This window comes from Streptomyces sp. NPDC045695 (assembly GCF_056432025.1).
On sequence record NZ_JBWKJU010000003.1, the window covers coordinates 170,943 to 226,789 of the forward strand.

Sequence of the window (55,847 nt, forward strand, 5' to 3'; positions counted from 1 at the left end):
CCAGTCGGTGGTCAGCAGGTACGGGTACTTGCCCGCGCCGTTCCCGCTCTCCACGACCGCCTGGTTGGCGGTGACGATGTAGCCGCGCGAGGGGTTCTGGTCCCAGGGCATCTCGCTTTGCGGGATGGAGCCGTCCTTGCCGCCCTTCCAGGCGTACTTGGAGTCCCAGCCCGGGGCGGGCATCCGGCCGTCGCCCTGCCCGCGGACGGGGATCCGGCCCGGGGCCTGGTAGCCGATGTTGCCGCTGGCGCCCTTGTTGTCGGCGTAGATCAGGTTCTGGGAGGGGACCTCGAAGTCGGCGGCGGCGGCCCGGAAGGCCGCGAAGTCCTTGGCCCGGTTGAGCTTGAACACGGCGTCCATCGACTTGCCCGGCTCCAGCGCGGTCCAGCGCAGGGCGACGGCGTACCCGTCGCCGCGGTCGGGCGCGGAGCTGGCGACGGGGGCGCGGGCGCCGACCGTGGCGAGCTCGTCGCTGCGGTCGGAGACGAGCGGGCCGTTGTTGGTGGTGCGGACGGTGATCTTCTTGCTGTCGCCGCCCGCGACCTTGATGACCTCTTCACGGGTGGTGAAGGGGAGCACCTTGTTGTCGTAGACGTAGCCCTCGGGCTTGACCTGCTCCAGGTAGAGGTCGGTGACGTCGGCGCCGAGGTTGGTCATGCCCCAGGCGATGTCGGTGTTGTGGCCGATGACCACGCCCGGCATGCCGGAGAAGGTGTAGCCGGCCACGTCGAACTGGCACTGGGGCGAGGCCGCACGGCAGTGCAGGCCCATCTGGTACCAGACCGAGGGCAGCTGCGGGGCCAGGTGCGGGTCGTTCGCGAGCAGCGGCTTGCCGGTGGTCGTGTACTTGCCCGAGATGACCCAGGAGTTCGAGCCGATGCCGCTGCCGTTGGGGCCGAGGATCGCGGGGATCTCGTCCAGGGTGTCGGCGAGGGCGCCGAGCTGCGTGCGCAGGCCCACGGCCGCGCCCTGGGCCGTGGCGTTGTCGGCGAGGCCGGTGGCGGAGGCGCCGCCCATGGCCGTGGAGGGCTGCGAGCCCACCGCGCTGCCGGAGCCGGAGCCTCCGCTGAAGCCCTGGGGCGCGTACTTGCCGCCCTCGACCTTGCCGCCCTCGACGATCGGCTTGTTCCGGTCGAAGGGGTACGGCGGGTAGAGCTCGTCGATCTGCGCCGGCGAGAGCTTGCTCGCCATCAGCGCCCGGTCGATCTCGTCCTGCATGTTGCCGCGCAGGTCCCAGGCCATCGCCTTGAGCCAGGCCACCGAGTCCACCGGCGACCACTGCTCGGGCCGGTAGCCGTCGCTGAGCTTGAGGGCGGCGTGCTCCACGGAGAGGTCCTTGCCGGACTTCCCCTTCAGGTACGCGTTGACCCCGTCGGCGTAGGCCTGGAGGTACTTCTTGGTCTCCTCCGACAGCTTGGTGTCGTACTCGGCCTGTGCGACCTGGCGCCAGCCCAGCGTGCGCAGGAAGGCGTCGGTCTCGACCTGGCCGGAGCCGAACATCTCCGAGAGCCGCCCGGAGGTCATGTGCCGGCGCACGTCCATCTCCCAGAAGCGGTCCTGGGCGTGGACGAAGCCCTGCGCGCGGAAGAGGTCGGCGTCGTTGTCGGCGTAGAGCTGCGGGATGCCGTGGTCGTCGCGCTTGACGTCGACGGTCCCGGTCAGGCCGGGCACCTTGAGGGAGCCGGTCGTCTGGGGGAAGGACGCGCGCACGCTGTCCACGCTCCAGTACGCCCCGTAGCCGAGGCCCGCGACGAGCGCCAGGACCAGGACGAGCACGATCAGACGGGCACGTCGCCCCTTCTTCTTGACGGGAGGAGCGGTTTCGTTGGCGGGCATCGCTGTCCTTAGAGGGGCAGGGTGGTCCTGGGTGTACTGGGAGCAACCATAGGCGCAGGACGTCCTTCGTTGATCCGCCAGGTCCCGCGGGTGCTGAGGACAGGCGGCAAGAGGCGTTTCACAATGTGGTTATCACGTAAAGGGCGCGTCAAAGATTAGGTAAAGTAATGAACTACTTGCCGAACTTGTCGCCTGGAGGACCGATTCCGCCGGGCGCACGGAGGAGGGCCGCCCGCTGACTGTCCACACGCTCAATGAGCTTCTGCTGGTCTGCTCGCTCGTGCTGCTCGTCGCGGTCGCGGCGGTACGCCTCTCCTCGCGCAGCGGCCTTCCCAGTCTGCTCATCTACCTCGGCATAGGCGTCGCGATAGGCCAGGACGGCATAGGCAACGTCGTCTTCGACAATGCCGAGCTGACCCAGGTCATCGGTTATGCGGCGCTCGTCGTGATCCTCGCCGAGGGTGGTCTGGGCACCAAGTGGAAAGAGATCAAGCCGGCCCTGCCGGCGGCGATCGTGCTCTCACTGGTGGGCGTGGCGGTCAGCGTCGGTGTCACGGCGGCGGGGGCGCACTATCTGGTCGGCCTGGAGTGGCGCCAGTCGCTGCTGATCGGCGCGGTCGTCTCCTCGACCGACGCGGCCGCCGTCTTCTCGGTGCTGCGCAAGGTCCCGCTGCCCTCCAGGATCACGGGCGTCCTGGAAGCCGAGTCGGGTTTCAACGACGCACCCGTGGTCATCCTGGTGGTGGCCTTCGCGACCGTGGGCCCGGTCGACTCCTGGTACGTGCTGCTCGGCACGATCGCGCTGGAGCTGGCGATCGGCGTCGCGATCGGCCTGACGGTGGGCTTCCTCGGCGCGTACGGCCTGCGGCACGTGGCCCTGCCCGCCTCCGGCCTCTACCCGATCGCCGTGATGGCCATCGCGATCGTGGCGTACGCGGCCGGGGCGATGGCGCACGGCTCCGGCTTCCTCGCCGTCTACCTGGCGGCGATGGTGCTCGGCAACGCGAAGCTGCCGCACTGGCCGGCCACGCGGGGCTTCGCGGACGGGCTCGGCTGGATCGCCCAGATCGGCATGTTCGTGCTGCTGGGTCTGCTGGTGACCCCGCACGAGCTGGTGCGCGACTTCTGGCCCGCCGTGGTCATCGGGCTGGTGCTCACGATGGTGGCGCGGCCGCTGGAGGTCCTCGTGAGCCTGCTGCCCTTCCGCGTCCCGTGGCAGGAGCAGGCCCTGATGTCGTGGGCGGGCCTGCGCGGCGCCGTGCCCATCATCCTCGCCACGATCCCGATGGTGTCCGGGATCGAGGGCAGCGACCGCGTCTTCAACATCGTCTTCGTCCTGGTCGTCGTCTACACCCTGGTGCAGGGGCCGACCCTGCCCTGGGTGGCCCGCAAGCTGAAGCTCGGGGACACCCAGGAGTCCGCGTCCGACCTCGGCATCGAGTCGGCGCCGCTGGAGAAGCTGCGCGGCCACCTCCTCTCCGTCGCGATCCCGCCCGCCTCGCGGATGCACGGGGTGGAGGTGGGCGAGCTGCGGCTGCCGCCGGGGGCCTCGGTCACGCTGGTGGTCCGGGACGCGAAGAGCTTCGTACCGTCGCCGTCGACCGTGCTGCGGCGCGGGGACGAGCTGCTGGTGGTGGCCACGGATCCGGTACGGGACGCGGCCGAGGCGCGGCTGCGGGCGGTGGCGCGGGGCGGCAAGTTGGCGGGGTGGCTGGGCACGGGCAACGGGAACGGCGGCGGGCATGGACACGGGCGCGGCTCCGGCTCCGGCTCCGGGCCCGGCAGGCGTTAGAGCGACGCTCTAAATCGCCTTTTCGACGGACTTCTGGCGGATTGGCCCCCTTTTACGCGCCCCTGGAATGCGAAATTCCAGTTAATCGCAGGTGAAGACAAGGCTTGTCACCGTAATCACAGGGCGTGTTAGGGGGATCCCCTGTACGATGAAGGCACAACAGATCGAACCAACTCTGCCTGACGCAGAGCTGGCGCGACCGCAAAGCGGCCGTGGCACTCCCGATGTGGGCGCCCAGGTATCACTCGGTTCTGCGCAAGAGGACAGCTCTCGGGGCTCCCACATGTACGGGTGCGGCCGCTCACAAGGCGAAGCACCGTCCGCAGACGGGGACGCTCTACCAGGCAGCGGAAAGGCAAGGCCGTGACATCCGCGGTCACGACCGACACGTCCGCCCGCCCCGGCTACGGAAAGCTCCTGCGCACACCCGGCGCCCTCAGCTTCGTACTCCCCGGCTTCGCAGCACGACTCCCCTTCGGCATGCTGACCATCAGCATCCTGCTCCTGGTCCAGCACACCACCGGTTCCTACGGCAGCGCCGGCATCGTCGCCGCCGTCACCGGCATCTCCATGGCGCTGTCCGCGCCGCTGATGGGCATCTTCACCGACCGCTTCGGCCAGAGCGCCGTCCTGATCCCCGTGGTCCTCGCGCACTCCGCCGCCGTCAGCGGCCTCGCGGCGCTGGCCCTGATGGGCGCGCCCGTCTGGGCGCTGGCGCTGGCCGCCGTACCCGCGGGCGCCTCGGTGCCGCAGGTCGGACCGATGGTCCGCGCGCGCTGGGCCGCCAAGCTGGAGGGCTCGCCGCTGCTGGCGACGGCCGCCGCCTTCGAGTCCGTCACCGACGAGTTCACCTTCGTCGTCGGCCCGGTCCTGGCGACCGCCCTGTGCACCGGCGTCCACCCGGCGGCCGGTCTGGTCACCGAGGCCACGCTGACCCTGCTCGGCGGCCTGCTCTTCGCGGCCCGGCGGGCCACCCAGCCCAAGCCGCACGCCGTGTCGGCCACCGGCGAGAAGCGTGCCTTCGCACTTTCCTTCCCGGGTCTGCGCGTGCTGGTCTTCGCCTTCCTCGGGATCGGCGCCGTCTTCGGCGGCATGCAGGTCTCCCTCGCCGCCTTCTCCAGCGAGATCGGCAACCCCGGGGCCAACGGCCTGCTCTACGGCGTCTTCGCCGCGGGCAACATGATCTCCGGCATCGCCATGGGAGCCGTCGCCTGGAAGATCGGCCCGCGCCGCCGGCTGATCCTGGGCTACATCGGCCTCACCGCCGCCGCGTCCGTCCTGTGGGCCGCCCACTCGATGATCCTGCTGGGTGCGCTCGGCCTGGTCGTCGGCCTGTTCATCGCCCCGGCGCTGATCACGGGCTACACGATGGTCGAGCAGCTGGTCCCCGCCAACGCCCGGACCGAGGCCTTCACCTGGCTGACCGGTTCGATCGCCTTCGGGCAGGCCCTCGCCGTCATCCTGGCCGGCCGCCTGACGGACGCGCACGGGTCCTCGTACGGCTTCCTGGTGCCCATGGCGGCCACCGCGCTCGCGCTGGCCACCCTGCTGGCGCTGCGTGCGAAGCTGGCCCCCAAGGCCTCGAAGGCCGCGAGCCGGATCATCAGCTCGTCCGCGCCTGCGGCCGCCCCCGCGGCCCCGGCCGTCCCCTCCTCGGGTGCCCGTAACAGGGTGAACGAGCGTGGGATGGGTCACCGCGTGCCGGTGACGGTGGACTGATCCGCCGGAATACGTCACCATGGAGCGTCGTTAGCACTCATTGAGTGAGAGTGCCAGGAGGAAATTCGTGCCGACCTACCAGTACCAGTGCACCGAGTGCGGTGAGGGCCTTGAGGCCGTGCAGAAGTTCACCGATGACGCACTGACCGTGTGCCCGAGCTGCGACGGACGCCTGAAGAAGGTGTTCTCCGCGGTCGGCATCGTCTTCAAGGGCTCCGGTTTCTACCGGAACGACAGTCGTGGCGCGTCGTCGAGCAGCACCCCTGCCTCGAAGCCGTCCTCGGGCTCCTCGTCGTCCTCGACGTCGACCCCTGCCGCCGCTCCCGCCGCCACGTCCTCTTCGACGTCGTCGAGCACGAGCAGCAGCTCCACGTCGGCCGCCTGACCGCTCCGCCCCGGCCCCGCCTCCACCCCGGAGGCGGCCTGAGGCACCCCGAGGCCCCGCCCGCACCACCGGGCAGCGGGGCCTTCGGCATGCCCCGTTAGGGTGGCCGCATGGTGAACGCAGAGATCGGTGTCATCGGCGGCTCGGGCTTCTACTCCTTCCTTGAGGACGTCTCCGAGATCCAAGTGGAGACCCCGTACGGGCCCCCGAGCGACTGCCTGTACGTGGGTGAGCTGGCCGGCCGCCAGGTGGCCTTCCTGCCCCGGCACGGGCGCAGCCACACCGTCCCGCCTCACAAGATCAACTACCGGGCGAACCTGTGGGCCCTGCGCTCCGTCGGCGTCCGCCAGGTCCTCGGCCCGTGCGCGGTCGGCGGGCTGCGGGCCGAGTACGGGCCGGGCACGCTGCTCGTCCCCGACCAGCTGGTGGACCGTACGAAGGCCCGGGTCCAGACCTACTTCGACGGGGAGCCGCTGCCTGGGGGTACCTCCCAGGCCGGAGGCTCTGGGGGAGGGAGCGTCCCGAACGTCGTGCACACCACCTTCGCGGACCCGTACTGCCCGGTGGGGCGCCAGGTGGCGCTGGCCGCGGCCCGGGGGCGGAACTGGGAGCCGGTGGACGGCGGCACCATGGTCGTGGTCGAGGGGCCGCGGTTCTCGACGCGCGCCGAGTCGCGCTGGCACGCGGCGGCGGGCTGGTCGGTCGTCGGCATGACGGGCCACCCGGAGGCGGTGCTCGCCCGTGAGCTGGGGCTCTGCTACACCTCGATGGCCCTGGTCACGGACCTGGACGCGGGCGCCGAGACCGGCGAGGGCGTGTCCCACACGGAGGTCCTGAAGGTGTTCGGCGAGAACGTCGGCCGGCTGCGCGAGGTCCTCTTCGACGCGGTGGCGGCCCTGCCGTCCACGGAGTCCCGCGCCTGCCTGTGCACGCACGCGCACGACGGCTGGGACCTGGGCATCGAGCTGCCGTAGGCGCCTGGACCCTCACTCGTGGAGGTGACGGGGTTATCCACAGGCTGGGGTTAGTCCACAGGCCGGAGCGGGATTCCGCGGTAGGCCGGATCGTGAGATGTGTCCGGGCGCGGGGTCCGGGCACACACTCACTCCGCTTGGTGGTGGTCGTCATGTCCGTTGCACCGGTGCCCTGTTCGCCGTCGTCCCGCCCCTCGTCCCGTCCCTCCTCGCGTCCTTCCTCCGGCCCCTCCTGCCGTCCTTCCCCTCCGGCCCCGTCCGCGTCCGTTTCCGCGTGTCCCCCGGCGCGCCCGGTCCCGCCGTTCCCGCCGCTGCGCGTGGGGCGGGGCGGGGACCGGCTGCGCCGGACCGTGCGGCGTCGGCGGCGGGCGGCGTCGGCCGCACTGGCCGTGGTGGCGGCGGCGCTGGCGGTCGGCGGCACGGAGGCGCAGGCCTCGCGGGGCGGCGCCCCACCGGGACCGAGGCCGCCGCGGGCCGCGGCACCGCCCGCGGCGGTGCGCATGGTGTCGGCCCCGGTGCGCATCGCGGACGCGGCGACGGTGCGGCTGCTGCGGCCCGGGGACCGGGTCGACGTGGTCGCGGCGGAGCGCGCCGGTCCGCCGAGGGTGGTGGCGGCGGGGGCGCGGGTCGCCGAAGTGCCCCGTCCGGAGCAGGGTGTCGGGGACGGCGGGGCGCTGGTGGTCCTGTCCGTGCCCCGGGACACCGCGCGGGCCCTCGTGGGGGCGGGCGCCGTGACGCGGCTGGCGGTGTCCCTGTGCTGATGCGCACGGAGCTGATGCGCACGCGGCCGATTCGCACGGCCGAGCGGTCCCGTCCCTGGGAGTTGGGCACCGATTGGACACACCGGCCCCGGACTGCCGTAGCTTTCGGAACCGTTGGCTCCGTGTTTGGTACATGTGAAGAAAGGCTCAGTGGTGAGCGAGAAGAAGAACGAGAGCGTGCTGGCAGGCTTCAAGGCCTTCCTGATGCGCGGCAACGTGGTCGACCTGGCGGTGGCCGTGGTCATCGGCGCCGCGTTCACGAACATCGTGAACTCGGTCGTCAAGGGCATCATCAGCCCGGTGGTGGGCACGATCGGCACGCAGAGCCTGGACGGCTACAAGACGTGCATCAAGAACCCGTGCGGCATCGGCGCTAACGGCCAGCCGACGGGTGTCGAGATCCTCTGGGGCTCGGTGCTGAACGCCACGCTGACCTTCGTGATCACCGCCGCGGTCGTGTACTTCCTGATGGTGCTGCCGATGGCGAAGTACCTGGCCAAGCAGGAGGCGCGCCGCAAGGCCCGCGAGGGCGTCCAGGAGACCATGGAGATCACCGAGCTGGAGGTCCTCAAGGAGATCCGGGACACCCTGGTCTCCCAGCGCACCAACAGCAGCGGTGTCGCTCCCGCGGCGAGGCGCGACGCGTTCTAGCAGCCGCGGCCGCCCCGGCCGGTCAGATGTGGTGCGGGGGCTTCTCGTCGAGGAAGCGGGCCAGGTCGGCCGCGCTTCCCCCGGCGGGCGGCCGCTCGCCCCAGCCGCGGTCGGTGTCGTCCGAGGACTGCTGGTCCAGCGGGTCGTCGAAGACCAGCCGGGGCTTGGGCCGGGGCTTGTCCGCCCCGGGCGCGGGCTGCGGGGACTGCGGGTCGGGGGCGGGGGCGCTGCTCATGCCTCCAGGGTACGGCGGACCCGGCTCCGGCCCCGTCGCAGCCGGTGGGCGGCGCTGGCGAAAGCCTCACGCACGACCGCAGCGGCGGCGCCGTCGGCAGCGCGTCCGACCTGCGGAATCTCCCTCCCTCTGGTCTCCTGGCCGGTATGGCCTACTCCCCCATGACCGCCCGCAGCCGCGACGAGGAACACCGCGCGGCCACCCCCCTGGAGCTGTTCTTCGACCTCTGCTTCGTCGTCGCGATCGCGCAGGCCGGTGCCCGGCTGGTGCACGCGCTGGCGGAGGGCCACCCGGCCGCCGGGGTGGTCGGCTACTTCTTCGTCTTCTTCGGCGTGTGGTGGGCGTGGATGAACTTCACGTGGTTCGCCTCCGCCTACGACGTGGACGACGTGCCGTACCGGATCGCGACCCTGGTGCAGATCGTCGGCGTGCTGGTCTACGCGGCGGGGGTCAGCCGCGCCTTCGACGAGAACGACTGGACCGTCGGGGTCATCGGCTACGTGATCATGCGCATCGCGCTCACGGCGCAATGGCTGCGGGCCGCCGCCGGGGAGCAGGGCGCGGCCCGTGCGGCGGCGCTGAAGTACGCGGCCGGGCTGGTGATCTGTCAGGCCGGCTGGGTGGGCCTGCTGTTCGCCCCGGACGACGCCAAGCGGTGGCTGTTCCTCGTGGTGGCCGCGGCGGAGCTGCTCGTCCCGGCCCTCACCGAGCGCGGGCACGAGACGCCCTGGCACGCCCACCACATCGTGGAGCGGTACGGTCTGTTCACCATCATCGTGCTGGGCGAGACGATCGCGGCGGCCACGGTGGCGGTCAAGTCGGCGATCGACGAACACGAGGCGCTCGGCCTGCTGCTGCCCATCGCCGGGGGCGGGCTGCTGATCGTCTTCGCCGCGTGGTGGATCTACTTCGCGGTGCCGATGCACGAACGGCTGAGGTCGAACCGCGAGGCGATCCCGTGGGGGTACGGCCACCTGCTGATCTTCGCCTCGGGCGCGGCGATCGGCGCGGGCATCGAGGTCGCGGTCGAGCACGCGGTGGGCAAGGCGCACATCTCCCAGCTCGCGGCCAACGCGGCCGTGACCGTCCCGGCCGCGCTGTTCCTCCTGATGGTCTGGCTCCTGCACGCCCGCCACTTCAAGCGCGGCCCGGCCCAGCAGCTGACCCTGCCCGTCTCGGCCCTCGCCGTGCTGGCGTGCACGTGGGCGGGCGCGTACGCGGTGCTGTGCGCGGGACTCGTCTGCGCGGCCACCGTCGCCGTCGGCCTCACCCTGGCCCTGCGCACCACCCGAAGGTGACGGCCCGCGCCGCGCACGAGACCCCGCCGGCGCGTGAGGCGCCGCTCCGCACCGGCGGACCGGCAACGGCGCCGCGGCGAGCCGTCACTCCCGCGCCCCCGGCGCCGTTTCCAAGCCATGACGCTCCCCGCACAACGCCCCGGCGAAGACCCCGGCAGGGAACTGGCCGAGCCCGGTTTCTGGCAGGCGCCCCCCGCCCACCGCCTCGCCGCCTTCGCCCGCCTCCGCGAGGCCCCGGCCCCCGTCTTCGTCCCCGAGGGGGCCGGCCACTGGGCCCTCGTACGCCACGCCCAGGTGCAAGAGGCCAGCCGGCTCCCCAAGGTCTTCGCCAGCGCCCCCGGCGTGACCACCCCCGAGCCGGCCCGCTGGGTCCGCGCGCTGTTCGGGGACTCGATGGTCAATCTCGACGGTCCCGACCACGCCCAGCTGCGCAAGATCGTGCAGCGGGCCTTCACGCCCCGCCTGCTGGCCGCCGCCGAGGCCGACATCCACGCCGTGGCCACCCGCATCGTGGACGACGTACTGGCCGGGCGGCCCGACGAGTTCGTCTCCGCGGTGGCCTCCCGGCTCCCCCTGGAGGTCATCTGCAACATGATGGGCATCCCGGAGCGCTACCGCGCCGAGATCGCCGACCGCGTCAACCACGCCTCCGAGAACATCGGCGTGCAGCGGGGCCTGGCCTCCCGGCTGCGGATGCCGGGCCGCGGCCTGCGCGCCCTCGCCCGCATGCAGCGGATGGTGGCGGGCATCGGGCGGGAGCGGCGCAAGAACCCCACCGACGACCTGATCTCGGCTCTGGTCTGTGCGAACGTCGACGGGCAGGCCCTGGGGGCACGCCAACTCGGCGCCTTCTTCTCGCTCTTGATGGTCGCCGGGGTGGAGACCACCCGCAACGCGATCACGCACGGCCTGACCCTGCTGACCGACCACCCGGACCAGCGGGACCTGCTGCTCTCGGACTTCGAGAAGTACGCGGACGGCGCGGTGGACGAGATGATCCGCCACTCCACGCCGATCATCCAGTTCCGCCGCACGGTGGTCGCCGAACACACCATGGACGGGCACGTGTTCCGCCCGGGCGACAAGGTGGTCCTGTACTACGCCTCCGCCAACCGCGACGAGGCGGTCTTCCCCGATCCCGACGCCTTCCTCATCACCCGCTCGCCCAATCCGCACCTGGGCTTCGGTGGCGGCGGTCCGCACTTCTGCCTGGGTGCGCACCTGGCCCGGGTCGAGATGAAGGCCCTCTTCCGCGAGCTGCTCACCCGGCCGGTCGGGCTGCGCGCGGTGGGGCTGCCGGACCTGGCGGGGTCGAACTTCGACAACCGGGTCCGCTCGCTCAGGTTCGCGTTCGAGCGGCCCTAGGACATATCCGGCAAAAGGACCGGCCGCCGGGCAGGCTGGGAGCCCGGCGGCCGGAACACATGGCGCGGCGCCGCTACTTCTGCAGGCGCCGCACGGCGAGGACGCAGTGGGCGCTGCCCGTGAGCACCGACTCGTCGCCCGCGAACGCCTGCAGGGTCTCGGGGGAGACCGGCTGACCGGGCACCGCCTCCGGCCAGGCGCGCGTGGCGAAGAGGAAGTACGCCTGGCCGCTCTCGTCCGCCGCGGCGACCCACTCGTCGGGGGCGGTGCACTGCGCGTTCATCCCGGGCAGGGTGAGCGCGATCTGGTTGCCCTCCAGCAGGATCTGCACGGGGAAGTTCGCCGGGTTGCGGGTGCCGTCCATGACGACGTCGCCGATGGGCAGGCCGATCTCCTCCAGCAGCCCGCGGGCCGCCGCCTCACCGGCCTCCCGGCCCTGCGGGCCGTCACCGAGGCTGTAGGCGAGGAGGTACGGAATGTCGTGCGCCTCGGAGGGGTCGCCGATCCACGCGAGCACGGAAAGGGTGCCGAGCTGGGACCGGTCGATTTCGGCTTGAGTAGAAGTCATGCGCGCACCCTAGTGCTCTCTCCCCCGAGCCTTTCACGGCCCGTCACCCGGGCGGGCTATACCACCCAGAACCCCTCTCCGGAATTCGCCTGCACGTTCGCATCCTGGTACTGGAGCCGGGTAATGCGGGCGTTTTCCGGGACTTCGAACACGACCCATCCCTCGGCCCGCTCACCGACCTCCAGGGAATCGAAGACGAGCGGTTTGCCGGTGGTCAGTTCACCGGTCGGTACCACCGGGTGGCGCTGACCCGCGCCGTCGTACGCCCACATGCGCCCGAGCGCCCCGTACGAGGCCCCGCCCACGTTGACGAAGGACATCGAGGCGGCCACCCAGCGCTTGCCGGCCGACGGGGCGAAGTTCTTCGCCACGCTGACCGCCGGGTCCACGTACGCGGCCAGCACGATCTGCAGGTGGCGGCCGACCTGTCGGCCGTCCACCCGTACGGGTTCACCCACATGGGCGGCCTTCCCGCCGGTCCGTGGGGGAGCCTGCTCGGGGGCCGCCTCGGCGCCCGGCACCCCGTCGTCCACCGGGACGGCGGGGGCGGCGGCCGGGGCGAGCGCGGCGCCCTCGGGGGCGCTCTGGCAGGCCGTGGCACCGAACAGGAGGAGCGGGAGGAGGGCGGCGGCGAGGCCCTGTGCGAGGCCGGGCAGGGGACGGGGAACGGGGCGGGCGGCGGCGGACTGGCGCATGCGAAATCCCTTCGGGGATGTATTTCGGTCAGTCTCACGCGCCCGAGCAGGCAATTGCACACACCGACACGAGTCCACGGAGCGACGGTGTACGCCCGCCTGCCAGCACAATTCATTCCGGCGGGATTCCCGCCACCTGCAACCACCCGGAGGAACGATGGGTATTCACGGCTCCCGCATGGCCCTGGCGGCACTCTCGGCACTGGCCGCAACGGCGGTATTCACCGCGCCCGCCGACGCCACTGTTTTCGACCAGGGAATTTCCGTACAGCCGTACGGTCATATCGCCGAGGACGGAAAGGTCACCCTTTTCGGCACCTACCACTGCACGTCCCCGTCACCCATGAGGGCGAAGCTCCAGATCGCGGCGGCCGTCGTCCAGGACGGCACCCGGATCGGCTTCGGCGGCGGGGAGGCGGACTGCGACGGGGAGGAGCACGCATGGGAGGCCACCGGCTCGCTCCGCTTCACCCCGGACGTCCACGCCGGCCCGGCGCTGGCCGAGGTCCAGCTCAACGAGGTCCACTTCTCGGGGCTGCTGCCGCGGTCCGTCGACACGGTCGCGCAGGACACCCAGGAGATCGAGCTGATCGAATCCCGCTGACCGGGAGCCGTCACGGGGTCTTCCCACCGGCCGCCTGCCGACCGGCCGGAAGACCCCGCGGTCCGGCTTCACCGCACGCAGCTCACCGCACCGGGCTCACCGCACCCGGCTCACCGGCATTCGGGGGCGACGTCCGTCATCGACATGAAGGCCGTCGACTGGCACCCGGGGTCCGCGTGCGGCCGCCCCGTCGTCCAGTCCACGACGGTCGGCACCCCGGCCGCCAGCAGGAGCAGGGCCAAGATGCCCGTCACGGCGCCTTTGCTCAGGCCCCTCATCGCGTGGTCCGTTCCATGGACCGCATCATCACCCCGGCGCCCCGCCCCCACAACTCGGCGTGAGCGGCCTCTCACCCCGCGCTCCGGGGGCTGCCGCCGATGTCGAACTCGCACCACACCGCCTTGCCCTCGCCCCGGGACTCCACCCCCCAGTGCGTGGCCAGCGCGTCCACCAGCAGCAGCCCGCGCCCCGTGGTGGCCGCCTCGCCGGGCGTGCGCCGACGCGGCCACACGCTGGAGCGGTCCTTGACCCACAGCCGGATCCGCCGGACCGGCTCCGGCAGCACCTCCATGGTCAGCACCGCCCCGCCGTCGGTGTGCAGCAGGGCGTTGACCAGCAGTTCGCCGGCCGCCAGCTCCACGTCGTCGGCGAGCTCCGGAACCCCCCAGTCACGCAGGGCCTGGCGCAGGGCGAAGCGGGCCTCCGAGAGCCCCTCCGGGTCGGCCTGGTGCACGTACTGGTGGATGCGCGGCGCCCGCCGGGTGCCCGGGTCGGGGGCCCGGCGCAGCACCAGCAGGGCCACGTCGTCCCCCGAGCCCCAGCGTTCCCACAGCCGGTCGGAGAGGTGGTCGGCGAGCGCCCCGGCGCCCTGCGGGCCGCTGCGCACCGCCTGGGCGAGCGCGTCCATGCCGACGGTGATGGCCGTCCCGGGCTCCTCCACCAGGCCGTCCGTGCACAGCACCAGGGTCTCCCCGGGGACCAGGTCGAGCCGGGTCTCGGGGAACTCCTCCTGCTCGAAGAGCGAGGCCAGCCCCAGCGGCAGGCCACCGCGCACGTTGGGCCAGCCCGTGCGTCCGTCCGTGTGCCGGATCAGCGGCCCGAGGTGGCCCGCGCGGACCGCCCGTACGCCGCCCGTCTCCAGGTCCACCTGCGCGTACATGCAGGTGGCGAAGCGCTCGGTGTCCAGCTCGGCGAGGAAGCGCGAGGCCCGGGCCAGCACGGTGGACGGCGGATGGCCCTCCCCCGCGTACGCGCGCAGTGCGATCCGCAACTGGCCCATGATGGCGGCCGCGTGCGTGTCGTGGCCCTGGACGTCGCCCACGACGACGCCGACGCGGTCGCGGGGCAGCGAGATCACGTCGTACCAGTCCCCGCCGACCTCCCGCCCGCTCCAGGCGGCGTGGTAGCGGACCGCGATCTCCCCGCCCGTGATCTCCGGGATGCGGCGCGGCAGCATGGCGGCCTGCAGGCCCGTCGCGAACTCCCGCTCCTGGTCGAAGAGGAGCGCGCGCTGGAGCGACTGGGCCACGATGCCCGCCAGGCCCAGGCAGAGGTTCTTCTCCTCGGGGCTGAACTCGGTGCGCCGCCGGTAGAAGAGGACCAGCCCGCCGATGGCCTTGGCCTGGGCGATCAGCGGCAGGTAGGCGGCCGCGTCGAACTCGATCCGGTTCAGGTAGTCCGCGAGGAGCGGGAACTCGCCGCCCAGCTCGGCGAGCGAGGTGACGAAACGAGGCTGGCGGGTGAGGACCGCGTGCGACAGCGGCAGCGAACCGTCCAGCCGGGTGAACTGGCGCTCGCTGAGGATCTCCAGCGATTCCCCGCTCAGCGCGATGATCTTGATCGTGCCGCCTTCGACCAGCCCCAGGGCCAGTCCGTCCGCGCCGAGCCGCTCCAGCGCACCCGGCCCGGTCAGCGCGGCCGTGACGTCGTCGACCGTCACCGCCCGCGACAGGGCCTCCGTGGTCCGCTGCACGATCGTCGTCTGCTGGGCGCGCGCCGCCTCCAGCTTGCGCAGCACCGTGGCGTGCGCGAGCTCCGCCGTGGCGTCCCGGAGGATCCCGACGACCCGCTGCGCGATCCCCGCACCGTCGCGCAGCACCCGGCCGGAAGTGTGCGTCCACTGCTCGCGGCCGTCGCGCCGCTGCACCGTGAAGTACGAGCCGTACGTGTCCCCGCCGGCCTCCAGCGCCCCGGCGATGGTCTCGGCCAGCCGGACCCGGTCCTCGGACCGGATGCGCAGCCCGACCCCTTCCCGGGTGCCGTCGAACTCGCCGGGCCCCAGGTCGAGGACGGCCATCCCGGCGTCGTCCAGCGCCAGCGCGCCGGTCTCCAGGTCCCACTCGAAACTGCCCATGCCGTTCAGCGCGAGCCGCTCCCCCGGCTCGGTCAGGGGGGACCGCCGGCCGGGCTCGGGTCCGTCGCGCTCCGCCGCTGCCACGTGCACTCCCCCTAACGGCCGGGCCAGCAGGGCTGGGAGATCAGCCGCTCCCACTCCTCGTCAGGATGCCCCGGAAGGGTGCGTCCGGCCTCCCGCCAGCGCTCGACGACGGAGAGGTAGATCGTGGGGTGGTCGGCGGCGGAGGCCGTCGCGTAGGGGCCCGGGTACGGACCGGCGTACGGGCCGGCGTAGGGACCGGGGTACCCGCCCCGGTACGGGGCGCGGTCGTACCCGGCGGTCCTGGGCGGCGGGGACTGTTCCGTGCGGCTGGCCGGAATGCGCACCCAGCCGCGGCCCTCTGCTCGCTCCGCGCTCATCACGGACCCCTCTCACCGCGGATCTCACCGCAGATACGTCTTCGGATGCCCTGGGGGTACCCCCGGACGGTGGTGTCCGGGGGAAGCAGCCCGGTCGCGCCGGGCGAGACCGGTGGAGCCCGGCCGCGGACCCCGGGAACCGAGGCGCCGCAGGACTCCTTTCACCAGTCTCCCCGCCGTGAAGCCCGCACCGTGCACGAATCGCATGGAAGGGCCGAATGAGGGAGCCGTCAGCAGCCCCGCGAAGAACAGCCCCGGCCACGAGGACTCGAAGCCCGCACTCAGCTCCGGCGCGCTGCCCTCCCCCACCGTCTCCAGCGCGGCCCGCACCCCCGCGTCGAGCAGCTCCAGCCGGGCCAGGTCCGCGGCGAAGCCGGTGGCCGCGATGACGTGCGCGACGTCCAGGACCACGGACTCCCCCGACCGGGTGGTCAGCCCCAGCCGGGTGCGCTCACCGACCGCCACCGCCCGGCGCAGCCGGTGCCCGAGCAGGACGGGCACGCGCCGCTCGAAGCGGTCCCGCAGCCACCAGGCGCCGGCCGGGCCCAGCGCGGTCGCCGAGATCCGCTCCCGGGTGGCCGCGGGCAGCCGGTGCACCGCCCAGGGCAGCTCGGACCAGACCCAGCTGCGCCAGCCGGTGCCGAGGCCGCTGTGGGGCTCGCGCAGGGCCCGTAGCGCGGGGCGCTCCAGGGGCTGCGGGAGCGTGTTCCAGTTCAGCCGGGAGCGACGGGCGACCAGGACCGGCCGGGCGCCCTGCTCGGCCAGCAGGGCGGCGGTCTCCAGGGCCGCCTGCCCGGCCCCGAGCACGGCGACCTCGCGCCCGGCGAAGCGGCTCAGGTCGCGGTGGCCGCTGCTGTGCGAGGAGTGGCCGGGCGGCAGGTCCCGCAGTGCGTCGGGCTGGTGGACGAACGGCATCACCCCGACCGCGAGGGCGACCGTACGGGCGAGCAGGGGCGGTCCCTCGGCGGTGTGGACGCGGAAGCCGTCGCCCTCGGGGGTCACCTCCGTGACGGTCACCTCCTCCACCTCGGGCGCGGCGTGCCGGGCGAACCACATCCCATACGCGCTGAACGTGTCGATCGGCAGCGGAGTGCCGTGTTCCGCGACCTGCCCGAGGGTGGCGCAGTACTCGGCGAGCGTGTGGCGCCCGTCCGGGGCCGACAAGTTGGAGGACCAGGGCTCCGACTTCAGGTACATGCCCTCGGGCATGTGGTCGCGCCAGGAGGCCATCGGCCGCCCGAGCAGCCGTACGTCGAGCCCCGCGCCCGCCGCGTGGGCGGCGATCGACAGCCCGTACGGGCCCGCCCCGATCACCACCAGGTCCTCGATCCGCGTCACGGCCGCTCCTCCAGCTCGATGGTCGCCGGCCCGGCGCGGTCCGCCCCGCCGGGCGGGGTCAACGGGTCACCAGCTCGTCCGGCTCGGCGGGAGCCTCCGGCGGGACCCGGCGGGAGAGCGCGGCCGGCTGCGGCTCGTCGCGCCCCCGTTGCCGGGGGGCCCGGACGGCCGCGAGCGCGGTGCGACGGCCCTGCGCGGGCACGCCCCGCAGGACGCGCGCCCCCTTGCCGAAACCGCGCCCGAGCAGGGCACCGAGCATCGCCAGGAACGGCAGCGGGTCGTCCGCGGCGAACCAGGCCAGCTCGACCTGCCCGCGGTCCCTTCGCGCCGGCGACCGCACGCCCCGGCCCCTCGACGCCTGAGCCGTAGCGGCCGGGCCCGTCGCCGCCGGACCCGTCGCCCCCAGGCCCGTACGCGTCGGGGCCGTCGGCGCCGGGCCGGGGCCGGTCCCCTGGACGGCTCCCGCCGGCGGGACCGGATCCGCGGCGCCGTCGGCCCGGCCCGCCGGGCGGCGCCGCGGCAGCCACCCGCCCCGGACCGCCGCCAGCAGCGCGTAGTTCTCCGCGAGGAACACCCGCCCCGGGCCGCCGACGGGCTCCGGGACCCGTTGGCCCGTCAGATCCAGGTACATCGCCTGGACGACGTCCATACCGCCCGCCTCCGTGAAGAGCCGGAACTGCGCCCCGGGGCGCGGGTTGAAGTCCACCAGCCGGAAGACGCCCTGCTCGTCCCGGCGGAAGTCCAAGTCCAGGATCCCGTGGTAGCCGAGCCGTTCGGCGAGCCGCAGCCCCGCCTCCTCCACCGCCGGATCCGGCAGCCAGCGCCCCACCGCCGTCAAGCCCGTCCGCACGGGCCAGGAGAGCTCCTTGCGGCCCGATCCCGCGAGGAGCGGACGACCGCCCCGCGCGAAGGCTCCGTGGAAGAACCAGTCGGTGTCCGGCCCGGCCGGCAGGAACCGCTGGAGCAGCAGCCGGCTCCCGGCCTCGGCGGAGCGCTCGTACAGCCGGCGCGCGTCGGCGGCGGTGTAGAGCAGCGTGGTGCTCCGCAGCCCGTCGGCCCCGGCGGGCAGCAGCCAGGGCCGGCTCCACTTGGCGACCACCGGCAGCCCGAGCCGCCGGGCCGCCTCCGCCGCCTCGGCCCCGCTCGCCGGGATCACGGTCTCCGGGTGCGGGACGTCCCAGCGCGCACAGAGCCCCGCCAGCTCGGCCTTGTCGGCCACCCGCGCGGGCAGGTCGTCGGGCTGACGGGGAATCCGGAAGCGCTCGTGGAGCATCGGCGCGACCCGGGACACGGCGATGGCGCTCAGATCGTCCATGGCCAGGAGCACGGCCGGGCGGCCGATCCGCTCCGACACCCCGGTCAGGCACTCCAGCAACGCCTCGGGCGCCTCCGGGTCCAGCCCACCGGCCGGCCCGGGATGTGCGGCGCGCAGATACCGCGAACGCCCCACGGGACCTCCCCCGGCTTCGACGACGGCATGGACCTCCACGCCTTTGCGGCCAAGGGATCTGACGGCGCCGAGGGTTCCGTGGTGGAACGGATTGCGGTCGAGTCTGAGCACAACGGCGGGCACGTGGCTGGGATGCGCGTACATGGCAACGGTGTCTTTCACCTAGTCGGACCAAGCGGGGGTGGTGTGCACCTGCTAATGGCCTACTCGGCAGTCACCGGACAGGCCATTCGTCAGATCTGATGCCTAACGTCTTTGGTAAGCACACCGATTCAGGAAAGCTCGGGAGACGCCATGCCCAGACCACGTCGCCGACTGGCGAGCACCTGCGTCGGTACGGTCACCGCCGGACTGCTCGCGACCGGAGTCGCCCTCGCTGCGCCCGGAGAGGACCGGCCGGAGGGCTCCACCGCCTCCGACACCGCCATGGGCGCCTATCTCGACTACGGGCCGCGCGGGGTGGGACGGATCCCGTACCTGTCGCGCTGGCTGGGCGGCAGGGAGATCCGCGTCGGCCACACCTACCTCCCCGGCGACCAGTGGGCCGGCATCGAGGGCAGGGTCTCCTTCCTGGAGAGCTGGGCCGCATGGCGCCGGGCCGACGAGGACCGGATCTTCGTCCTCAACGTGCCCATGCAGGAGCGCAACGAGGACCGCGTGCCCGACCACCAGGTGGCCCGGCTGATCAGGGCGGGCGCCCAGGGCTACTACGACCGGCACTTCACGCGGCTCGCCGAGCGGCTGGTGTCGCTGGGCGTCCCGGACACGGTGATCGTCCTCGGCTGGGAGATGAACGGCGTCACCTACACCCACCGCTGCGGACCGGATCCGGAGAACTGGAAGAGGTACTGGAAGCGCGTCGTGAGGGCGATGCGCTCGGTGCCCGGGCAGGAGTTCAAGTTCGACTTCGCCCCGAACCGGGGCAAGGACGCGATCGGCTGGACCGAGTGCTACCCCGGCGACGACGTGGTGGACATCGTCGGCATGGACTCCTACGACCAGGGCCCCGGCCGGGACTTCGACGATCAGATCGTCCAGCCGTACGGGCTCCAGCAGCACGTCGACTTCGCGAAGGCACACGGCAAGCCGATCTCGTACCCGGAGTGGGGGCTGTTCCGGCGCGGGGACAATCCGGAGTACGTCCGGCGCATGCTGAAGTGGATCGAGCAGCAGAAACCGCTCTACCACACCATCACCGACTACTGCCCGCACGGCGTGTGGCAGTGCAAGGAGAACCCGCGGTCCACGAAGGTCTTCCGCGACGCGCTGCGGCCGGAGGTGCCCGGCCCGGTGGTCCCGACCCCGGTGGTGCCCACGCCGGTCTTCCCGACGCCCGTGTTCCCGACCCCCGTGGTCCCGACCCCCGTGGTGCCCACGCCGGCCGTTCCCACCCCGGTGGCCCCGACGCCGGATGTCCCGATCCCGACGCCCCAGATCCCGACGCCCCAGGTCCCGACACCCCAGGTCCCGACGCCCGAGATCCCCAGGCCCTCGCCGGCATCGCCGAGCCCCGAGGTCCCGCTCCCGACGCCGACGCCGAGCCCGCTGGTCCCGACGCCGGTCACCCCGAGCCCGGTCACCCCGAGCCCGGAGATCCCGGCGCCGGTCACTCCCAGCCCGCTCGTCCCGACGCCCCAGCCCACCCCGCCGAAGCCCCTGCCGCAGCCGCAGAACCCGCCGGTCAACAACCCCAAGCAGTGGTGCGTGCCGCTCAACTTCGGCGAGTGGCTCTCCGGCCTGGTCGGCAAGCAGTCGGTCTGTCTCAAGCTCGACTGGAGCAAGGAATCCGGCTACTGGCCCTTCTAGACGGGTCATCGAACCCGCAGTTCGTTGAGCCGCGCCCGCCAGTCCCTGGCGGCCGGCAGCGCCTCCCGCAGCGCGTCCACCGCCCGCTCGCGCCCCGTCAGCTGCGACTCGTGCAGTCGCAGCAGGGGCGCGAGCGCGCTGGTGGCCAGCAGGAACCGCTGGTTGACGACCGTCTCGGGCCGCCAGTGGTTCTTGTACGGCTCGTTGCCGCGCAGGAAGCTCACCACCGGGCGGCCCTCGGCGAGCGCCCGCCCCGCCTCGTAGCGCAGCAGCAGCGTCGCCACGTCCACCTTCCGCGCCCGCAGGTCCGGGTCGGCCCCGTACAGGTAGCCGCCGCTGAGTGCCGCCGACAGCAGGGTGAGGTTGGCCGCGACGACCTTCCCGTCCAGCCGGAATTCCGTCAGCCGGCCCTCCCCCGCCCGCACCATCCGCCGGGTGGCCCGGGTCAGGTGCTCGGCGAAGCGCGGCTTGAGGTGCTCGGGGGTCACCCCGCGGCCGCGCCACTGCTTCTCGTGGAGCCGCAGCAGGTTCCGTACGGCGCGCGGCACCTCGTGCTCGGCGACCTCGTGCTCCTCGATCCCGGCCGCGTCGGTCTTGCGGAGCTTGGCGCGCACGCGCTGGGCCCCGGAGGCCGGCATCCGCTTGACCAGCTCGTCGAACGGCAGCGTCGGCAACTCCATGCAGGTGGAGTCGGCGAGCCGGGCGCCGGCCCCGGGCCAGTGCTCGGCCAGCCGTTCGACGGCGGCCCCGGGGCGGACCTCCCGCAGGTCGACGACCGCGCCGCGGGCGGCCTTGTGCAGCCCGCGGGCCAGTGCCGGGAGTGCCTGATCGGCGTGCTCCGCGGCCACGAGCACGTCGAAGTAGTCGGTGATGGGGCCGCCGAGCGGCACCAGCAACGGCATCGGCCGGTGTACGAGCATCAGCGCGGCCGCGCCGACCAGCTCCTCGCCGCGCCGGACGAGGACGATCCGCAGCCGGCCGTCCTTCCCGTACGACAGCCACCAGGAGTGCAGCCAGGCGTGGCTCTGGAAGGGGGTGGCGGTGGGACAGGCGCGGACGAGCCGGTTCCACGGCTCCTCCAACGCGGCGAACTGCCGGGGGTCGCGGCACAGCGTCACCGACAGGGCCCCGGCGGAGCCCTGACTCATCGCACGGACTCCTTCTCCTTGGTCTCGGTGTGCTCACCCTGGGCGGGGAGCGAGGCGTACTCCTCGACCGCGGGTTCGACGACCGGCCCGGCCGCGGCCGTCGTGTCGGTCACGGCGACGCCCTCCGGCTCCTCGCGGCGCCGCGCGCGGCCCGGCCGGGCGAGCAGCCACAGCCCTCCCAGCAGCCCGCCGGCGCACATCCCGACGGCTCCGCTGATGGCCGCGGACGGGGAGGCGGGGTCGGTGGGGGCCACGGCCTGGTTGAAGAGGAGCAGTTGGACGCCGGTGTTCTTGGCGGCCTGGTTGCTGCTCAGGGACAGGGCGTCGGCTACCGCGTTCGCGATGTCGGCGGCCTCGGCGGGGCTCTTCGAGGTACCCGTGATGGCGATCATCGGGGACTCGGGCGAGGTCTCGGCCCGCACCTGGGTGCGCAGTGTGCGGGCGTCGATGCCCGCGCGGGGCTGGGCGTAGGCGAGGGTGGAGTTGCTGGTGGCGATGCGGGCGTACGCCTGCGCGAAACCGAGGGCGGTGGCCGGCTCGGTGGTGTCGTCGGGCACGGCGACGACGTAGCTGGTGGCGGCGTACTCCGGGGCCTTGAGCACTCCGTACGCCCCGCCCGCGGCCAGCCCCAGCAGGGCGCACGCGGGCAGCGGCCACCACGCGGGCAGCGAGAGCGCCCGTCGTCGCTGCTTCTTCTCCGAGCGGTGGTCCGGCTTCTTCTCGGTCTTCGCCGCGGTCTTCGCTGCGGTCTTCACGCCGGACTTGGGCGTGGACTTCGCCGGGGACTTCGCCTCGGACTTCTGCTGGTCGGCGGTATCGGCCATGAGCGTGCTCGCTTCCTGGAGGGAGGGGAGTGGGTTCGGGTCCCGGTCGGGACCCCTTCTGCGATGCGGATCAGCCACCGGCGCCCGGCACTTCCAGCCCGGCCGCCCCGGTGCGGCGGCCCCCGGGCAGCGCCCCCGGCAGCGGCGCGGCGCCCGCACGCGGACCCGCCGGGCCCGGGGCGGCCGAGAGGGCCAGGTCGTAGATGTCCAGCAGGTGCCGGGCGCTGCGGGCGATGTCGTAGCGGCGGACCACCGGCGGTGGCGGCAGCCGGCGCGCACCCGCCTCCATGTGGCCGCGCAGCGCCGCGACCAGTTCCTCGGTGCCGGTGCCGATGCGCCGGGCCCCGGGGGCCTGGGCGGTGGGCAGGTCGTCGATGGCGGGGCAGGTGACGTGCAGGACGGGCAGTCCGGCGGCCAGCGCCTCCACGACGGCGAGCCCGAAGGCCTCCTCGCGCGACGGGGAGACGAAGACGTCCATGGCGGCCAGCAGCGCCGGGATCCCGGGGGTGCGGCCGTCCGCGCCGTCGCCCAGCGGGTCCCGCTCCCCCAGCAGGTGGATCCGGCTCTGCGCGCCGAGCTCGGCGGCCAGCCGGCGCAGCCCCGCCCGCTCCGGTCCGTCCCCGGCGAGCAGCAGGTGCGCCCCCGGCAGCGCGGCCACGGCCCGTACGAGGACGTCGAAGCGCTTGCCCGGGACCAGCCGCCCGACCCCGCCGACCACGAAGGCCCGTTCGGGCAGTCCGGTCCGGGCCCGGGTGGCCCGCCGGACCCCTTCGTCGAAGCGGAAGCGGACGGCCTCGATCCCGTTGGGTACGACGTGGACCCGCGCGGCCGGCACCCCCCACGCCTCCAGCCGGGCGGCGACGGTGTCCGACACGGCCACGGTCGCCGCGCCCAGCCGCTCGCTGGCGAGGTACAGCGCCCGCACCCCGCCCGACAGCGGACGGCCCTCGATCTCGCCCTCGCCGAGGGAGTGCTCGGTGGCCACGGTCGCCCTGGTGCCCGCGATCCGGGCCGCGAGGCGCCCGTACACGCAGGCCCGGTACAGGTGCGTGTGCACGAGGTCGTACTGCCCGCGCCGGATGAACCGCACCAGCCGCGGCAGCGCCCCCAGGTCCCGGTTGCCGCGCATGCCCAGGTGCACGACCCGCACCCCGTCGGCGCGCAGCCCCTCGGCCACCGGCCCGGGGTTGGTCAGCGTGAGGACGTCGCACCGCATCGGCAGGTGCCGCAGCAGCAGCCGCAGCTGCTGTTCCGCGCCGCCGACCCCGAGCCCGGTGATGACGTGCAGAGCCTTGACGTTCTTCACCGGCGCACCGCCCGCCGCAGCTCGCGCACGCGGTGGCGCAGCTGCTTGACGCGCAGCCGCGCGCCGCCGTCGGCCTGGCTGACGTGCGTACGCGCCAGCGCGTGCGGGCCGGCGAGCCGTCCGGGGTCGATGGCGCAGGCGTAGCCGTATCCGGCGGCCCGGGTGGCGTCGACGACGCGGGCGTCGAGGTGCCCGTACGGGTAGCAGAACCCTTCGGGCAGGGTTCCGGTCAGCTCGCGCAGCAGGTCGCGGCTGCCCCGCAGTTCCTGCTGGAGCACGTCGTCGGCGGCCGCGGTGAGGTCCTGGTGGAGCAGCCCGTGCGAGCCGATCTCGTGCCCGGCGGCGGCCACCTCGCGGATGCCCTCGGCGGTGAGCAGGGACTTGCGCGGCCCCAGCGGGTCCCACACGTTGTCCACGCCGAGCCGCCCGGGCAGGACGAAGAGGGTGGAGGTGAAGTCGTAGCGGCGCAGCAGCGGCAGCGCCGCCTCCAGGAAGTCGGTGTAGCCGTCGTCGAAGGTCAGCCCGACCAGTCCGGCGCCCCGCCCGGCCGCGCGGGCCCGGAGCAGTTCACGGACCGACACCCCGCGCAGGCCGCGGGAGCGCAGCCACCGCAGCTGGGCCTCCAGGGCGCGCGGGGTGACGGTGATCCCGTACGGATCGTCGGCGGGGTCGGTGAACTCGGCGACCGAGTGGTACATCAGGACCCACGGCGAAGCGGTCCGGCGGGGGGGTTCCAGCACGGCGGGGGCCGTGTCGGTGTCAGCGGACATTGCGGAACCTCTGCGTGAGCTGGGAGATCTGACCGGGCAGGGCGGTGACTTCGAGGGCGCGTATGGCCATGCCGGTGGCCGCGAACATGGCGGGGACCAGCAGGCAGCCCAGGGCGGCGCTGAGCATCGGGTCGGGGATCATCGGGCCGGCGATCCAGCCGGTCACGCAGGCGGCGACGGCGGCCACCACGAGCCGTCCGATGCTGACGGCGACCTGGCGGACCTGGATGGCGATGATCCGGGAGCCGAGGCCGGTGAGCAGCAGGGCGGCGGTCGTGGTGATGCCCGCTGCGTTGGCGGCGGCGATCCCGTAGGTGCCCCACCAGCCGACGGCGAGGGCTCCGGCCACGATGTTGACGAGCAGTCCGGCACCCATCGCGAGCGCCGGGAACCAGGTGGGCCGGGCGGTCGAGAAGAAGGGCCGGGACAGCGCCCCGACGAGGCAGTGGCCGAGCAGTCCGAGTCCGTAGACCCGCATGACGGAGGCGGTGGCGAGGGTGTCCTGCCGGGTGAAGGCGCCGCGCTCGAAGAGGACCTGGATGATCTGGGGCGCGTACCCGATGACGAGCGCGGTCCCCATGAGCACGGCGAGCGAGGCCAGGGCGAGGTCCTGCTCGACGCGCCGCCGGGCCTTCTCGCGTTCGCCGCCGGCCATGGCCTGGGCGACGACGGGGAAGGTGACGGTGCAGATCATCAGGGAGAGCACCATCGGCATCTGCGCGACCTTCTGCGCGTAGTTCAGGTGCGAGATCGCGCCGGGCGGGAGCGAGGCGGCCAGGAACCTCTCGACCAGCACCTGCGACTGGCGGAAGACGGCGAAGAAGATCACGGGGGCGATGACCCCGAAGGCGATGAGGGTGGGGCGGTCGCGGTCGCGCTGGCTGCGCGGGGCGGTCCGCTTGGCGCGACGCGCACCGAAGCCCACGTTCCGGATGAAGGCGGGCAGTTGGACGAGCACCATCAGCAGCCCGCCGACGGCGACGCCCGCGGCGGCGGCCCGCACCCCCCACAGGCGGTGCAGGGCCAGCATGGTCCCGATGATGCCGACGTTGTACGAGACGTAGATCGCGGCGGGCGGCACGAAGGACCGGTGAGCCCGCAGCGCCGCGCTGAAGTAACCGGCGACTCCGAAGGAGAGCACGGTCAGGGCCGTCATACGGGTGCACTCGACGGCCAGGGCGGGATCGGGCAGGCCGGGCGCGAGCACCGCGACGACGGCCGGCGCGGCCACGACCAGCACGGAGGCGACGGCGGCCAGGAACACGGCGAGCCGCGGCAGGGTCGCCCCGACGAGCAGCCGTACGGGGTCCTGCGCGCGGGCCTGGCGGCGGGTGAGTCCGGCCCGGCTGGCGGCCCGCCGGGTCAGGGCGTAACTGAAGGCGGGCACCATCAGCAGCGCCATGGCGTCCTCGATGAGCAGCGTCGAGGCCATCTCGGGCACGGTCCAGGAGATGAGGAAGGCGTCGCTGTCGTGCCCGGCCCCGAAGAGGTGCGCGATGGTCTGGTCGCGCACCAGCCCGAACACCGCCCCGGCGGCGGTCAGTCCGGCGGTGACGGCGGCGGCCTTCGCCAGGAACCGCCCCAGCGGCGGGCCTCCACCGGAGCCGGGCCGGCTGCCGGGGCCGGCGGTCCCGCCCGCACGGTGCGCGGGACCGAGCTGGTCGGCGCAGGGGCTGGCGGCCCGCGCCGCCAGCCGCACACTGCGCTTTCCCGAGGCCCGGCCGGGATACCCGGCCGAGCCGAAGACGGCCTGCCGTACGGCGGGCGCACCGTCCTGGCGTGACTCCGCCGCGGCCCCGCCCCGCCCGGGCAGCGCCCCGGCGACGAACCCGGGATCCGCCGGAGCCGGCCCGCCGGAGCCTGCGGCCGAACGGGGCACGGCCCGGGGGGAGTCCCGGCCCGGCAGGACCCCAGCGGCGAACCCGGACCCGGCCGGGCCCCCGGGACCGGCGGGAACTGCGGCCGACCGGGCCGCCGAAGCGGCACGGAAACCGGGATCCGCCGCACCCGGCCCGCCCGGGGCGGCCATGCCTCCGGGCAGGTCCGGGCCCCTGGCGGCCCGCCCGGGCAGGGGGGCGCCCGGTGGACGGGCGGCGGCGCCGTGCTCCGGGACGCCGGAGAGGCGCGCCGGATTCGCGGCGCGGGCGAATCGCGCCGGGCCCGGGTCCGGGACGCCCGGGACGCGGGCGGGGCCCGCCCCGGCCGGGGGGCCGGCGGCGGGCCGCCAGGGCGTGGTGTCCGTCACCGGCGAGCCGCAACCCCGGGGGCCCTACCCCGTGAACCCGCACCGGAGGCGAGAGCGGTGCCCGCAGTAGCCCCGCGCAGCGCACCCGCACCGGAGGCGAAAGCCGAGTCCGGGGCCCGGCGCGGTGCACCCACACCGAGGGCGGAACCGGAACCGGAACCCGCGGCCCCCCGGGAGGGCAGCGCCCACCAGGCCGCCAAGCCAATGATCACGCCGGTGAGGACCGTGGACGGCCCCCCGATGTCCGCGTAGAGGAAGTCCGTCAGCTGCCACACGAACAGGCCGGTCGCGATCAGCCCGCAGTCCCGCACGCCCGCCGCGCCGGAGGCGAGCCGCCTCAGCCCCGCCACGAGCAGCGCCGCCCAGCCTCCCGCCAGCGCGGTCAGCCCGATCAGCCCCTGCTCGCTCAGGATCAGCAGGTACATGTTGTGCGGGGAGAGCAGCGGCTGGCGGATGTACGCCTGGCCCGCGCCCGCGGTGTCGCTGCCGGAGGACAGCCCCAGCGAGGCGTGCCCGTCACGGTGCGCGGGGAAGCCCTTGAGCCCCACCCCCACCGCGGGCCGCTCCCGCCACATCGACTCGGCGGCGGCCCACATCGTGTAGCGGTCGGTCACCGACTGGTCGGGCGCACTGGACACCTGGGTGATCGAGGTCAGCCGTTCCGCGACCATCTCGGAGCCGACCCCGAGCCCGCCCACCAGCACCATCCCGGCGGCGGCCAGCGCGGCGAGCACCGTCAGGGCCCGCCGGATCCCGGCCAGCACCATCACCAGCACCGCCGCGCCCACGGTCGCGATCCACGCGCCCCGGCTGAACGACAGCACCAGCGGCAGCACCAGCACCAGCGCGCAGCCCCCGGCGATCCGCCGGACCCGCCGCGGCAGCCCGGGCGCCAGCGCGGCGGCGGTCGCCACCACCAGCCCGTACGCCACCACCGTGGCCATGCCCATGACGTCACCGGGGCCGAAGGTGCCGACGGCCCGGATGTCCTCGCCCTGGTAGGAGGCCCCGGTGTGGGTGGCGTACTGCACCACGCCCACCGCGCCCTGCACCAGCGCCAGGACCACGAAGCACCCGGCGGCCAGCCGGAATTCCGCGGCGTCGCGCACCAGCAGCACCACCGCCGCCGGAACCAGCACGAAGACCTGGAGGTAGCGCACGAAGCCGGGCAGGGCCGCGTACGGGTCCCCGGCGGTCATCGTCGCGACCGCGAGGCCGACGCCCGGCGCCCCGAGGACGAGTACGCCGAGCGGGGTCAGTTCCCGCACCCGGCCGCGCAGCGCCTGCACCGCGCAGACCAACGCCAGCAGCAGCGAGGCGGCGTCGGCCGGGCCGACCTTCCCGGAGGTGGTCGCGTCCCCCGCCGGGAGCGGGGCGAGCAGGAGCAGCACGGTCGCGGCGAGCGGCAGCAGCGGCCAGTGCCGGCGCAGCAGCCGCGGCAGGCCGAGGCCGGGCCGGGCCCGGTACCCGGTGACGGCAAGGCTCATCAGCTGCCCCCCAGCCGGAAGCGGAAGAAGGAGGCCGCGGTGCGGGCGAGGATCCACAGGTCCTGCCACAGCGACCAGGTGTCGATGTAGTGGTTGTCGAAGCGGGCCCGGTCCTCGATGGAGGTGTCCCCGCGCAGGCCGTTGATCTGGGCGAGGCCGGTGATGCCGACGGGCATCCGGTGGCGGGCCTCGTAGCCGGGGTGGACGGTGGCGAACTTGGCGACGAAGAACGGCCGTTCGGGGCGGGGCCCGACCAGGCTCATGTCGCCGCGTACGACGTTCCACAGCTGCGGCAGCTCGTCCAGCGAGGACTTGCGCAGGAAGGAGCCGACCGGGCTCATCCGCCGGTCCCCCGCGACCGTCCAGCGGGTGGCGGCCTCGTGCTCGTCGGCGCGCAGGGTACGGAACTTCAACAGGGTGAAGGGGCGCCCGTAGAGCCCGACCCGCTCCTGCCGGAAGATCACCCCCGGCCCGTCCCCGAGCCGGACGGCCAGCGCGCAGGCGGCCATCACGGGCGCGGCGGCGATCAGCGCGAGCAGCGCGAGCGCGGCGTCGACGACCCGCTTGACCCCGCGCTCCAGCGGCCGGGCCGGACGGGGCAGCAGGGGCTGTACGGCGTACCCCCACAGCTGGTCGCCCGGGTTCGCGAGGCGCATGCCGGTGATCTTGGCGGTGCCGGCGGGGTCGGCGAGCCACAGCCGGCAGCCGTGGTCGTGGAAGAGCCGGACCAGGGCGGCGGTGCGCTCGTCGGCCTCCGGGGGGCGGGTGAACACCGCGTGCCCGACGGAGTTCTGGATGACCGCGCGCCGGATGTCCTCGTGGGTGGTGAGGAACGGCAGGGCGCCGGTGTCCCCTTCGCCCGGGAGGGCGCGGTCCATGACCGGGTCGGCGACCCCGACGGGACGCAGCCCGAACTCGGGGCGGCCGTGCAGGGCGGCGGCCACCGCGCTCGCCCCGGCGCCGGGGCCGACGACGAGCGTGGAGGCGGGCCTGCGGACGGCCGCACGACGGTGGAGCTGGTTGGCGAGACCGCGTCCCGCGCACGCCAGTACGGTCTGGAGGCAGACGGCGGTGAGCAGCGCGCTCCAGCCCAGGGCGTGGGGCCGGTCCACGGCGGCCACCACGGCGGCCGCCCCGCACCACAGGACGGCGGACCGCCCGGCGAGCACGGGCAGTTCCAGGAGCGCGGAGGGGGCGAGCCGCGGCCGGTACAGCCCTGCCTGCGCGTGCAGCGCGCCGAGCAGGACGGGGAGCAGGGCGGCGGCCGGCGCCGCCGCGGCGGGCAGGGCCGGTGCGGGCAGGGTCGCCACCGTGAGGACGGTGGCCAGCGCGTCGGCGGTGAGCAGCGGGAGCACCCGGCTGCGGCGACGCGTCCGCTGCGGGCGGACGGCGGACCGCGCCTGGTCCGCCCGGGGCCTGCGCGGGGGGTGGATGGCGGTCGCGGAGCGGCGGGCCCCCGCGTGGGGCGCGGGGGCGAAGGCGCTGCCGCCGGCGGGCCCCGTGCCGCCCTGCCCGGTGTGCCGGGCGGGTGCGCTGTCCATCGTCATCGGCTGATGCGCTCCTGGTTCAAGGGCCGGGGCCTGCCCAGCAGTTCGTGGTACAGGCCGGTGACCGCGTCCGTGGTCCGCCGCACGTCGAAGTCGGTCCGGGCGTGCTGCCGGGCCTGCTCCCCGAGTTCGGCGAGGAGCCGCGGTTCGGCGAGCAGCCGTCCCAGCGCCTTGGCCAGCGCCGTCGGATCCTCCGGCGGCACCAGGCACAGGCGTCCCTGGCCGGACGGCAGGCTCTCGCGGGCACCGCTGACGTCGGAGACCAGGACCGGACGGCCACAGGCCATTGCTTCGAGCGGGGCGAGCGCCATGCCTTCCCACCGCGACGGCAGTACAACGAGATCGGCGGCCCGAAGCCACGGTCGGATGTCGGCGGCGGCCCCCGCGAAGAACACTCCGGGCGGGGCCGTGCGGCGCAGCCGCTCGGCGTCGGGGCCGTCGCCGACGAGGGCGAGGCGGGCTCCGGGCACGGTGGCCTGCAGCTCGGGCCAGGCACGCAGCAGGACGTCCTGCCCCTTCTGGTGGCAGATCCGGCCCACGCACACGGCGAGCAGTGCGCCGTCCGCCGGAGTTCCCCGGAAGGCGGCGGGCAGTGACAGTTCGGCGCGCGCCCGGACCTTGTCGTGGTCGGCGTCGGGCGCGCCGGGGCGGAAGTGGTCCAGGTCCACGCCGTTGCGGATCACCGACCAGCGGGCGGTGATCCCCTCGCTCTCGCCCGCGCGGCGTTCGGCCTCGCTGACGCAGAGCACCCGGTCGGCCCAGCGGGCCCCGTACCGCTCCCAGCGCAGGGCGAGCGCGCCGGTGGCCCCGTCGACCGCGTCGAAGGACCAGGCGTGGGGCTGGAAGACGGTGGGTACGGCGCCGCGCGCGGCGAGCCGCCCGGCCAGCCCGGCCTTGGCGCTGTGGGCGTGCAGGAGGTCGGGCCGGACCCGGCGCAGCAGCGAGCGGGCGCCGAGGACCTCGGCGGGCAGCCCGGGTCCCGGGGAGCGGCCGGCCCGCCAGGTGAGCACCTCGGCCCCGGCCGCCCGTGCGGAGTCGGCGAGGGTGCCGCCCTTCGGGCAGCCGACGACGGTGCGGAAGCCCTCGACGGTCTGGGCGCGGACGAGGTCGGTGACGACCCTGGCCACGCCGCCGTCGACGGGTTGTACGAGGTGCAGGACGGTCGTGGGCTGTGCTGCCCGAGATTGTGTGGGCACGTGGAGTGGTCTCCTACGTTCAGCGGCGTGCGTCTGTCTGAGCGAAGAGCACGCCGAGGAAATGACCCTGACTTTCGCCCGTGAACCTGAATTCCAGGCTGCGGGCACCACCGGACAGGGCGGGACTCAGGTCGAAGACGTCCGCGTCATATCCGAGATTGTTCACATGTTCGGGCTGTCGCACGAACGACTGATTTCCGAATTCCGTGATCGTGGAATTCATAACATCATTAAAAGGATTTTCTCCGTCGCTGAGGCTCACCCGGCGACCACTGTCGGCCGTCACGGTGAGTGAGTCACCGAGAGTGCCCCGGTCCCCGTCGTACGCGACCACCCCGACCCGGCCCGCGGACCCGGCCGGCGCGTCCAGGCCCTCGATCCGGACCGTTCCGTCACCGCCCCGGGCGGCGAGCCCCTCGAAGCCGTCCCACAGCGAGATCCGGCGCACCGGCTCCTGCGGGTGCTCGTAGGCGACGACCAGCGTCCAGCCGCCCCAGGCGCCCACGTCCGAGTGCCCCATGGCGATGTTGAGCTGGGCGACCGTCCACATCCCGGCGCCGCCCTTGCGCACCAGCGGGGTCACGTCGGCGGACGCCTGGTAGGCGTCGCTGCCCGCGTCCGTGCGGTGGCCCATGACCGTGTCGGCCAGGACCTCCTTGTACGAGCCGCCCGGCTCGGCGACCAGCACCCTCCCGTTGTCCTCCGGCGGCTTCTGCTCACCCACCCGCAGGTTCCCGCCCCAGTACAGGCGGGCGTACGAGACCTTCGCGCCCTGCGGGACCTTGAGCTCGGCGCGGGTGGAGTTGTAGGTGTCCGGATCCTTGTCGACGTCGCTGTAGAACATCTCGAAGTCGCTGTTGACCCCCGCCGCGCCCTTCTTGACCTCGGCGCACGGCTCGGCCTGCGGGGACTCCTCCCGGCGGCAGCTGATGCCGGAGTTGGAGGCCCGTACCAGCCCGCCGTGCTGCACGGCCTGGTAACGCTGGGTGAAGGGAACCCGGGGCAGCTCCTTGGGCTCGGGAGCCGCCGCCCACGCCGCGGGGGCATGGGCGGAAAGCGTGAGGCAGGACAGCAGACCGAGCGTGCCGAGGATTCTTCGGGAGGAACCCATGACCCTGTCTCCATTTTCGATCAAGGGAACAAAACAGGAGTGAACTTTGTCAGAAATCGGGCTGGAAATCACGTCGGACTCGCTCGTACGGCCTTTTGGGCGATGGCACGCACCCTGCCAACGGGCGGGTCGTTATGACGTGCACCATTGTTCGACCGAATGGAAATGCGGAGTGTCCGGCACACCGGCGTGAACGCCTGAGCGTCAACCAGACGCCCGAAACGCCTGCATCCGGGTGAATCCACGCAACCCGAGGCGGGGTGGCGCCGTTGATCCAGGCGCTCCGGTACCAGGCAATCCTGCAAAAAAGGGACACCAATGATCAAGAAGATGATGGCCTCGGCCGCAGTTGCCGCCTCGGTCGTGGGCATGGGCGCCGCCATGGCCCCGCAGGCGATGGCCATCGGGAACGACAACGGCATCAACACCGTCAACGGCAACAACGCCGCGCAGATCTACGGCAACCAGGCCACCTACGGCAACATGAGCCCGCAGATGGCGCTGATCCAGGGCTCCTTCAACAAGCCCTGCATCGCCCTCCCCGCGAAGGCCAACGTCCAGTCCGTCCTGGCCCTGGTCAACGTCGGCGTCCAGGACATCCCGGTCCTGTCCAGCCCGCAGAACCAGCAGTGCACCGAGAACTCCACCCAGGCCAAGGGTGACGAGGCCCTGTCGCACATCCTCAGCAACATCCCGATCCTCTCCGGCAACGTGTCCAGCGGCAGCTGACCGAAGCGCTGCCCGCGAGGCCGCCGCACCTTCGGGTCGCGGCGGCCTCGCCGCATTGGGGCGCGCTTCCCCGGCACCGCGGAAAAAGCGTCGAGAAACCCCGCCCCGAATTCGACCGCTGATTCGGCCCGCGCTGGGATGAATTGCCGGATCACCGCCGAAAAAGTGGCGGTTTCTTTTATCCGGACCACTCGTTGTTCATCGTGCAGTGGATACGCCTCTGCATGAAGGGAATAAAAAGAAATGATGCACAAGAAGGCAGTGGCGCTGACCGCCGGGGTTCTGATGGCGGCCGGCGCTGCCACCCCCGCCCTCGCGGACTCCGTGGCCGCGGGCACCGCCGTGGGCTCCCCGGGCGTCCTCTCCGGAAACGTGGTCCAGGTGCCCCTCCACATCCCGATCAACCTCTGCGGCAACACCGTGAACGTGATCGCGGCACTGAACCCGGCGTTCGGCAACATCTGCGTCAACCACTGACGAAGCGGTTGCGCCCCCACGGGCGAACCTCCTCGGGGTGGCCTCGGAGTGCACGGCGGTGCACTCCGGGGCCACCTCCGATTCGACACCGGCGGGAGCGCCGGTAGACAGGGAAGGATCCATGCGACAGGTACTGAGCCGACAGGTTCTGGGCAAGGGCATGCTCACGGCTGCGGCCGCGTCGAGTCTGCTGTCGATCGCGGCCGGCGCGGCCTACGCGCACCCCGGAGCGAGCGCCGAGGCCTCGCACTCACCGGGTGTGCTGGCCGGTAACAGCGTCTCGGTACCGGTCACCCTCGCCCCGAACGTCTGTGGCAACAGCGTGGACGGCGGTGCGGCGCTCAACCCCGCGATGGGCAACACGTGTGTCACCACGACCGGCGCCCACGGCGGCGACGACCACGCGTACGAGCGCTACCTCAGCCCCGAGAACGCCGAGGCCTTCAAGCGCTACCTCGACGAGCACGAGGAGCGCCGGGAGCAGCAGGAGCCGCAGGAGCACCCGGGGCCGCGGCACGCGGTGCCCGAGCAGCGCCACGGGTCGCCGGGCCTCGAAGAACAGCGGCAGGAGGAGCCCCGGCGCGACGGACCTCGGCACGCCAAGCCGCGCGTCGAGGAGGAGCGCCACGAGGGCGGCTACGGCGGCCCCGGCGGGGAGGAGCGCCCGGAGGAGGAGTGCGACGACCACCCCGGCTCCGCGCCGCCCCCGCCGGAGCACCACGCCCCGCCCGCGCCCGACCGGCCGCACCCGATGCCGCAGCCGGTGGAGGAGCACCCCGCCCCGCTGCCCGCTCCGGCGCCCTGGCCCCAGGCTCCGGTCCACGAGGCACCCGCACCCGAGGCTCCGGTCGAGGAGGCGCCCGCCCCGCTCCCCGCCCCGGTCGAAGAGGCGCCCGCGCCCCGGCCCCCGCACGGGAGCCAGCCCGTGGAGCACCCGGCCCCGGCGCCCGAGGTCGTACGTCCGGGAGACCAGCCGCCGGCCGGCCCGGCCGGTGACGTCCCCGTCCACCTGCCCCCGGCGCCGGCCCCGGCCCCGTCCGCGGCGCCTGCGCCGGTGCCCGCCCCGGCGCCCGCTCCGGCGCACGTGACCGCACCCGTGCTGGCCGAGACCGGAGCGGGCCAGTCCGCGGCCGCGGCGGCCCTCGCCACCGCCCTGATCCTGGGCGGCGCCATTTTGTACCGGCGGTCGCGTATCGCCTGACCGGCAATACCGGTAATCAGAAGAAATGTCGGCCGGAGAATCCCTCGTCGGATTCTCCGGCCGCTGTCATGCCCCCGATCCTCACCGTCCACGCGTCCGCGTTTCCGTAGCGGCGGGGAATCGTTACCCAGGGCGAAAGTGGCGCGACGGTCGCCACTGGAAAAGGATTTCGATAATGAAGCTCACGAAGGTCGCCGCTGTCGTCGTCGGCTCCGTCGCCGCCCTCGGCGCCTCCTCCTCCGCCTTCGCGGCCGAGCCCCAGGCGGCGATGCCGCCCATGAGCCTGACCGGCGGGGTGACGGAGACGCTGAACGCCGTCGCACCCGTCACCGAGTCGCTCCCCCAGACCGTCGGCAACGGGCTGGCCGAGCAGGGCGAGACCGTCAACAAGGTCGTGGGCACGGCCCAGAAGGTCAACAAGATCCGCAACGACGTGCCCGGCACGGTGCTCGGCCTCGCGAACGGCGCCACCCAGGCGTCCCCGATGCTCGGCGGCGTGAAGCTCAACGGCGGCCAGGGCTGAGACCGCCCCCGCTGATCACGCACCGCACACGACTGTGGGCGCCACCGGCGAGGCCGGGGCGCCCACAGTTGGGTTGTGCGGTCGACGTCAGTCGTTGACGCAGACGTTGCCGAACGCGGGGTTCAGCAGACCGACGATGTTCACGGAGTTACCGCAGACGTTGATCGGGATGTGCACCGGGACCTGGAGCAGGTTGCCGGAGAGGACGCCGGGGGAACCCACGGCCGCGCCCTCGGCCGACGCGTCGGCGGCGGCGGAGCCGGCGGCACCGGCCGCAGCGATACCAGCGGTGGCCAGGACCAGGGCTGCCTTCTTGGCAGAGTTCATGGGAAGTGCACCTTCTGTTCGACGTTCTGCCCCGAATCCGGGGCTCACACCGAGCAGAACGGTTCAGCCTCCCACGACGACACGGGTACCCGCGAGATGAGACCTATTCGGACCAATCCGCGTCACCCCGTGGCGTGTTCCGCCCGCCCCGAGCTCTTGGGGACGTCCGGGATCTCCGGGATCTCCGGGATCTCCGGGATCTCGGGGATCTCGGGCACGGCGTCCGCCGGCGGCACGAGGGGGGTCGCGGGAAGCTCCGGGGTCGCGGGAAGCTCCGGGACCACCCCGTCGACCGGCGGGAGTTCCACCGGGGGCAGCTTGGGGATGAGATCGGAGAGGTCCGGCAGGCCGGGCAGCTCCGGGAGTTTCGGCAGCTCGATCGGTGGCAGCGTCACCCCGTCGGGCAGCAGGCCGCCCACGGTCGCGAGGAGGCCCTCGAGCGTTTTGCTGAGGCCCGCGAGGAGGTCGTCGATCGGGCCGGCGGCCGCGGCGCGCTTCTCGATCTTGTCGACCTGACGCTGGACGGACGCCACTCGATCGTTGACGGCGCCGGCACCCTCACCGTCCGCGGCGACCGCGGGGGCGGCCGCGCCGGACAGTATGACGACGGCGAGGGCCGACGGGACGAGGAGGCGGGCGCGGGACGGCTTCGTGCGGTGCATGGAGATTTCCTTTTGGGTGGGGAAACGCGAACTGGTGGGGACACGCGAACGGACCCGAACGATCCGCTTCCTCACCCACCGTGCGAACACCTCACACGGACCGCAACCGGACGTGAGCGGCTGGGGGCTGCGTACGGGCTTCGCGCACGCGTCCGGAGGCCGCTCACCCGGGCCGGGGAAAACCTCGCCGCGCACACGCCGTTTGAGTGAAGCACCGGAACCAACCCGTGCCGGGGCAGTTGACCAGGGCGCTCCATCAGCGGGCACTCGTGCGACAAAAGGATCAAGATGTTCAAGAAGTTCATGACCGCCGCCGCGGTTTCCGCCGTTGCGGTCGGCGCGGGCGCCGCTGCCGCGGCCCCGGCGATGGCCATCGGCAACGACAACGGCGTCAACACCGTCAACGGCAATGGTTCCCAGCAGATCTACGGCAACCAGAAGACCCACGGCGACATGAGCCCGCAGCTGAGCCTGGTCCAGGGCAGCCTGAACAAGCCCTGCATCGCCCTGCCGGCGAAGGTCAACGCCCAGTCGCTGGTCGCGGCGCTCAACATCGGCGTCCAGGACATCAACATCCTGTCCAACCCGCAGAACCAGCAGTGCACCGAGAACTCCACCCAGGCCAAGGGCGACGAGCCGCTCTCCCACATCCTGGACAACATCCCGGTCCTCTCGGGCAACCTCTCGGCCGGCAGCTGATCTCCTCCCCGGCGTCGAACGCCGTGGTGATGTGACGAGGGCCCCGGCAGCGTCCAGCTGCCGGGGCCCTCGTGTGCGCGGCCGGCCGTCAGGCGGTCCAGAAGTCCCACCACCGGGTGAGGACGAGCATGGCGATCACCCCGATGTGCAGGGCGGGCGGGGCCCAACCGAACTCGGTGAAGAAGCCCCGCAGCGGGCCGGGGGCGGGGAGCGCGCCCGTACGGACGTTGTGCGCGGTGACCGCCCAGAACATCAGCAGGGTCGCCACCCAGGCCAGGCAGCACCACAGGCAGAGCGCGTTGATCTCGTAGAGCGACTGGACCATCAGCCAGGCGCAGAAGCCGGTGCCGAACAGCGTGCCCGCGTTCAGACCCAGCCAGAACCAGCCGCGGTAGCGGGCACCGGCCAGGACGCCCGCGCCGACGCAGACGACGACGGCGTACGCGACCAGCCCGAGCATGGGGTTGGGGAAGCCGAAGACCGCCGCCTGGTCGCTCTTCATGACGCTGCCGCAGGAGACGACCGGGTTGAGGCTGCAGGCGGGCTTGAAGTTCGGGTCCTCCAGCAGGAGGAACTTGTCGAGGGTGATCACCCAGGAGGCCAGGAGCCCGGCCGCCCCGGTGAGAACCAGGAGCCAGGCCAACCTCCGTGGTACGGGGGCCGGTTCGCCCTCGTGTCGACTGCCGGGCCGTCCCTGTTGCCGCGGGACGCCCACTGTATTCGTTGCCATGTGGCCCATAGTCCCGCGCTCCACCACAGAGCGGGCCGAACCATGCGCATCCGTACGCAAGTTGACCTGAAGGGGTGGCGGGAACCTCCGATGCTTCCCGGACGTTTTACCGAACCCCGGACGTGATGTCAGATCCAGGGGTTACGTTGAGCTTCCGCTAAGTGACAAGCTGCGACGGCCTGGAGACCCACCTTGAGCGATCCGTACGAGACAACCGAGGCGCACCTCGACCGACTCCTCGGCCGCGCCCTCAACTCCTACGACCTGCCGGACAGGCTGGTCGAGCGCCTCGGTACGGCGCTCGCCCACAGCTCGTCGCTCTATACGACCCACCACAGTCCGGCGACGGGGATCTGGCGGGAGACCCACCGGCACACCTATCTGCTGACCGACGGCGGTTCGGTCTCGCTGTGGGAGCTGGCGTACCGGCTGGAGGGCGACCGGACGGTCCGGCACGAGGTCTTCGTGAGCAAGGCGGAGACCTGCCTGGCGGTGTCCCGGCTCTTCGGTGAGGCCACCGCGGGCGGGGCCGCCGATCCGGTGCTGCTGCCGGGCGAGGAGGAGCCGGAGAACGACATGACGGCGCTGAGCGTGCTGTTCGCGGGCTCGGCGCCGGTGCAGCGGCACCGGGACTACGCGGTGGAGCAGTCCGCCGACCACGCCCGGCGCGTGCTGCGCCGCGCGGAGAACGCGGACCGGCCCGGCGAGCCGGTGGCGACGCGGCTGCGGTCGGCCTACGCGCACCGGATCACGCAGGCGTTCGGCGGGCGGCAGTGCCTGTCCGACGGGCGGGACGCCGGTTTCAGCCTGTACGAGCACGCCTTCGTGCTGCTGGACGGCAGCGAGCTCAGCCTGTGGGAGGTCGAGCACACGGTGACCCCCGACGGACGGCACATGTGCGAGGTGTACGAGAGCGAGTGCGCCGCGCGCGAGGCCATGGAGCTGCGCGCCCGGGTGCGGTGACGCCCCGGGCCGCGCTCAGAACGCAGAGAACGGACATGCCCGGCCGTGGAGGGCGGGCATGTCCGTCAGCTGGGGCGCCGGGAGGGTCCTAGGCCGGGACCTTTTCGGCGGCGGGCTCGGCCGATCCGGCGTGCTCGGAGCCGCCCTCGCGCTGCTCCATGGGGATCGCCTTGCGCGGCAGCATGAACATCACCGCGAAGATCACGACCAGGACGGCCACGACCCACCACAGCGCGCCGCGGAACGCCTCGACGTACGGCGGGCCGAAGACCAGGTCGTCGTCGATCAGCCCGAAGAAGACCACGGAGGTCAGGGCGAGACCCAGCGCGTTGCCCATCTGGCCGGTGGTGTTGATCAGGCCGGACGCGGAGCCCGCGTGCTCGCGCGGCACCTCCGACAGCGTGGTGTCGTTGAGCGGGGCCACGATCAGGCCCATGCCGACGCCCATGACGATGAGCGGGGCCGCCATCTGCCAGGAGGCGATCTCCATGCCGTAGTGCTGCGACTCCCAGATGTAGAGGAGCAGGCCCGTGGCCATGGTGAGGGCACCGGCCTGGAGCACCTTGCGGCCGAAGCGCGGTACGAGCTTTTGGACCGACAGGCCCGCGGCGACCGAGACGGCGATCGAGAAGGGGATGCCGGTGGAGCCGGCCCGCAGGGCGCTCCAGCCGAGACCCATCTGCATGTACAGCGTCCAGACCAGGAAGAAGATGCCGGTCGCGATGCCGAAGGTGAGCTGGACGGCGATGCCGCCGGCGAAGCTCTTGACCTTGAAGAGGGAGAGCTCGACGAGCGGGGAACCGTCCTTCTTGATCTTGTACTGCTCGTAGGCGAGGAACGCGGCGAAGACGAACGGCGACAGGCCCATGCAGACGAAGCCCCACAGCGGCCAGTCGTTCTCGCGGCCCTGGGTGAGCGGGAAGATCAGCATGACCAGGGCGAGGGTCGCCAGGACGACGCCCACGAGGTCCAGGCGCAGGGCCTTGGGGGCCTTGGACTCGGTGATGAACTTCCGGCCGAGGATCACGCCGGCGATGCCGACCGGCAGGTTGATCAGGAAGATCGGGCGCCATTCGAGACCGAAGAGGTTCCACTCGGTGAGCAGCGCGCCGAGCATCGGACCGGAGACCGCGCCGAGGCCGACGATGGCGCCGAACATGCCGAAGACCTTGCCGCGCTCGTGCGGGGGGAAGGTCACGTGGATGATCGCCAGGACCTGCGGGACCATCATGGCCGCCATCGCGCCCTGGAGGATGCGGGAGGCGACGAGCATGCCCGGGTTGGCGGCGATGCCGCAGAGCAGCGAGGCGGCCGTGAAGCCCGCGATGCCGACGAGGAAGAGGCGCTTGCGGCCGTAGATGTCACCGAGACGGCCGCCGGTGATCAGGCCGGCGGCGAACGCGAGGGCGTAGCCGGCGGTGATCCACTGGATCGCGCTGGTGGAGGCGTCGAGGTTCTGGCGCATGCTGGGGATGGCTATGTTGACGATCGTGACGTCGACCAGGTCCATGAAGGCGGCGGTCATCACGATGGCGAGCGCCAGCCAGCGGCGGCGGTCGGTGGGCGAGGCGGGCCCGCCGTGTACGGGCCCCTTCTCTCTTTCGGGCGATGTCATGGACGACGTCTCGGTGCTCATGAGGAGAAACCTAGACGGGATATAGGTCAGAGTGTGTCCGCTTTCGCTGGCAACCTGGATCGCATGACCGATACCCCGGCACGGCTGCTCTCCCTGCTGTCCCTCCTCCAGACCCCGCGCGAATGGCCCGGGAGCGAGCTGGCGCAGCGGCTGCGGGTGAGCCCGCGGACCATCCGGCGTGACATCGAACGACTGCGGGACCTGGGCTACCCGGTGGAGGCCACCCTGGGTGCGGAGGGCGGATACCGGCTGGTCGCGGGGGCGGCGATGCCGCCGCTGCTCCTCGACGACGAGGAGGCCGTGGCGATCGCGGTGGGACTGCGGGCCGGGGCCGGGCACGCCATCGAGGGGGTGGAGGAGGCCTCCGTACGGGCCCTCGCGAAGCTGGAGCAGGTCCTGCCCTCGCGGCTGCGGCACCGGGTGAGCGCGCTGCAGTCGGCGACGACCGCGCTGACGCGGGGGGACGGGGCGCGCGTGGACCCGCAGACGCTGACCACGATGGCGTCGGCGGTCGCGGGGCCGGAGCGGCTGCGGTTCGCGTACCGGGCGGCGGACGGGGCGCCGTCGCGGCGGCTGGTGGAGCCGTACCGGCTGGTGAGCACGGGGAGCCGGTGGTACCTGGTCGCCTACGACCTGGAGCGCGAGGACTGGCGCACCTTCCGGGTGGACCGGGTGACGGAGCCGTTCGCGACGGGGGCCAGGTTCACGCCGCGCGAGCTGCCGGTGGACGCGCAGGAGTTCGTGCGGCGGGGGCTCGACGCGCGGGGCGCGGCGAGGTACGTGGTGGAGGTCGCCTTCGCCGCGGAGGCCGAGGAGCTGCCGCAGTGGCTCCGGACGGCGGCCCTGCCGGGTGAGGGGCCGCAGACGGTGGTCCGCTTCGAGAGCGGGGACGCGCCGGAGTGGACGGCGGCGCGGCTGGCCCTGGTCGGCGTCCCGTTCACGGTGCGGGAGCCGGCCGAGCTGCATGCGGCGGCGGGGGCGCTGGGCGCGAGGCTGGCACAGGCCACGGGGCGTGCGCAGGCCTAGCCCGGAGCGCGGGGAGCCCCGGCGCCTGGGGGGGATAGGCACCGGGGCTCGTCTGGGGGCTGTGCTCAGGCCTGCTCAGGCCACCGCGTCGAAGCCCGTGTCGCGGGCCATCCGCTTGAGCTCCAGCAGGGCGTGCTTCTCGATCTGGCGGATCCGCTCGCGGGTCAGACCGTGCTGCTTGCCGACCTCCGTCAGGGTCCGCTCGCGGCCGTCCTCGATCCCGTACCGCATCTTGATGATCGACGCGGTGCGCTGGTCGAGCTTGCCGAGCAGGTCCTCCAGCTCCTCACTGCGCAGCAGGGAGAGGACGGACTGCTCCGGGGAGATCGCGGAGGTGTCCTCCAGCAGGTCGCCGAACTGCGTGTCACCCTCGTCGTCGACCGACATGTTGAGGCTGACCGGGTCGCGGGCCCAGTCCAGTACGTCGCCCACGCGCTTCTCCGTGGTGTCCAGCTCGGCGGCGATCTCGGCGTGCTCCGGGTCGCGGCCGTTCTCGCGGTTGAACTCGCGCTGGACGCGACGGATCCGGCCGAGCTCCTCGACCAGGTGGACGGGGAGGCGGATGGTGCGGGACTGGTCCGCGATGGAGCGGGTGATCGCCTGGCGGATCCACCACGTGGCGTACGTGGAGAACTTGAAGCCCTTGGCGTAGTCGAACTTCTCCACCGCGCGGACCAGGCCGGCGTTGCCCTCCTGGATCAGGTCGAGGAGGGGCAGACCGCTGCGCGGGTAGCGGCGGGCGACGGCCACGACGAGGCGGAGGTTGGAGCGGATGAAGACTTCCTTGGCGCGCTCGCCCTCGGCGGCCAGCGCCTCCAGCTCCGCGCGCGGCAGGCTGTCCCCGTCCCGCTCTATCGCACCGTCGAGGATCTGCTGGGCGTAGACCCCCGCCTCTATGATCTGGGAGAGCTCCACTTCCTTGGCGGCGTCGAGCAGCGGCGTGCGCGCGATCTCGTCGAGGTACATGCCGACCAGGTCGCGGTCTGCGATCTCTCCGCCCGCAGCGCGGGCGCTGCTCGTGGATTGACGACGGGCGACGGCGCGGGTTGCCATGCGTGCTCCCTTGCGATGAGTTCGGTCGCGGTGTGGCTCGGTGGTGCGTCCCGGGACACTCTCCCGAGTGCCCGCTTCTGAAGGAAACAACGACTGGAATCGGGACAGAATTCCCACACCGTTGTCCCTTTTTCGAGATCTTGCAGTACCCTGCCCCGCCACGAGCGGGACCTGGACCGCAGGAGCCCGAAGAAGGGCAGGTCAGACCCCCTCCGGAACAGCGCCGCCGTGGCCGCGCTCCCACCCCGCAAGACGGCCCCCGCAGCGTTCTGGTTGCCTGGGGACCGTCCTAGCCGAACTGGAGGGAGCGCTTGGACAGGCCCATCCAGAAGCCGGTGACCGGGTCGCGGCGGGATGTGAGGTCGCCGGAGGCCTCGGCCGCGCCGAGGGTGACGAAGAGCGGCGCGAAGTGTTCCGTACGAGGGTGGGCCAGGCGGCCCGAGGGGGACTTGGCCTCGAAGTCGAGCAGGGAGTCCAGGTCGCCGGAGGCGAGGGCCTCGTGGCCCCAGGCGTCGAACTCCGCCGACCAGGCGGGCACGCCCGCGTGCCGCAGCGCGGCGAGGTTGTGGGTGAAGAAGCCACTGCCGACGATCAGGACGCCCTCGTCGCGCAGCGGCGCCAGCTTGCGGCCGATGTCCATCAGGCGGCGTGGATCGAGGGTGGGCATGGAGATCTGCAGGACCGGGACGTCGGCCTGCGGGAACATCTCCACGAGGGGGACGTACGCGCCGTGGTCCAGGCCGCGGTCCGGTATGTCCTGGACCGGGGTGCCGGGGCCCTGGAGGAGCGCCCGGACCGAGGCGGCGAGCCGCGGGGCGCCGGGGGCCTCGTAGCGCACCTGGTAGTAGTGCTCGGGGAAGCCCCAGAAGTCGTAGACCAGCGGCGCCCGTTCGGTGGCGCCGAGGGCGAGCGGGGCCTCCTCCCAGTGGGCGGAGACCATCAGGATCGCCGAGGGACGGGGCAGTTCCGCGGACCAGGCGGCCAGTTCGCCGGGCCAGACCGGGTCGTCGGCGAGCGGCGGGGCCCCGTGGCTGAGGTACAGCGCCGGCATGCGGGCGCCCTGCGGGCCGGCGCCCGCGGGGGCCAGGGGTGCGGGGGCGGGGGCCTGGGTCATGGGGCGCTCCTCGGTCGTCGGTACGGGGTCGCCACTCAAAGACTAACCCCGCTTGGTTCAAATTTGAACCAAGCGGGGTGTTCAGTCATTCCCGTGCGGGGACCGCCGTCAGTGGGCGATCACCGGGACCTTCAGCTCGGCGTCGGCGTCCTCGCCGGCGGCCGCCGGACCGCCCATGTTCGGACGGCCGGTGTTGATCAGCGTCACGGCGACGGCCGCGGCGGCGACCAGGATGCCGACCGCCCACCAGATGGCGGAGGCGTAGCCCTCGACCATGGCCTGCGCCTGGACGAGCCGGCCCGCCGGTCCGCCCGCCGCGGCCTCGGCCGCGTGGTCGCGCAGGTACGCGGTGGTCGCCGAGGCGGCGATCGTGTTCAGCAGGGCGGTGCCGATGGCGCCGCCGACCTGCTGCGAGGTGTTGACCATGGCGGAGGCGACGCCGGCGTCGGCCGGGTTCACCCCGTGCGTGGACAGGGACATGGCCGGCATGAACGCCGTACCCATGCCGAGGCCCAGCAGCAGCTGCGCCGGCATGATCAGCGCCGGGTACGAGGAGCCGACCTCCATCTGGGTCAGCATCAGCATGCCGGCGGCGGCGACCAGGAAGCCCGGTCCCATCAGCAGGCGCGGCGCGACGCGGGTCATCAGGCGGGCGCCGATCTGCGTGGAGCCCACGATCATGCCCGCGATCATCGGCAGGAAGGCGAAGCCGGTCTTGACGGGCGAGAAGCCCTTCACGACCTGGAGGTAGTAGGTGAGGAAGAGGAACAGGCCGAACATGGCGATGATGGCCAGGCCCAGCGAGAGGTAGACCCCGCCGCGGTTGCGCTCCAGCAGGACGCGCAGCGGCAGCAGCGGGGACTTCACCCTGGACTCGACGAAGACGAAGGCCGCGAGCAGCGCCACCGAGGCGACGAACATGGTGACCGTCACCTCGTCGGACCAGCCGGCCGACTCGGCGCGGGTGAAGCCGTACACCAGGGCGACGAGGCCGAGGGTGGACAGGATCACGCCGGGGATGTCGAGCGGAGCGCGGTTACGGGAGCCGGCGGGCTCGCGTATGACCAGCCAGGCACCCACGGCCGCGATGATCGCGAACGGGATGTTGACGAAGAAGGTCCAGCGCCAGTTGAGGTACTCGGTGAGGAAGCCGCCGAGGATCAGGCCGACGGCGCCGCCGCCGCCCGCGATCGCACCGTAGATGCCGAAGGCCTTGGCGCGCTCGGTGGCGTCGGTGAACATGACCGCCAGCAGCGACAGGGCCGCCGGGGCCAGCAGGGCGCCGAAGGCACCCTGGAGTGCGCGGGCGCCGAGCATCATGGCCTCGCCGTTCGCGGCGCCGCCCAGCGCGGAGGCCAGGGCGAAGCCGATGAGGCCGACGACGAAGGCGTTCTTACGGCCCCACTTGTCGGCGATGCGGCCGCCGAAGAGCAGGAGTCCGCCGAAGGCCAGCGCGTACGCGGTGATGACCCACTGGCGGTTGCCGTCCGAGATGCCGAGATCGGTCTGGGCGGAGGGCAGGGCGATGTTCACGATGGTCGCGTCGAGGACGACCATCAGCTGGGCCAGGGCGATGAAGACGAGCGCCTTCCATCGGCTGGGATCGGCGGACAGCGGCGGTATCGCGGCTGTTTTCGACATGGGGGTACCCACTTCACTGTGCGGAATGACTGAGCGGAATGGCTAAGTGCGGAAGGAGTGAAAAATCCTGAAAAAGACTATGAGGGGCGCATGGGTCGAGTCACATGGTTTTCCGCCTCAGGTCGTCCAACGTCGCGGCTGAGCCCGGCAGTTCGGAGCGGGCCGGGGCCCGCAGACCGTCGAGGAAGAGCTGGAGGTGACGGTGGGCGAAGCGGTCGACCTCGGGGCAGGCGGTGCCGGGGAGGGGACGGCTGAGCTGGGACAGGGCGACCATCAGGTCGCCGGCCCCGATGTCCGTGCGGATCAGTCCGGAGTCCTGGCCGGCGGCCAGCATGGTTTCGACGGCCGACTCCAACGCGGTGCTCGCCGCGAGGAGTTCGGGGTGATCGCGGTCGAAGCCGTCGGAGAGCATGGGGCACAGGGCGCCGATCCGCTCGTCGATCGCGGTGTGCGTGAAGCGGCACAGCGCGGCGAAGGCGTCGGGCTCCTCGGCGAGGGAGGCCTCGGCCGAGGCCGTGACCCGGTCCATCACGAAGAGCACGACGTGGCGGACGAGGGTGGGGCGGTCGGGGAAGTGCCGGTAGAGCGTGGCGTTGCCGATGCCGGCCCGGCGGGCGACCTCGTCGAAGGGGGCCGCGGAGCCGAATTCGACGAAGGCCTCGCGGGCCGCCGCCAGGATCCGCTCGCGGTTGCGGACCGCGTCGGCGCGCGGGCGCGGGAGACCGCTCCCGCGCGGCGCGCGGGGGGCGGTGGCGGTGGTGGCGGCTGCCCCGGGCGCGCCCGAGCCCTGCGCGGCGGTGGCGGCCCCGGCCGTCGCCACGGGCGTCCGCGCCCGGCCCCCGGCCGCCCCGCGGGTGGTCGGCGCCGCCGGAGCGGTGGTGGGGCGCTTCATTCCGGGGCCTCCCTGGCTTTGAGATCCGTACGGCCGCCCAAACGGGGAGCCGGTCCCCGCTTGCGGCGACTCTCGTGCAAACGGGGATCTGGTCCCCGGTTATTTCACTCGCCCGTGTGACCTGAGTCACCGCCCCGTTCCCGTTCGGCCTCTCCCGGCGCGCGGGCGCGCCGCGCCCGTCGGAGGGTGACGAACAGAGCGCAGACCGGGCAGGGCCGGCTGCCGCGGACCCGAAGGCGATCTCCATGCCGCAGACCCGCCACCGGATACGCAGACCACGCCGCACCAGCGCGTTCATCGCGCTCACCGCGCTGGCCCTCGGCGTCACGGCGACGGCGAGCGACGGAATACCCAGCCGCGGGCATTCGGCGGCGGGACCTGCGGCCACGACCGTCGAATCGGCGCTCGCGCCCTGCCGGATCGCCGGCACGATGGGCGTCCAGATGTCCGAGGGCCTGCCGACACCGCCCGGGTACTCGCGCTCGACCGGCGAGGTCCGGGCCCTGAACCTGATGATCGACTTCCCCGACGCCAAGGGCGAGGGCGCGGCGCTGGACCGGCTGGCGGAGTTCTTCCCGCAGACCGCCGACTGGTTCCGCACCAGCTCCTACGGACGGCTCACCTACCGCGCCGAGGCGCCGATAAGGACCTGGCTGCGGATGCCGATGCCGTTCGCGGCGTACGGGATCGAGCGCGGATCCCCGTACGACCCCGGCTACAAGCAGCTCGTCGAGCACATCGCGAAGGCCGCCGACCCCGAGGTGGACTTCAGCCGGTACGACCTGATCAACATCCTGGTCACACCGAACGCCGGGCCGTCCGCCCTGGACACCGTCCTGTCGGTGACCTTCTCGGGCAACGCCGACGCGCCGGTGGCCGACGGGGTGCCGCTGGCCAACACGTCCTTCGTCTTCAGCCGTCAGGACGACGGCTCCGGCACCTACCGGGAGACCGGCTACCGGGTCCTGCCCCACGAGAACGGGCACGTCTTCGGACTGCCCGACCTCTACACCGCCGACGGCGGGACCACGGTGGGGCACTGGGACATCATGAGCGAGGACTGGGGCGCCAACAACGACCTGATGGGCTGGCACAAGTGGAAGCTGGGCTGGCTGGACAGTACGCAGATCAGCTGCGCGTCGAAGTCGGGCACGAGCGACCACATCCTGTCCCCGCTGTCGGTGGGGGGCGGCACCAAGCTGGCCTTCGTACCGCTGTCGGAGAACGCCGGATTCGGGGTGGAGGTGCGGACCCGGGCCGGGAACGACGAGGCCGTCTGCAAACCGGGCGTCCTCATCTACAAGGTGGACTCCGACGTGGACACCGGGCACGGCCCGGTGACGGTGTCGGACAGCGCGGACGCGAGCGGCGGCTGCACCCGGCGGCCCAATGTGCACGCCGAGCTGTCGGACGCGCCGTTCCGGCCGGGCGAGACCTTCACCGACGAGAAGTCGGGGGTCAGCGTCTCGGTGGTGGGTGAGCTGCGCAACGGCAGCTTCCAGGTCCGGATCATCCGGCCGTGAGCCGGATCCGCGGAGGCCACGAGGCCGCTGGGGCGGCTGGGCGGCTGGGGGCTAGGGGGTCTCAGCCTTCCCCCACGAGCGCGCGACGCAGGACGTCCGTGACCTCGGAGCGGTGTTCGGGGGCCAGGAGGAAGAAATGGTCCCCGTCGAAACGGTGCACCCGGCACGCGCCGGTGGTGTGACCCGCCCAGCCGTCCAGCGGCTCGTGCGGGACCAGGGGATCGCGCGTTCCGCCCAGCGCGTGGAGGGGCGCGTCGATCCGTACGTCCTCGAACCCGACGGCGGCTTCGCGGCTGAGGGCGATGTCCGCCCGCAGGACGCGGGTGACGCGCTCCAGCATGGCCGGATCCTGCATGACCCAGTCCGGCGTGCCGCCGTTGTCCCGCAGCAGCCGGACCGCGTCCTCGTCGGTGGTGGTCGCGTGGGCGAGGCGCCGGGACCGCCCGGGCATCTGGCCGCTGACGACGGCCGCCCGGCACTGGGGGCCGAGGAGGCGTGCGGTGTGGGTGGCGAGGAGCGCGCCGAGGCTGTGGCCGAACACCACTGTGGGGAGCGGGTCCCGTACGAGGACCTCGTCGGAGACGGACTCCAGCACCTGGTCGAGGCCGCAGCCGGGAGTCTCGCCGAAGCGGCGCTCCCGGCCTGGCAGCGACAGCCCGAGCACCTCCACGTGCGCGGGCAGCGCCTCGACGAGGGGGAGCAGGATGTTGGGGCCGGCCCCGGAGTGCGGGAAGACCAGGAGCCGCACCCGGGGCGCGCCGGCGACCGCGGCTGCCGGCTTGCCGCGCAGCGACGGCCACCAGGCGGCGGTGGAGGGGGAGTTCGCTGATATCACGCGATCAGCCTATGCAGGGGCCGGCGGAGCTGACGTGACCATGACCCTGACCGGCTGAAACACGCCCTCGCGATGACGAGAAGGGTCCGAATCCAGCCAGTACTAGCATGTTTCAGCCAGGTCCGACCTGGCCCGCAACCTTCTTGATCGACTTCGGCGTCGCAGGTGTGCAGTCCGACCACGATCTTGACCACGTTCCATCACCCGGGGGGGCCGGTGCACCGTCACCGCATCATGATTTCCGCTGCCGTCGTCGCGGCAGCGATGGGTTTCGTCCCGAGCGCGGCGCTGGCGGCCGAAGCGCCCGCGGGCCACGGCGTGAGCGCCGGTACCGCCAGCTCGAAGGGCAGCTCGAAGGGCAGCTCGGCGGACGGCCAGAAGAAGGCCGAGGCCGCCGCCAAGGCCGCGGCGGAGCAGGGCGCCACCTTCCACAGCCCGGCGAATCGTTCCGTCCGCACGTCCGCGAACGCTCCGCAGGCGGCGGTGAGCGTCACGGACAACCCGGGCCTGGGAGTCGACCTCTCCGCCCGCGGCGTCAGCACGTACGGCATCAAGCTGACGTCCTACGTCTACACCAGCGTCGCCACTCCGATCACCGTGGACATCAACTGGGGTGACGGCAAGACCGATTCGGACATGGTCACCGACAGCGACTTCGTCGAGACGACGCACGTCTACAGCGAGCTCGGCACCCGCACGGTCACGGTCACCGTGAAGGACCTGCGGAACAACGTCACCGCCACCAACACGTTGGAGGTCACGACCGTCGGCACCAAGTTCACCCCGCACGCCCCGACCCGGCTGCTGGACACCCGGGACGGAACCGGCGCCGCGGGCGCCGGGGCCGTCGCCCCGTACGGCACGACCCGCGTGAAGGTCGGCGGCAACAGCGGCATACCGGCCGGCGTGACCGCCGTGGCCCTCAACCTCACCGCCACCAACACCGCCGCCGGCGGGCACATCACGGCCTACCCGGCGGGGACGGACCGGCCGATCACCTCGAACGTGAACTTCGTCGCGGGGCAGACCGTCCCGAACATGACGATCGTGCCGGTCGGAGCGGACGGCTACGTCGAGCTGGCCAACCGCAGCTCGGGGACCGTGGACCTGATCGCGGACGTCACGGGGTACTTCACCCGCGCCGTCGCCAGCGGCTACACCTCACTGGACCCGTACCGCGTCGTCGACAGCCGCGAGGGGCTGGGCACCGCCGGGGGCCAGGTCCCCGGCCAGAGCACGTTCGCCGTCCCGATCGCCGGCCACGCCGGGGTGCCGTACCAGGGCGTCACCGCGGTGGCCCTCAACGTCACGGTCACCAACCCCTCGAACTCGGGCCACCTGACCGTCTTCCCGGGCGGACAGCAGGCACCGTCCACGTCGAACGTGAACTTCACCGCCGGCCAGACGGTCGCCAACTCGGTGATCGTCCCGGTCGGTCCGGACGGGAAGATCAACATCCGTAACGGCTCCTGGAGCGGGGCCGACGTGGTCGTGGACGTCGTCGGCTACTACAGCCCCGGCAGCAAGGCCGCGTACCTGCCCGTCACGCCGACGCGCCTGTACGACACGCGCGACTGGGGCCTCGCGCTCCCCGGCCAGGACTACGAGCACCTCGCACTCGGTGCGCACGACCTCTCGATCACGGGCTACGTCCTGAACACGACGGTCACCAACACCGAGGGCGACGGCCACCTCACGGTCTCCCCGGACCCCAACACCACGTCCCAGTACGACAAGGGCACCGCCATCCGGCCGACCCCGCCGAACTCCTCCAACCTGAACTGGACGAAGGGCGCGACCGTCCCGAACCTGGTCCAGGCGAGCACCGGCAAGAACGGCGTCATCGACTTCTGGAACCGCAGCTGGCAGCGCACCGACCTGGTGGTCGACATGTTCGGCCTCTACGACGAGCTCTGACCGACCGCACCCCGGGGACGGCCACACGGGCCGCCCCCGGGGGCTCGCGAAGGGCCGTCACCCGTGGTCGAGGACCTCGGAGCGCTGGTGCAGCTCCATGCGCTTGTGTCCCCGGTAGGCGAGCAGGCCGATGAAGCAGACCCCGCACGTTCCGGTCAGCGCGGCCAGGGGGCCGGCCGCGTCCGTGCGTCCGAGGAGCACCAAGAGGCTCACGACCACGGCGAGGAGCAGGGCGGCGCCGCCCAGGAACCACAGCGCCACCTTCAGCGGCCTCAGCTGCCGCTCGATGCGTTCGTTCTCCCGTCGCGCCACGCAGTGAAGATGCCGGCAGTCGGCTTCCGAACTCGGCCCCCTCGGAGGGCACGCGCACACGGGGGCGGCGTTACCGTTGCCCAGATACCGCCTGCCGCCCCGCGGGGTTGGGGTACCGTTTTTGGGGGCCATCGATCGCTCCTCGCTTTCGACCCATTGCGATGTCGCTGGATGAGCCTCGTGGAGGGCTCTGCCTCGACCCTTGCCTGGCAGCTGGACGTCGGGGAGAGCCCTCCTGCGGGTCCATTTCGCTCAACGGGGAGAGCTTAGACCTGGGTCGAAAGCCGCTGCCGGGAGCGGGATTTGTTTCAGTACAACTCTTAAGGCACCGCCATCTACCAGTCGGTAATGGCAGGGTTCGCCCACCAGGCCCGTGAACTCGCGTTTTGCCACCGGGAGTCGGCCGGTGAGGGCCGCCGCGGCACTTCACGACTTGAAACGCCGCCCCGCCATGCACGGACGCCGCGTTCGAGTGCCTGTCAGCGCCTCACAACGCCGCCGCCAAATCTTTGTGACCATCCGGAGAAGTGGTGTCACTGCTTACAAGATCGCCGGACCGGCGGGCTTGCGGAACCGCTCGGCGAGCACCCGGCCCGTCTCCCACCCGGGCCGGTCCCGCTCTGCTCCTCCTGCCCGGCCCCGGCGTAGCGCGCCCCGCTCTCGGCCGGGACGGCCCGTCAGCTGTCCGCGAAGACGCCGACCGCCGTGATCGCGGTCACAGGTCGTCCTTCGTTCCCAGGACAGCGGGACCGCTGCCTTCGGGAAGGTGTTCCACGACCAGGGCGAACGCCTCCTCCGGGGTCGCCACCTCACCGAGAACGCCCTCCCCGGCCCGGCCCGTGACCTGGAACCCGCCGGCTGCGAGCGGATAAACGAGCGGCACGTCGTGGGAGGCGGGGTAGCCGGTGCACCGGCTGAGGTACAGGATGCCGTGGCTGACCCCGGGGAAGAGCACCCGCAGCCGCGGCTGCGCGTAAGCGGCCCGCACCATGGCGGGGTCGATGACGTCCCCCCCGAAGCCCAGGAACTCCTTCCACCGTTCCGCGACGATCTCTGCAGCCTTCAGAGAGCCCTCACTGTCCGTCATCTTGCGAGCTCACCTCCTCTTCGGTTTGTTGCTGGTGTCCGGCGGGCTCAGTTCGGGAATGTCCGGCCGGGGAACGTCGATGCGTTGATTCTCCGAGTACCAGTGGATCGAGTCCCACGACCGCCCCATGGGATTCGGATCTCCGTCCGCGACGTCCGCCTGGTGCACTGTGCCGGGGGCCACCGCTGCTGCGGTGCGGGCACAGGGCCAGACCCAGCGGGTCGATCCACCGTGTCGGGTTGTCGACGTACAGGAACGCGTTCGGAGCCGGGGCCAGACCCAACGGGTCCGGGGAGACGTAGCGGCCCGCGGACGGGTCGTAGTAGCGGTGGCGGTTGTAGTGGAGTCCCGACTCCGGATCGAAGTACTGGCCGGGGAAACGGAGGGGGGTGTAGGCGCTCGCGTCGCGGTTCCAGGTGGTGGTGCCCCAGAGCGCGGAGCGCGTGTACCAGGCCACCTCCCCCTCCTCGTCGATGAGCTCGCGCGGGGTCCCGACCAGGTCCGTGGCGATCGCGAAGAAGCGGCTGTCGACCTCCTTCGGGCCTATGAACCGCCGCTCCACCTGGGTGACCGGCTTCGTTCCGTCGTAGTCCCACGTCAGCGCGACGGACTCCGGTGAGCCGGGCACACGACTCACCTGCTCGATGAGGGAGTCTCCGTCCCAGGTGAAGGAGACCTCCTCGGTGACGGGCCCCCGTCCGGCGACAGGCGCTGCTTGGCGATGCCGAAGAGCACTTGTTCATGTGTGAAAGCTGGCTCGCATTGCTCCTACCTCGTCGGCCCAAACATGATCAAATAGCGCCATGGTGTGGGACGAATGGGAAAAGGCCAAGGTAGATGTTGCCGGCGAGCGCCAGGCGTCGATGCGCCTCAACCAGGTGACCAGCGGACCTGGTGGCGGTCAGGCCGACCTGGTCGTGCACCAGGATGACCTGGGCGAAGTGGGTCATGAGGCTTTCCTGCTGCATGGGCAGCTGCAGAAGCAGGCCGATATCGCCGGCGCCGGTGCCGACGGCTCAGGAAGCGGCTCCACGATGCAGGCCGCAGCATCTTTGAAGACGGCCGGCTTTTCACTCGGCGGCGAGCTGGAGACCACCGTGTCCGTGTGGACCTCTCAGGTGAAGACGGTCCTGCAGGCATGCGCCCACATCTCGAACCACCTGGACTACTCCAAGAAGGCGCACGCCGCGGACGACGAGGCCATCGCAGCCTCGCTCCGCAACCGCGACGGTTCGGCCGTGTCCGTCTCCCGTATCGACGAGTACCTCAAGTAGGGAGCACGGCATGGACTACTCGGACCTCATGGAACTCGACCTGACGAAGCTGGGATCCGCCGTTCAGGACTGGAAGCGCACGGCCGACGCTCTGCAGAGCCTGGGGGGACAGGCGCGCGACGGGGCAAAGGCCAAGGCCGAGAAGGCCCGGTGGGAAGGCGTGAACGCCGGTGTGACCCGCGCCTTCGTCGGCAAGACGGTCAAGGAGATAGAGGACCTCCACACGGAAGCCCAGAGCATCTTCGGCATCCTCCAGGACACCCACTCCGAACTGGTGGCCATCCAGCAGCAGGCAAAGAACCTCACCGCCGACGCCAAGGAGGCAGGCTTCAACGTCCGTGTGGGGCAAGGCGGAGCGGTGACGATCGAGGATGCCCTGATCTGTGAGGTGGACGGTCCCGGCCAGCGCAAGCAGGACCTCATGCGCTGGTACGCCGACACCCTGAGCGGAGTGGTGAGCCACGCGGCGGAGGTCGATGCCGCTGCCGTACGCGCTTTGCGCGGCAGCCACGGCGCGGATCCGCACAACGCCGGCCATGCGACGTACACCTCCCTCGACCAGGAGATGCTCCCGCGAGCACTGAAACTGGCCGGTCTCGGCGAGGAGGCCAACACCAAACAGCGGAAGGAGCTGCAGCGGCTCTGGCAGTCACTCGGGCCCGAGGCCCGGGCCCAGCTGTGGACCCAGCACCGGGACGACCTTCTTGCTGCTGGCCTGCTCCGGCCTCAGGTCAAGCAGGTCGCCGCGGACGACGGCGCTGGACCGTACGACGTCGAATCGCCAGGAATGGCGGATTATTGGAAAGAGATCCAGGCCAACGGCATCTCGAACTCCGGCGACTTCATGGGCAAGACCGACGCGGCCCGTCACATGGATCACTACCTCAACGGCAGCGGCAAGACGCTCGATCTGGACGTCGACCGCATGCTTGCCGACGACCCGGCGCTCCGGGACGAGGTGGCACGGATCCGGGCCACAGAGCAGGACGAGTGGCGGCAGCAGGCACTGGATGCCTTCGAGAAGTCAGGCGGCAAGCCTGTCGCCATCCCCGTGGAATCCAGCAGCAGCGGATATGAACACGAAAAGGGGCCGGACGGTACAAACAACTGGTACCTGGCCGTAGGCAGCGGCATGACCAACACGACCGGGGTGGTCACCGCCGTCCCCGGACCCGATGGAAAGCCGCAGGTCAGCATCGACTACCAGGTCAATGTGTGGGACCGCTACAACTGGGACGCAGACAAGGCCACGCCGATCGGACCGACCACCGTCACCGATGCCGACATGGCCCGTATGCACACGACAGGACTGGCCAGGGAGTTCGACATGCGAGGAAGCAGCTCGGTACAGCGGCACGACCTGTCGGCAGGGGGGTCCTGGCCCGCACCGGAGGACACCGGGCGGAGCGGCACCCGCACGGACATCGGCCGCAATTCGGCCGCCCGGTGATCCGCGCACGACGCCCGGGCCGCGCCCCGACGCTCGCAGTGGCAACGGTGCTGCTCGGCGCGCTCGCCGCCGGATGCTCCGGGGCGTCCGGCGGTACCGGCAGGGAGGGCAGCCGCTCGGCGGACACGGGGACGTCCGACTGGGTCGAAGGGGCCACCGCCGAGTCCATCGCCCGGACCCTGCACGTGGAGGTCCCCTCGACAGCGACTCACACCGTTGCGGCGCACCGGAGGGGGGTCCAGGACGACGGATTGATCCTGTCCTTCGTCCTGCCTGCGGAAGCTGTGGAGCCCTTCCTCACCCAGCTGAAGCCGGAACAGCCCCTCAGACTCCGCGCGCAGCCCTTCGCCGCCGAGGCGACACCGGCCACGCCGTTCGCACGCCTGGGGCTGCCGGAACCGGATTCGCTTCCCAAGGTCCGGGAAGGGCAGGTGTGCGCTCCCTGCAAGGGCGACCTGAACTGGCTCAAGGTCGCGGTGGCACAGATCGACGAACGGAGCAGCCGGGTCTACCTGAGAGGGGTCGACTGACGCCCAGCCGTCTGCGGAGACAACGGTGTTGCAAGCACACGTCAACCCGGTCGCGCCCGCCACGTTTGCCGGGGCCAGCACTTCATCAGGGCATCTGAACTGCTCGACTTCACTCCCAACCCCGCGGTGTCACCTGCTTCTGCTTCGCCTGCTCCAGCAGGCGAAGCCGAGAACTGAACGACGGTTACTGGTGATTGCTCACCCCGGAGGAGCCGAAGGCGGTGTGCGCGTTCTCACCGCCCCAGCCGGTCGGGCTGCGCCAGATGACATTGACACGGAAGACGTCGCGAATCGTGTCGACAGACCAGTCTTCGGCAGGCGGTTCGGAGAGGACAAGGTAGAGACCGTCGGCCGGCGCGGGCAGCGTGTGGTTGGTCTCGAGCAGGCGGGTCGCGCCCGATCGCAAGTCCGCATAGGTGGAGCAGCCTGCGCCCAGGGCCTCGTAGAGGAAGAGACCGTGCTGGGTGACGCAGCTGACGTCGACGACCGAGGAGTCGGCCGGCTGGAGGTCCGCCCAGAGAAGTGATGCCTTCAGCGCATGACGGACCGCCTCGTGCTTCTTGCACGTACGGTCGGCCGCGGCAGCCGCTTCCAGCGCGCGGAGGAAACCGTCCTTCGTGGTCGCAGCCGGTGTTGCGGCGGCGGTGTCCGCGGTGGTCATCTGCATCTCTTCCTTCTGATCTGGTTGCGTCGGGGCGACGGGGATCGCGCCGTCAGAGTTCGGCTTCGTCGCCATGCTGAAGCGCTCCTGGAGCTCTCGCCGTGCTTCAGCGAGGGGCCCTGCCCAGCCGGAAGCATCCAGCCCCTCCGCGAGCCGACGTGCGTCGAAGGTGCCTTCCTTGAGCGCACGGTTGGTGGTCGCGGCAAGGTCTCGAAGAACTCCGAGTCGCTCTCTGTCCGGATCACCGAACAGATGAAGTACATCGACCCAGTCAGCCTGGTCCCGGCGAAGGATGCGGTTGGCCATGCCCTGGAGTTCGGAGAGGCGGCTGCGGGCGTCGGCAACGTCGCCGTCGCTGCCGGTCAGCTCTCCCAGCACGTCCAGCGCCGCGAGATAGCGCCCGGCCATCCGCTCCGAGACGGGCGACCGGCCACGCTGATCGGCGGTGAGCACCGTCTGACTCGTGTCGTTCGCGAACACCCAGCAGTCCAGCTCGTCACCCCGGCGCGGGGGAACCGAACCCTGGCGGACGGTGAGCACGAGCGGCCGGCCGATCACCGGAGACAGCGGCCTGACCTTGTACCGACCGCCAGAGACGTGGCCCACGACCTCGACCCGGACATCGCTGCCGATCCGGGGAAGGCTTTCCGCCGCGCCCGCCGGCCGGACGTCCGGTGCCGCAGGTTCGGAGTCGTCCGCGGAGGCGGTGAGCGCCTCCGG

General features: G+C 72.3%; 53 protein-coding genes (2 of these 53 cut by a window edge). 22 read left to right on the top strand and 31 right to left on the bottom strand.

From position 1 onward, the window contains the following. Positions 1 to 1,836, bottom strand: partial view of a penicillin acylase family protein gene (locus AC07DU_RS07110; RefSeq protein WP_479110058.1) — the 5' portion only. It extends 981 nt beyond the left edge of the window; 1,836 of the gene's 2,817 nt are visible here — the first part of the coding sequence; it begins with the start codon at positions 1,834 to 1,836; its stop codon lies beyond the left edge, outside the window. 280 nt (positions 1,837 to 2,116) lie between these two features. On the opposite strand from AC07DU_RS07110, the gene AC07DU_RS07115 reads away from it, so the two are divergent. The 6 genes from AC07DU_RS07115 (at position 2,117) to mscL (ending at position 8,118) form a co-directional block, all read left to right on the top strand. Next, positions 2,117 to 3,628, top strand: coding sequence for a potassium/proton antiporter (locus AC07DU_RS07115; RefSeq protein WP_479110060.1), 1,512 nt, complete (start codon positions 2,117 to 2,119; stop codon positions 3,626 to 3,628). Between the two features lie 363 nt (positions 3,629 to 3,991). Continuing rightward, positions 3,992 to 5,347, top strand: a complete 1,356-nt coding sequence (locus AC07DU_RS07120; RefSeq protein ID WP_479028554.1) for an MFS transporter — start codon at positions 3,992 to 3,994, stop codon at positions 5,345 to 5,347. Positions 5,348 to 5,414: 67 nt separating this feature from the next. Beyond that, a complete protein-coding gene (locus AC07DU_RS07125; RefSeq protein WP_360891334.1) occupies positions 5,415 to 5,732 on the top strand; it encodes an FmdB family zinc ribbon protein in 318 nt (105 codons plus the stop codon). Positions 5,733 to 5,842: 110 nt separating this feature from the next. Then, positions 5,843 to 6,706, top strand: coding sequence for an S-methyl-5'-thioadenosine phosphorylase (locus AC07DU_RS07130; RefSeq protein ID WP_360891332.1), 864 nt, complete (start codon positions 5,843 to 5,845; stop codon positions 6,704 to 6,706). 152 nt (positions 6,707 to 6,858) lie between these two features. Continuing rightward, entirely contained in the window at positions 6,859 to 7,467 is a 609-nt protein-coding gene (locus tag AC07DU_RS07135) for a hypothetical protein (protein ID WP_479110062.1), read from the top strand. 153 nt (positions 7,468 to 7,620) lie between these two features. Next, positions 7,621 to 8,118 carry a large conductance mechanosensitive channel protein MscL gene (mscL, locus tag AC07DU_RS07140; protein WP_360891329.1) on the top strand — a complete coding sequence of 166 codons (498 nt, stop codon included), beginning with the start codon at positions 7,621 to 7,623 and terminating at the stop codon, positions 8,116 to 8,118. Positions 8,119 to 8,140: 22 nt separating this feature from the next. On the opposite strand, the gene AC07DU_RS07145 is transcribed toward mscL, so the two are convergent. Further along, a complete protein-coding gene (locus AC07DU_RS07145; protein WP_360891326.1) occupies positions 8,141 to 8,353 on the bottom strand; it encodes a hypothetical protein in 213 nt (70 codons plus the stop codon). A 146-nt stretch (positions 8,354 to 8,499) separates the two neighbouring features. On the opposite strand from AC07DU_RS07145, the gene AC07DU_RS07150 reads away from it, so the two are divergent. Both AC07DU_RS07150 and AC07DU_RS07155 read left to right on the top strand, forming a co-directional pair. Further along, positions 8,500 to 9,651 (top strand): low temperature requirement protein A, encoded by a 1,152-nt coding sequence (locus tag AC07DU_RS07150; RefSeq protein ID WP_479110064.1) that lies wholly within the window; start codon positions 8,500 to 8,502, stop codon positions 9,649 to 9,651. Between the two features lie 117 nt (positions 9,652 to 9,768). Next, positions 9,769 to 11,016 (top strand): cytochrome P450, encoded by a 1,248-nt coding sequence (locus AC07DU_RS07155; protein ID WP_360891320.1) that lies wholly within the window; start codon positions 9,769 to 9,771, stop codon positions 11,014 to 11,016. 73 nt (positions 11,017 to 11,089) lie between these two features. Here AC07DU_RS07155 and AC07DU_RS07160 read toward each other — a convergent pair whose 3' ends face one another. Together AC07DU_RS07160 and AC07DU_RS07165 are read right to left on the bottom strand one after the other, a co-directional pair. Next, on the bottom strand, positions 11,090 to 11,584 hold the full coding sequence (locus AC07DU_RS07160) for a DUF5949 family protein (protein ID WP_360891318.1): 495 nt from the start codon (positions 11,582 to 11,584) through the stop codon (positions 11,090 to 11,092). A gap of 56 nt (positions 11,585 to 11,640) precedes the next feature. Beyond that, entirely contained in the window at positions 11,641 to 12,279 is a 639-nt protein-coding gene (locus AC07DU_RS07165) for a DUF4352 domain-containing protein (protein ID WP_479110066.1), read from the bottom strand. A gap of 157 nt (positions 12,280 to 12,436) precedes the next feature. Here AC07DU_RS07165 and AC07DU_RS07170 point away from each other — a divergent pair, with 157 nt between their 5' ends. Continuing rightward, positions 12,437 to 12,883 (top strand): DUF6299 family protein, encoded by a 447-nt coding sequence (locus AC07DU_RS07170; protein ID WP_479028568.1) that lies wholly within the window; start codon positions 12,437 to 12,439, stop codon positions 12,881 to 12,883. A gap of 110 nt (positions 12,884 to 12,993) precedes the next feature. Here AC07DU_RS07170 and AC07DU_RS07175 read toward each other — a convergent pair whose 3' ends face one another. The 5 genes from AC07DU_RS07175 to AC07DU_RS07195 form a co-directional block, all read right to left on the bottom strand. Further along, a complete protein-coding gene (locus tag AC07DU_RS07175; RefSeq protein WP_453372851.1) occupies positions 12,994 to 13,137 on the bottom strand; it encodes a hypothetical protein in 144 nt (47 codons plus the stop codon). A gap of 95 nt (positions 13,138 to 13,232) precedes the next feature. Next, positions 13,233 to 15,320, bottom strand: coding sequence for a SpoIIE family protein phosphatase (locus tag AC07DU_RS07180; RefSeq protein ID WP_479110068.1), 2,088 nt, complete (start codon positions 15,318 to 15,320; stop codon positions 13,233 to 13,235). Between the two features lie 11 nt (positions 15,321 to 15,331). Further along, positions 15,332 to 15,637, bottom strand: a complete 306-nt coding sequence (locus tag AC07DU_RS07185) for a hypothetical protein (RefSeq protein ID WP_453372849.1) — start codon at positions 15,635 to 15,637, stop codon at positions 15,332 to 15,334. 24 nt (positions 15,638 to 15,661) lie between these two features. Beyond that, on the bottom strand, positions 15,662 to 16,966 hold the full coding sequence (locus tag AC07DU_RS07190) for an NAD(P)-binding domain-containing protein (RefSeq protein WP_479110425.1): 1,305 nt from the start codon (positions 16,964 to 16,966) through the stop codon (positions 15,662 to 15,664). A 67-nt stretch (positions 16,967 to 17,033) separates the two neighbouring features. Further along, the gene (locus AC07DU_RS07195) at positions 17,034 to 18,425 is read right to left on the bottom strand and encodes a carboxylate--amine ligase (protein ID WP_479110070.1); all 1,392 of its coding nucleotides are present in this window, start codon (positions 18,423 to 18,425) and stop codon (positions 17,034 to 17,036) included. A gap of 294 nt (positions 18,426 to 18,719) precedes the next feature. Here AC07DU_RS07195 and AC07DU_RS07200 point away from each other — a divergent pair, with 294 nt between their 5' ends. Continuing rightward, positions 18,720 to 20,231: a glycoside hydrolase family 26 protein gene (locus tag AC07DU_RS07200; protein ID WP_479110072.1), complete on the top strand. Its 1,512-nt coding sequence runs from the start codon at positions 18,720 to 18,722 to the stop codon at positions 20,229 to 20,231. 5 nt (positions 20,232 to 20,236) lie between these two features. Here AC07DU_RS07200 and AC07DU_RS07205 read toward each other — a convergent pair whose 3' ends face one another. The 9 genes from AC07DU_RS07205 to AC07DU_RS07245 all read right to left on the bottom strand — a co-directional run bounded on the left by AC07DU_RS07205 (position 20,237) and on the right by AC07DU_RS07245 (position 31,865). Next, positions 20,237 to 21,379 (bottom strand): GNAT family N-acetyltransferase, encoded by a 1,143-nt coding sequence (locus AC07DU_RS07205; RefSeq protein ID WP_479028581.1) that lies wholly within the window; start codon positions 21,377 to 21,379, stop codon positions 20,237 to 20,239. Beyond that, a complete protein-coding gene (locus tag AC07DU_RS07210; RefSeq protein WP_479110074.1) occupies positions 21,376 to 22,203 on the bottom strand; it encodes a YveK family protein in 828 nt (275 codons plus the stop codon). Before AC07DU_RS07210 ends, AC07DU_RS07205 begins: the two co-directional genes overlap by 4 nt. 70 nt (positions 22,204 to 22,273) lie before the next feature. Further along, positions 22,274 to 23,509, bottom strand: a complete 1,236-nt coding sequence (locus tag AC07DU_RS07215) for a glycosyltransferase (protein ID WP_479110076.1) — start codon at positions 23,507 to 23,509, stop codon at positions 22,274 to 22,276. Then, positions 23,506 to 24,279, bottom strand: coding sequence for a polysaccharide deacetylase family protein (locus AC07DU_RS07220; protein ID WP_479110078.1), 774 nt, complete (start codon positions 24,277 to 24,279; stop codon positions 23,506 to 23,508). The genes AC07DU_RS07215 and AC07DU_RS07220 overlap by 4 nt, the downstream gene beginning before the upstream one ends. Beyond that, positions 24,269 to 26,308, bottom strand: a complete 2,040-nt coding sequence (gene murJ / locus AC07DU_RS07225) for a murein biosynthesis integral membrane protein MurJ (protein WP_479110427.1) — start codon at positions 26,306 to 26,308, stop codon at positions 24,269 to 24,271. The genes AC07DU_RS07220 and murJ overlap by 11 nt, the downstream gene beginning before the upstream one ends. A gap of 212 nt (positions 26,309 to 26,520) precedes the next feature. Beyond that, on the bottom strand, positions 26,521 to 28,011 hold the full coding sequence (locus tag AC07DU_RS07230) for an O-antigen ligase family protein (protein WP_479110080.1): 1,491 nt from the start codon (positions 28,009 to 28,011) through the stop codon (positions 26,521 to 26,523). Then, entirely contained in the window at positions 28,011 to 29,558 is a 1,548-nt protein-coding gene (locus tag AC07DU_RS07235) for an exopolysaccharide biosynthesis polyprenyl glycosylphosphotransferase (RefSeq protein ID WP_479110082.1), read from the bottom strand. Before AC07DU_RS07235 ends, AC07DU_RS07230 begins: the two co-directional genes overlap by 1 nt. Next, a complete protein-coding gene (locus AC07DU_RS07240) occupies positions 29,555 to 30,754 on the bottom strand; it encodes a glycosyltransferase (RefSeq protein ID WP_479110084.1) in 1,200 nt (399 codons plus the stop codon). Before AC07DU_RS07240 ends, AC07DU_RS07235 begins: the two co-directional genes overlap by 4 nt. Positions 30,755 to 30,773: 19 nt before the next feature. Next, positions 30,774 to 31,865 carry a DUF3344 domain-containing protein gene (locus AC07DU_RS07245; RefSeq protein ID WP_479110086.1) on the bottom strand — a complete coding sequence of 364 codons (1,092 nt, stop codon included), beginning with the start codon at positions 31,863 to 31,865 and terminating at the stop codon, positions 30,774 to 30,776. A gap of 318 nt (positions 31,866 to 32,183) precedes the next feature. On the opposite strand from AC07DU_RS07245, the gene AC07DU_RS07250 reads away from it, so the two are divergent. The 4 genes from AC07DU_RS07250 (at position 32,184) to AC07DU_RS07265 (ending at position 34,795) form a co-directional block, all read left to right on the top strand. Further along, positions 32,184 to 32,594 (top strand): rodlin, encoded by a 411-nt coding sequence (locus AC07DU_RS07250; protein WP_453372838.1) that lies wholly within the window; start codon positions 32,184 to 32,186, stop codon positions 32,592 to 32,594. Between the two features lie 243 nt (positions 32,595 to 32,837). After that, positions 32,838 to 33,071, top strand: a complete 234-nt coding sequence (locus AC07DU_RS07255; RefSeq protein WP_479110088.1) for a chaplin — start codon at positions 32,838 to 32,840, stop codon at positions 33,069 to 33,071. Between the two features lie 121 nt (positions 33,072 to 33,192). Then, a complete protein-coding gene (locus AC07DU_RS07260) occupies positions 33,193 to 34,272 on the top strand; it encodes a chaplin (protein WP_479110090.1) in 1,080 nt (359 codons plus the stop codon). A 175-nt stretch (positions 34,273 to 34,447) separates the two neighbouring features. Then, complete coding sequence (locus tag AC07DU_RS07265; RefSeq protein ID WP_361939154.1) at positions 34,448 to 34,795, top strand: hypothetical protein; 348 nt, start codon at positions 34,448 to 34,450, stop codon at positions 34,793 to 34,795. A gap of 87 nt (positions 34,796 to 34,882) precedes the next feature. On the opposite strand, the gene AC07DU_RS07270 is transcribed toward AC07DU_RS07265, so the two are convergent. Continuing rightward, on the bottom strand, positions 34,883 to 35,122 hold the full coding sequence (locus tag AC07DU_RS07270) for a chaplin (RefSeq protein WP_360891257.1): 240 nt from the start codon (positions 35,120 to 35,122) through the stop codon (positions 34,883 to 34,885). 122 nt (positions 35,123 to 35,244) lie between these two features. Further along, a complete protein-coding gene (locus tag AC07DU_RS07275) occupies positions 35,245 to 35,784 on the bottom strand; it encodes a hypothetical protein (protein WP_479028612.1) in 540 nt (179 codons plus the stop codon). Positions 35,785 to 36,072: 288 nt separating this feature from the next. Here AC07DU_RS07275 and AC07DU_RS07280 point away from each other — a divergent pair, with 288 nt between their 5' ends. Beyond that, positions 36,073 to 36,483, top strand: coding sequence for a rodlin (locus AC07DU_RS07280; protein WP_479028615.1), 411 nt, complete (start codon positions 36,073 to 36,075; stop codon positions 36,481 to 36,483). Between the two features lie 88 nt (positions 36,484 to 36,571). Here the strand turns inward: AC07DU_RS07280 and AC07DU_RS07285 are convergent, their stop codons facing one another. Continuing rightward, complete coding sequence (locus tag AC07DU_RS07285; RefSeq protein ID WP_479110092.1) at positions 36,572 to 37,213, bottom strand: vitamin K epoxide reductase family protein; 642 nt, start codon at positions 37,211 to 37,213, stop codon at positions 36,572 to 36,574. Positions 37,214 to 37,405: 192 nt separating this feature from the next. Between AC07DU_RS07285 and AC07DU_RS07290 the strand changes: the two genes are divergently transcribed. Continuing rightward, complete coding sequence (locus AC07DU_RS07290) at positions 37,406 to 38,176, top strand: DUF6227 family protein (RefSeq protein ID WP_360891245.1); 771 nt, start codon at positions 37,406 to 37,408, stop codon at positions 38,174 to 38,176. Between the two features lie 88 nt (positions 38,177 to 38,264). Here the strand turns inward: AC07DU_RS07290 and AC07DU_RS07295 are convergent, their stop codons facing one another. After that, positions 38,265 to 39,791: an MFS transporter gene (locus AC07DU_RS07295; RefSeq protein WP_479110429.1), complete on the bottom strand. Its 1,527-nt coding sequence runs from the start codon at positions 39,789 to 39,791 to the stop codon at positions 38,265 to 38,267. Positions 39,792 to 39,875: 84 nt separating this feature from the next. Here AC07DU_RS07295 and AC07DU_RS07300 point away from each other — a divergent pair, with 84 nt between their 5' ends. Then, positions 39,876 to 40,838, top strand: coding sequence for a helix-turn-helix transcriptional regulator (locus tag AC07DU_RS07300; RefSeq protein WP_479028622.1), 963 nt, complete (start codon positions 39,876 to 39,878; stop codon positions 40,836 to 40,838). 75 nt (positions 40,839 to 40,913) lie between these two features. Here the strand turns inward: AC07DU_RS07300 and AC07DU_RS07305 are convergent, their stop codons facing one another. The 4 genes from AC07DU_RS07305 to AC07DU_RS07320 all read right to left on the bottom strand — a co-directional run bounded on the left by AC07DU_RS07305 (position 40,914) and on the right by AC07DU_RS07320 (position 45,538). Continuing rightward, positions 40,914 to 41,891 (bottom strand): sigma-70 family RNA polymerase sigma factor, encoded by a 978-nt coding sequence (locus tag AC07DU_RS07305; protein WP_360891239.1) that lies wholly within the window; start codon positions 41,889 to 41,891, stop codon positions 40,914 to 40,916. Positions 41,892 to 42,180: 289 nt separating this feature from the next. Next, a complete protein-coding gene (locus AC07DU_RS07310) occupies positions 42,181 to 43,005 on the bottom strand; it encodes a dioxygenase family protein (protein WP_479110094.1) in 825 nt (274 codons plus the stop codon). Positions 43,006 to 43,113: 108 nt separating this feature from the next. Next, positions 43,114 to 44,646 (bottom strand): MFS transporter, encoded by a 1,533-nt coding sequence (locus AC07DU_RS07315; RefSeq protein WP_479028630.1) that lies wholly within the window; start codon positions 44,644 to 44,646, stop codon positions 43,114 to 43,116. A gap of 100 nt (positions 44,647 to 44,746) precedes the next feature. Next, on the bottom strand, positions 44,747 to 45,538 hold the full coding sequence (locus AC07DU_RS07320) for a TetR/AcrR family transcriptional regulator (RefSeq protein ID WP_479110096.1): 792 nt from the start codon (positions 45,536 to 45,538) through the stop codon (positions 44,747 to 44,749). 245 nt (positions 45,539 to 45,783) lie between these two features. On the opposite strand from AC07DU_RS07320, the gene AC07DU_RS07325 reads away from it, so the two are divergent. Next, a complete protein-coding gene (locus tag AC07DU_RS07325; protein ID WP_479028636.1) occupies positions 45,784 to 47,061 on the top strand; it encodes a M6 family metalloprotease domain-containing protein in 1,278 nt (425 codons plus the stop codon). A gap of 61 nt (positions 47,062 to 47,122) precedes the next feature. Here the strand turns inward: AC07DU_RS07325 and AC07DU_RS07330 are convergent, their stop codons facing one another. Next, complete coding sequence (locus AC07DU_RS07330; RefSeq protein ID WP_479110098.1) at positions 47,123 to 47,896, bottom strand: thioesterase II family protein; 774 nt, start codon at positions 47,894 to 47,896, stop codon at positions 47,123 to 47,125. A 234-nt stretch (positions 47,897 to 48,130) separates the two neighbouring features. On the opposite strand from AC07DU_RS07330, the gene AC07DU_RS07335 reads away from it, so the two are divergent. Further along, on the top strand, positions 48,131 to 49,813 hold the full coding sequence (locus AC07DU_RS07335) for a hypothetical protein (protein WP_479110100.1): 1,683 nt from the start codon (positions 48,131 to 48,133) through the stop codon (positions 49,811 to 49,813). 57 nt (positions 49,814 to 49,870) lie between these two features. Here the strand turns inward: AC07DU_RS07335 and AC07DU_RS07340 are convergent, their stop codons facing one another. The 3 genes from AC07DU_RS07340 to AC07DU_RS07350 form a co-directional block, all read right to left on the bottom strand. Then, the gene (locus AC07DU_RS07340) at positions 49,871 to 50,125 is read right to left on the bottom strand and encodes a hypothetical protein (protein WP_366865658.1); all 255 of its coding nucleotides are present in this window, start codon (positions 50,123 to 50,125) and stop codon (positions 49,871 to 49,873) included. 715 nt (positions 50,126 to 50,840) lie between these two features. Continuing rightward, entirely contained in the window at positions 50,841 to 51,212 is a 372-nt protein-coding gene (locus AC07DU_RS07345; protein WP_479110102.1) for a DUF6193 family natural product biosynthesis protein, read from the bottom strand. After that, the gene (locus AC07DU_RS07350; protein WP_479110104.1) at positions 51,199 to 51,840 is read right to left on the bottom strand and encodes an RHS repeat-associated core domain-containing protein; all 642 of its coding nucleotides are present in this window, start codon (positions 51,838 to 51,840) and stop codon (positions 51,199 to 51,201) included. Before AC07DU_RS07350 ends, AC07DU_RS07345 begins: the two co-directional genes overlap by 14 nt. A 175-nt stretch (positions 51,841 to 52,015) precedes the next feature. On the opposite strand from AC07DU_RS07350, the gene AC07DU_RS07355 reads away from it, so the two are divergent. From AC07DU_RS07355 to AC07DU_RS07365, 3 genes are read left to right on the top strand one after another with little or no spacing between them, the layout of a single operon-like run. After that, the gene (locus tag AC07DU_RS07355; RefSeq protein WP_479110106.1) at positions 52,016 to 52,486 is read left to right on the top strand and encodes a hypothetical protein; all 471 of its coding nucleotides are present in this window, start codon (positions 52,016 to 52,018) and stop codon (positions 52,484 to 52,486) included. Positions 52,487 to 52,496: 10 nt separating this feature from the next. After that, positions 52,497 to 53,936 (top strand): hypothetical protein, encoded by a 1,440-nt coding sequence (locus AC07DU_RS07360; protein ID WP_479110108.1) that lies wholly within the window; start codon positions 52,497 to 52,499, stop codon positions 53,934 to 53,936. A 38-nt stretch (positions 53,937 to 53,974) separates the two neighbouring features. Then, positions 53,975 to 54,466: a hypothetical protein gene (locus tag AC07DU_RS07365; RefSeq protein ID WP_479110110.1), complete on the top strand. Its 492-nt coding sequence runs from the start codon at positions 53,975 to 53,977 to the stop codon at positions 54,464 to 54,466. Between the two features lie 184 nt (positions 54,467 to 54,650). Here AC07DU_RS07365 and AC07DU_RS07370 read toward each other — a convergent pair whose 3' ends face one another. Further along, a protein-coding gene (locus tag AC07DU_RS07370) for a HelD family protein (protein WP_479110112.1) crosses the window boundary here: on the bottom strand, positions 54,651 to 55,847 show its 3' end. Its footprint extends 2,232 nt past the window's final position; 1,197 of the gene's 3,429 nt are visible here — the last part of the coding sequence; its start codon lies off the right edge, out of view — the gene reads right to left on this strand; its stop codon occupies positions 54,651 to 54,653.

What these genes read in the sequence shown, in the direction of transcription:
- AC07DU_RS07275 (WP_479028612.1), bottom strand. Translation starts at nt 35,784, where the DNA reads ATGCACCGCACGAAGCCGTCCCGCGCCCGCCTCCTCGTCCCGTCGGCC.
- murJ (WP_479110427.1), bottom strand. Translation starts at nt 26,308, where the DNA reads ATGGCCGCCCCGGGCGGGCCGGGTGCGGCGGATCCCGGTTTCCGTGCC.
- AC07DU_RS07255 (WP_479110088.1), top strand. Translation starts at nt 32,838, where the DNA reads ATGATGCACAAGAAGGCAGTGGCGCTGACCGCCGGGGTTCTGATGGCG.
- AC07DU_RS07310 (WP_479110094.1), bottom strand. Translation starts at nt 43,005, where the DNA reads ATGACCCAGGCCCCCGCCCCCGCACCCCTGGCCCCCGCGGGCGCCGGC.
- AC07DU_RS07155 (WP_360891320.1), top strand. Translation starts at nt 9,769, where the DNA reads ATGACGCTCCCCGCACAACGCCCCGGCGAAGACCCCGGCAGGGAACTG.
- AC07DU_RS07150 (WP_479110064.1), top strand. Translation starts at nt 8,500, where the DNA reads ATGGCCTACTCCCCCATGACCGCCCGCAGCCGCGACGAGGAACACCGC.
- AC07DU_RS07170 (WP_479028568.1), top strand. Translation starts at nt 12,437, where the DNA reads ATGGGTATTCACGGCTCCCGCATGGCCCTGGCGGCACTCTCGGCACTG.
- AC07DU_RS07200 (WP_479110072.1), top strand. Translation starts at nt 18,720, where the DNA reads ATGCCCAGACCACGTCGCCGACTGGCGAGCACCTGCGTCGGTACGGTC.
- AC07DU_RS07130 (WP_360891332.1), top strand. Translation starts at nt 5,843, where the DNA reads ATGGTGAACGCAGAGATCGGTGTCATCGGCGGCTCGGGCTTCTACTCC.
- AC07DU_RS07325 (WP_479028636.1), top strand. Translation starts at nt 45,784, where the DNA reads ATGCCGCAGACCCGCCACCGGATACGCAGACCACGCCGCACCAGCGCG.
- AC07DU_RS07185 (WP_453372849.1), bottom strand. Translation starts at nt 15,637, where the DNA reads ATGAGCGCGGAGCGAGCAGAGGGCCGCGGCTGGGTGCGCATTCCGGCC.
- AC07DU_RS07345 (WP_479110102.1), bottom strand. Translation starts at nt 51,212, where the DNA reads ATGACGGACAGTGAGGGCTCTCTGAAGGCTGCAGAGATCGTCGCGGAA.
- AC07DU_RS07245 (WP_479110086.1), bottom strand. Translation starts at nt 31,865, where the DNA reads ATGGGTTCCTCCCGAAGAATCCTCGGCACGCTCGGTCTGCTGTCCTGC.
- AC07DU_RS07135 (WP_479110062.1), top strand. Translation starts at nt 6,859, where the DNA reads ATGTCCGTTGCACCGGTGCCCTGTTCGCCGTCGTCCCGCCCCTCGTCC.
- AC07DU_RS07270 (WP_360891257.1), bottom strand. Translation starts at nt 35,122, where the DNA reads ATGAACTCTGCCAAGAAGGCAGCCCTGGTCCTGGCCACCGCTGGTATC.
- AC07DU_RS07210 (WP_479110074.1), bottom strand. Translation starts at nt 22,203, where the DNA reads ATGGCCGATACCGCCGACCAGCAGAAGTCCGAGGCGAAGTCCCCGGCG.
- AC07DU_RS07315 (WP_479028630.1), bottom strand. Translation starts at nt 44,646, where the DNA reads ATGTCGAAAACAGCCGCGATACCGCCGCTGTCCGCCGATCCCAGCCGA.
- AC07DU_RS07285 (WP_479110092.1), bottom strand. Translation starts at nt 37,213, where the DNA reads ATGGCAACGAATACAGTGGGCGTCCCGCGGCAACAGGGACGGCCCGGC.
- AC07DU_RS07295 (WP_479110429.1), bottom strand. Translation starts at nt 39,791, where the DNA reads ATGACATCGCCCGAAAGAGAGAAGGGGCCCGTACACGGCGGGCCCGCC.
- AC07DU_RS07205 (WP_479028581.1), bottom strand. Translation starts at nt 21,379, where the DNA reads ATGAGTCAGGGCTCCGCCGGGGCCCTGTCGGTGACGCTGTGCCGCGAC.
- AC07DU_RS07220 (WP_479110078.1), bottom strand. Translation starts at nt 24,279, where the DNA reads ATGTCCGCTGACACCGACACGGCCCCCGCCGTGCTGGAACCCCCCCGC.
- AC07DU_RS07230 (WP_479110080.1), bottom strand. Translation starts at nt 28,011, where the DNA reads ATGAGCCTTGCCGTCACCGGGTACCGGGCCCGGCCCGGCCTCGGCCTG.
- AC07DU_RS07355 (WP_479110106.1), top strand. Translation starts at nt 52,016, where the DNA reads ATGGTGTGGGACGAATGGGAAAAGGCCAAGGTAGATGTTGCCGGCGAG.
- AC07DU_RS07360 (WP_479110108.1), top strand. Translation starts at nt 52,497, where the DNA reads ATGGACTACTCGGACCTCATGGAACTCGACCTGACGAAGCTGGGATCC.
- AC07DU_RS07305 (WP_360891239.1), bottom strand. Translation starts at nt 41,891, where the DNA reads ATGGCAACCCGCGCCGTCGCCCGTCGTCAATCCACGAGCAGCGCCCGC.
- AC07DU_RS07300 (WP_479028622.1), top strand. Translation starts at nt 39,876, where the DNA reads ATGACCGATACCCCGGCACGGCTGCTCTCCCTGCTGTCCCTCCTCCAG.
- AC07DU_RS07250 (WP_453372838.1), top strand. Translation starts at nt 32,184, where the DNA reads ATGATCAAGAAGATGATGGCCTCGGCCGCAGTTGCCGCCTCGGTCGTG.
- AC07DU_RS07280 (WP_479028615.1), top strand. Translation starts at nt 36,073, where the DNA reads ATGTTCAAGAAGTTCATGACCGCCGCCGCGGTTTCCGCCGTTGCGGTC.
- AC07DU_RS07265 (WP_361939154.1), top strand. Translation starts at nt 34,448, where the DNA reads ATGAAGCTCACGAAGGTCGCCGCTGTCGTCGTCGGCTCCGTCGCCGCC.
- AC07DU_RS07235 (WP_479110082.1), bottom strand. Translation starts at nt 29,558, where the DNA reads ATGACGATGGACAGCGCACCCGCCCGGCACACCGGGCAGGGCGGCACG.
- AC07DU_RS07260 (WP_479110090.1), top strand. Translation starts at nt 33,193, where the DNA reads ATGCGACAGGTACTGAGCCGACAGGTTCTGGGCAAGGGCATGCTCACG.
- AC07DU_RS07145 (WP_360891326.1), bottom strand. Translation starts at nt 8,353, where the DNA reads ATGAGCAGCGCCCCCGCCCCCGACCCGCAGTCCCCGCAGCCCGCGCCC.
- AC07DU_RS07160 (WP_360891318.1), bottom strand. Translation starts at nt 11,584, where the DNA reads ATGACTTCTACTCAAGCCGAAATCGACCGGTCCCAGCTCGGCACCCTT.
- AC07DU_RS07335 (WP_479110100.1), top strand. Translation starts at nt 48,131, where the DNA reads ATGATTTCCGCTGCCGTCGTCGCGGCAGCGATGGGTTTCGTCCCGAGC.
- AC07DU_RS07320 (WP_479110096.1), bottom strand. Translation starts at nt 45,538, where the DNA reads ATGAAGCGCCCCACCACCGCTCCGGCGGCGCCGACCACCCGCGGGGCG.
- AC07DU_RS07165 (WP_479110066.1), bottom strand. Translation starts at nt 12,279, where the DNA reads ATGCGCCAGTCCGCCGCCGCCCGCCCCGTTCCCCGTCCCCTGCCCGGC.